The sequence below is a fragment of the Moraxella sp. K1664 genome (genome assembly GCF_039693965.1).
Taxonomy (GTDB): Bacteria; Pseudomonadota; Gammaproteobacteria; order Pseudomonadales; family Moraxellaceae; genus Moraxella.
Window position 1 is genome coordinate 632,351 of sequence record NZ_CP155576.1, and the last position, 57,671, is coordinate 690,021.

At 44.5% G+C, this 57,671-nt stretch carries 53 protein-coding genes, 1 tRNA gene and 2 pseudogenes (2 of these 56 running past the window's edge); 21 read left to right on the top strand and 35 right to left on the bottom strand.

The features are described from left to right. The 7 genes and pseudogenes from AAHK14_RS03350 to AAHK14_RS03380 all read left to right on the top strand — a co-directional run. Positions 1-553, top strand: partial view of an Rne/Rng family ribonuclease gene (locus AAHK14_RS03350; RefSeq protein WP_065256625.1) — the 3' portion only. Its footprint begins 3,266 nt before the window's first position; only the last 553 of its 3,819 coding nucleotides appear in the window; its start codon lies beyond the left edge, outside the window; the stop codon is at positions 551-553. A gap of 114 nt (positions 554-667) precedes the next feature. Next, a tRNA-Pro gene (locus AAHK14_RS03355) sits at positions 668-744 on the top strand. Positions 745-1,164: 420 nt separating this feature from the next. Beyond that, positions 1,165-1,389, top strand: a complete 225-nt coding sequence (locus tag AAHK14_RS03360) for a hypothetical protein (protein WP_065256626.1) — start codon at positions 1,165-1,167, stop codon at positions 1,387-1,389. 1 nt (position 1,390) lies between these two features. Continuing rightward, a pseudogene (locus AAHK14_RS03365) lies at positions 1,391-1,638 on the top strand (type II toxin-antitoxin system YafQ family toxin); the annotation flags it as partial. A 9-nt stretch (positions 1,639-1,647) separates the two neighbouring features. After that, on the top strand, positions 1,648-1,899 hold the full coding sequence (locus AAHK14_RS03370) for a DUF1778 domain-containing protein (RefSeq protein ID WP_065256627.1): 252 nt from the start codon (positions 1,648-1,650) through the stop codon (positions 1,897-1,899). Then, positions 1,892-2,341: a GNAT family N-acetyltransferase gene (locus tag AAHK14_RS03375; RefSeq protein ID WP_065256628.1), complete on the top strand. Its 450-nt coding sequence runs from the start codon at positions 1,892-1,894 to the stop codon at positions 2,339-2,341. The genes AAHK14_RS03370 and AAHK14_RS03375 overlap by 8 nt, the downstream gene beginning before the upstream one ends. A gap of 351 nt (positions 2,342-2,692) precedes the next feature. After that, positions 2,693-3,361 carry a hypothetical protein gene (locus AAHK14_RS03380; RefSeq protein WP_065256629.1) on the top strand — a complete coding sequence of 223 codons (669 nt, stop codon included), beginning with the start codon at positions 2,693-2,695 and terminating at the stop codon, positions 3,359-3,361. A gap of 88 nt (positions 3,362-3,449) precedes the next feature. Here the strand turns inward: AAHK14_RS03380 and AAHK14_RS03385 are convergent, their stop codons facing one another. The 5 genes from AAHK14_RS03385 to AAHK14_RS03405 form a co-directional block, all read right to left on the bottom strand. Then, complete coding sequence (locus AAHK14_RS03385) at positions 3,450-4,598, bottom strand: AAA family ATPase (protein ID WP_065256630.1); 1,149 nt, start codon at positions 4,596-4,598, stop codon at positions 3,450-3,452. A 56-nt stretch (positions 4,599-4,654) separates the two neighbouring features. Continuing rightward, positions 4,655-5,413, bottom strand: a complete 759-nt coding sequence (locus tag AAHK14_RS03390) for a tRNA threonylcarbamoyladenosine dehydratase (protein WP_065256631.1) — start codon at positions 5,411-5,413, stop codon at positions 4,655-4,657. Between the two features lie 149 nt (positions 5,414-5,562). Then, complete coding sequence (locus AAHK14_RS03395) at positions 5,563-6,399, bottom strand: TatD family hydrolase (protein WP_065256632.1); 837 nt, start codon at positions 6,397-6,399, stop codon at positions 5,563-5,565. 95 nt (positions 6,400-6,494) lie between these two features. Next, positions 6,495-9,362 (bottom strand): excinuclease ABC subunit UvrA, encoded by a 2,868-nt coding sequence (gene uvrA / locus AAHK14_RS03400; RefSeq protein WP_065256633.1) that lies wholly within the window; start codon positions 9,360-9,362, stop codon positions 6,495-6,497. 197 nt (positions 9,363-9,559) lie between these two features. Beyond that, entirely contained in the window at positions 9,560-10,075 is a 516-nt protein-coding gene (locus AAHK14_RS03405) for a hypothetical protein (protein ID WP_065256634.1), read from the bottom strand. Positions 10,076-10,656: 581 nt separating this feature from the next. Between AAHK14_RS03405 and metN the strand changes: the two genes are divergently transcribed. The 6 genes and pseudogenes from metN to AAHK14_RS03435 all read left to right on the top strand — a co-directional run. Beyond that, entirely contained in the window at positions 10,657-11,703 is a 1,047-nt protein-coding gene (gene metN / locus AAHK14_RS03410) for a methionine ABC transporter ATP-binding protein MetN (protein ID WP_065256635.1), read from the top strand. Then, positions 11,693-12,382: a methionine ABC transporter permease gene (locus AAHK14_RS03415; protein ID WP_065256636.1), complete on the top strand. Its 690-nt coding sequence runs from the start codon at positions 11,693-11,695 to the stop codon at positions 12,380-12,382. The genes metN and AAHK14_RS03415 overlap by 11 nt, the downstream gene beginning before the upstream one ends. Before the next feature lie 310 nt (positions 12,383-12,692). Continuing rightward, the gene (locus tag AAHK14_RS03420; RefSeq protein ID WP_065256637.1) at positions 12,693-13,568 is read left to right on the top strand and encodes a MetQ/NlpA family lipoprotein; all 876 of its coding nucleotides are present in this window, start codon (positions 12,693-12,695) and stop codon (positions 13,566-13,568) included. A gap of 73 nt (positions 13,569-13,641) precedes the next feature. Continuing rightward, complete coding sequence (locus AAHK14_RS03425) at positions 13,642-14,178, top strand: helix-turn-helix domain-containing protein (RefSeq protein ID WP_065256690.1); 537 nt, start codon at positions 13,642-13,644, stop codon at positions 14,176-14,178. 68 nt (positions 14,179-14,246) lie between these two features. Next, positions 14,247-14,756 carry an IS3 family transposase gene (locus tag AAHK14_RS03430; protein WP_346818202.1) on the top strand — a complete coding sequence of 170 codons (510 nt, stop codon included), beginning with the start codon at positions 14,247-14,249 and terminating at the stop codon, positions 14,754-14,756. Between the two features lie 22 nt (positions 14,757-14,778). Next, a pseudogene (locus tag AAHK14_RS03435) lies at positions 14,779-15,216 on the top strand (IS3 family transposase); the annotation flags it as partial. A gap of 115 nt (positions 15,217-15,331) precedes the next feature. Here AAHK14_RS03435 and pilB read toward each other — a convergent pair. Continuing rightward, positions 15,332-17,041, bottom strand: coding sequence for a type IV-A pilus assembly ATPase PilB (gene pilB / locus AAHK14_RS03440; RefSeq protein ID WP_065254883.1), 1,710 nt, complete (start codon positions 17,039-17,041; stop codon positions 15,332-15,334). A gap of 251 nt (positions 17,042-17,292) precedes the next feature. On the opposite strand from pilB, the gene tpiA reads away from it, so the two are divergent. Next, complete coding sequence (gene tpiA / locus AAHK14_RS03445; protein WP_065254884.1) at positions 17,293-18,042, top strand: triose-phosphate isomerase; 750 nt, start codon at positions 17,293-17,295, stop codon at positions 18,040-18,042. Positions 18,043-18,052: 10 nt separating this feature from the next. Beyond that, positions 18,053-18,349: a preprotein translocase subunit SecG gene (secG, locus tag AAHK14_RS03450; protein ID WP_062498374.1), complete on the top strand. Its 297-nt coding sequence runs from the start codon at positions 18,053-18,055 to the stop codon at positions 18,347-18,349. Positions 18,350-18,505: 156 nt separating this feature from the next. Here the strand turns inward: secG and AAHK14_RS03455 are convergent, their stop codons facing one another. Then, positions 18,506-18,994 carry a hypothetical protein gene (locus AAHK14_RS03455; protein WP_083108077.1) on the bottom strand — a complete coding sequence of 163 codons (489 nt, stop codon included), beginning with the start codon at positions 18,992-18,994 and terminating at the stop codon, positions 18,506-18,508. Between the two features lie 194 nt (positions 18,995-19,188). Here AAHK14_RS03455 and AAHK14_RS03460 point away from each other — a divergent pair, with 194 nt between their 5' ends. Beyond that, the gene (locus tag AAHK14_RS03460) at positions 19,189-20,217 is read left to right on the top strand and encodes an IS110 family transposase (RefSeq protein ID WP_083108321.1); all 1,029 of its coding nucleotides are present in this window, start codon (positions 19,189-19,191) and stop codon (positions 20,215-20,217) included. A 94-nt stretch (positions 20,218-20,311) separates the two neighbouring features. On the opposite strand, the gene AAHK14_RS03465 is transcribed toward AAHK14_RS03460, so the two are convergent. From AAHK14_RS03465 to AAHK14_RS03490, 6 genes are all read right to left on the bottom strand, one after another. Then, positions 20,312-20,473 carry a hypothetical protein gene (locus AAHK14_RS03465; RefSeq protein ID WP_194109167.1) on the bottom strand — a complete coding sequence of 54 codons (162 nt, stop codon included), beginning with the start codon at positions 20,471-20,473 and terminating at the stop codon, positions 20,312-20,314. A gap of 51 nt (positions 20,474-20,524) precedes the next feature. Next, positions 20,525-22,297: a sodium:solute symporter family protein gene (locus AAHK14_RS03470; RefSeq protein WP_065256284.1), complete on the bottom strand. Its 1,773-nt coding sequence runs from the start codon at positions 22,295-22,297 to the stop codon at positions 20,525-20,527. Between the two features lie 2 nt (positions 22,298-22,299). Then, complete coding sequence (locus AAHK14_RS03475) at positions 22,300-22,608, bottom strand: DUF4212 domain-containing protein (protein WP_065256283.1); 309 nt, start codon at positions 22,606-22,608, stop codon at positions 22,300-22,302. Between the two features lie 185 nt (positions 22,609-22,793). After that, complete coding sequence (locus AAHK14_RS03480; protein WP_065256282.1) at positions 22,794-23,405, bottom strand: 3'-5' exonuclease; 612 nt, start codon at positions 23,403-23,405, stop codon at positions 22,794-22,796. A gap of 90 nt (positions 23,406-23,495) precedes the next feature. After that, on the bottom strand, positions 23,496-25,277 hold the full coding sequence (locus AAHK14_RS03485; RefSeq protein ID WP_065256281.1) for a hypothetical protein: 1,782 nt from the start codon (positions 25,275-25,277) through the stop codon (positions 23,496-23,498). Between the two features lie 88 nt (positions 25,278-25,365). Then, positions 25,366-25,863: a Uma2 family endonuclease gene (locus tag AAHK14_RS03490; protein WP_065256280.1), complete on the bottom strand. Its 498-nt coding sequence runs from the start codon at positions 25,861-25,863 to the stop codon at positions 25,366-25,368. A gap of 242 nt (positions 25,864-26,105) precedes the next feature. Between AAHK14_RS03490 and AAHK14_RS03495 the strand changes: the two genes are divergently transcribed. Further along, positions 26,106-27,110 carry a transposase gene (locus AAHK14_RS03495; RefSeq protein ID WP_194092779.1) on the top strand — a complete coding sequence of 335 codons (1,005 nt, stop codon included), beginning with the start codon at positions 26,106-26,108 and terminating at the stop codon, positions 27,108-27,110. Between the two features lie 94 nt (positions 27,111-27,204). On the opposite strand, the gene era is transcribed toward AAHK14_RS03495, so the two are convergent. From era to AAHK14_RS03590, 19 genes are all read right to left on the bottom strand, one after another. Beyond that, positions 27,205-28,197 carry a GTPase Era gene (era, locus tag AAHK14_RS03500; RefSeq protein ID WP_065255212.1) on the bottom strand — a complete coding sequence of 331 codons (993 nt, stop codon included), beginning with the start codon at positions 28,195-28,197 and terminating at the stop codon, positions 27,205-27,207. A 281-nt stretch (positions 28,198-28,478) separates the two neighbouring features. Then, on the bottom strand, positions 28,479-29,222 hold the full coding sequence (gene rnc, locus AAHK14_RS03505) for a ribonuclease III (RefSeq protein WP_065255211.1): 744 nt from the start codon (positions 29,220-29,222) through the stop codon (positions 28,479-28,481). Between the two features lie 5 nt (positions 29,223-29,227). Next, complete coding sequence (locus AAHK14_RS03510; protein ID WP_065255210.1) at positions 29,228-29,620, bottom strand: DUF4845 domain-containing protein; 393 nt, start codon at positions 29,618-29,620, stop codon at positions 29,228-29,230. A 30-nt stretch (positions 29,621-29,650) separates the two neighbouring features. Then, positions 29,651-30,766 (bottom strand): signal peptidase I, encoded by a 1,116-nt coding sequence (lepB, locus tag AAHK14_RS03515; RefSeq protein WP_065255209.1) that lies wholly within the window; start codon positions 30,764-30,766, stop codon positions 29,651-29,653. Positions 30,767-30,817: 51 nt separating this feature from the next. Beyond that, positions 30,818-32,617, bottom strand: coding sequence for a translation elongation factor 4 (gene lepA, locus AAHK14_RS03520; protein ID WP_065255208.1), 1,800 nt, complete (start codon positions 32,615-32,617; stop codon positions 30,818-30,820). Between the two features lie 244 nt (positions 32,618-32,861). Then, positions 32,862-34,082 (bottom strand): capsular biosynthesis protein, encoded by a 1,221-nt coding sequence (locus AAHK14_RS03525; protein WP_065255207.1) that lies wholly within the window; start codon positions 34,080-34,082, stop codon positions 32,862-32,864. Between the two features lie 111 nt (positions 34,083-34,193). Continuing rightward, the gene (locus AAHK14_RS03530; RefSeq protein WP_194092847.1) at positions 34,194-36,356 is read right to left on the bottom strand and encodes a capsular polysaccharide biosynthesis protein; all 2,163 of its coding nucleotides are present in this window, start codon (positions 36,354-36,356) and stop codon (positions 34,194-34,196) included. Between the two features lie 2 nt (positions 36,357-36,358). Further along, the gene (locus AAHK14_RS03535; protein ID WP_227514652.1) at positions 36,359-38,071 is read right to left on the bottom strand and encodes a polysaccharide biosynthesis/export family protein; all 1,713 of its coding nucleotides are present in this window, start codon (positions 38,069-38,071) and stop codon (positions 36,359-36,361) included. Between the two features lie 14 nt (positions 38,072-38,085). Further along, positions 38,086-39,195, bottom strand: a complete 1,110-nt coding sequence (locus AAHK14_RS03540) for a capsule biosynthesis protein (RefSeq protein WP_065255204.1) — start codon at positions 39,193-39,195, stop codon at positions 38,086-38,088. After that, positions 39,173-39,844 carry an ABC transporter ATP-binding protein gene (locus AAHK14_RS03545; protein WP_065255203.1) on the bottom strand — a complete coding sequence of 224 codons (672 nt, stop codon included), beginning with the start codon at positions 39,842-39,844 and terminating at the stop codon, positions 39,173-39,175. The genes AAHK14_RS03540 and AAHK14_RS03545 overlap by 23 nt, the downstream gene beginning before the upstream one ends. Positions 39,845-39,853: 9 nt before the next feature. After that, entirely contained in the window at positions 39,854-40,666 is an 813-nt protein-coding gene (locus AAHK14_RS03550) for an ABC transporter permease (protein ID WP_065255202.1), read from the bottom strand. A gap of 221 nt (positions 40,667-40,887) precedes the next feature. After that, positions 40,888-41,616, bottom strand: a complete 729-nt coding sequence (gene tatC, locus AAHK14_RS03555; protein ID WP_065255216.1) for a twin-arginine translocase subunit TatC — start codon at positions 41,614-41,616, stop codon at positions 40,888-40,890. A gap of 32 nt (positions 41,617-41,648) precedes the next feature. Then, a complete protein-coding gene (locus tag AAHK14_RS03560; RefSeq protein ID WP_065255201.1) occupies positions 41,649-42,173 on the bottom strand; it encodes a twin-arginine translocase TatA/TatE family subunit in 525 nt (174 codons plus the stop codon). A 6-nt stretch (positions 42,174-42,179) separates the two neighbouring features. Then, positions 42,180-42,401 carry a Sec-independent protein translocase subunit TatA gene (tatA, locus tag AAHK14_RS03565; RefSeq protein WP_065255200.1) on the bottom strand — a complete coding sequence of 74 codons (222 nt, stop codon included), beginning with the start codon at positions 42,399-42,401 and terminating at the stop codon, positions 42,180-42,182. Positions 42,402-42,462: 61 nt separating this feature from the next. After that, complete coding sequence (gene hisIE / locus AAHK14_RS03570) at positions 42,463-43,257, bottom strand: bifunctional phosphoribosyl-AMP cyclohydrolase/phosphoribosyl-ATP diphosphatase HisIE (protein ID WP_065255199.1); 795 nt, start codon at positions 43,255-43,257, stop codon at positions 42,463-42,465. A 42-nt stretch (positions 43,258-43,299) separates the two neighbouring features. Then, positions 43,300-43,800 carry a YqhA family protein gene (locus AAHK14_RS03575; RefSeq protein WP_062498392.1) on the bottom strand — a complete coding sequence of 167 codons (501 nt, stop codon included), beginning with the start codon at positions 43,798-43,800 and terminating at the stop codon, positions 43,300-43,302. Beyond that, a complete protein-coding gene (locus tag AAHK14_RS03580) occupies positions 43,797-44,747 on the bottom strand; it encodes a DUF4105 domain-containing protein (RefSeq protein ID WP_083108194.1) in 951 nt (316 codons plus the stop codon). The genes AAHK14_RS03575 and AAHK14_RS03580 overlap by 4 nt, the downstream gene beginning before the upstream one ends. After that, on the bottom strand, positions 44,747-44,899 hold the full coding sequence (locus tag AAHK14_RS03585; RefSeq protein ID WP_156064985.1) for a hypothetical protein: 153 nt from the start codon (positions 44,897-44,899) through the stop codon (positions 44,747-44,749). The genes AAHK14_RS03580 and AAHK14_RS03585 overlap by 1 nt, the downstream gene beginning before the upstream one ends. 56 nt (positions 44,900-44,955) lie before the next feature. Next, complete coding sequence (locus AAHK14_RS03590) at positions 44,956-49,782, bottom strand: RecQ family ATP-dependent DNA helicase (protein WP_065255197.1); 4,827 nt, start codon at positions 49,780-49,782, stop codon at positions 44,956-44,958. 148 nt (positions 49,783-49,930) lie between these two features. Here AAHK14_RS03590 and AAHK14_RS03595 point away from each other — a divergent pair, with 148 nt between their 5' ends. From AAHK14_RS03595 to hemN, 4 genes are all read left to right on the top strand, one after another. Next, positions 49,931-50,749 (top strand): DUF1963 domain-containing protein, encoded by an 819-nt coding sequence (locus AAHK14_RS03595; protein WP_065255196.1) that lies wholly within the window; start codon positions 49,931-49,933, stop codon positions 50,747-50,749. 121 nt (positions 50,750-50,870) lie between these two features. After that, a complete protein-coding gene (rpmI, locus tag AAHK14_RS03600) occupies positions 50,871-51,068 on the top strand; it encodes a 50S ribosomal protein L35 (protein WP_029102391.1) in 198 nt (65 codons plus the stop codon). Positions 51,069-51,084: 16 nt separating this feature from the next. After that, complete coding sequence (rplT, locus tag AAHK14_RS03605; RefSeq protein ID WP_029102390.1) at positions 51,085-51,441, top strand: 50S ribosomal protein L20; 357 nt, start codon at positions 51,085-51,087, stop codon at positions 51,439-51,441. A gap of 230 nt (positions 51,442-51,671) precedes the next feature. Next, complete coding sequence (gene hemN, locus AAHK14_RS03610; RefSeq protein WP_065255195.1) at positions 51,672-53,048, top strand: oxygen-independent coproporphyrinogen III oxidase; 1,377 nt, start codon at positions 51,672-51,674, stop codon at positions 53,046-53,048. A gap of 55 nt (positions 53,049-53,103) precedes the next feature. Here hemN and AAHK14_RS03615 read toward each other — a convergent pair whose 3' ends face one another. The 3 genes in view from AAHK14_RS03615 to AAHK14_RS03625 are tightly spaced (at most 56 nt apart) and all read right to left on the bottom strand, a layout consistent with a single transcriptional unit that may run on beyond the window. Further along, positions 53,104-54,054, bottom strand: a complete 951-nt coding sequence (locus tag AAHK14_RS03615; protein ID WP_065255194.1) for a calcium/sodium antiporter — start codon at positions 54,052-54,054, stop codon at positions 53,104-53,106. A 56-nt stretch (positions 54,055-54,110) separates the two neighbouring features. Continuing rightward, complete coding sequence (locus AAHK14_RS03620; RefSeq protein ID WP_065255193.1) at positions 54,111-57,047, bottom strand: type III restriction-modification system endonuclease; 2,937 nt, start codon at positions 57,045-57,047, stop codon at positions 54,111-54,113. Next, on the bottom strand, positions 57,044-57,671 hold the 3' portion of the coding sequence (locus tag AAHK14_RS03625) for a site-specific DNA-methyltransferase (protein WP_065255192.1). 923 nt of this gene lie beyond the right edge of the window; 628 of the gene's 1,551 nt are visible here — the last part of the coding sequence; its start codon lies beyond the right edge, outside the window; it ends in the stop codon at positions 57,044-57,046. Before AAHK14_RS03625 ends, AAHK14_RS03620 begins: the two co-directional genes overlap by 4 nt.

A 57,671-nucleotide genomic window follows, 5' to 3' on the forward strand; every position in this document is an offset into this window, starting at 1 on the left:
AGAAGCCCACAAGCCTGAGCCTGTGGACAACCCTGACCTGCCAGCAGGCGACATGGCTGAGCCTTTACCCCCTAAGACAGAGCCTAGCACAAATGACACTACCGAGCCGAGCTTGTTAGAGTCTGCCAGCGATACCATGGATAAAGTGTTAGAATCCGCAGAATCCGCCTTAGAATCTTTGGTGCAAGCCTTGGATGACATCATCAGCCCAGCTGATGAACCCAAAGACGATGGTAAACCAGACGCCCAAGCCCCCAAAGCAGATGATAAGGCTGACAATAAGACACATGATGAGACCACCAAAACCAGTCCTACCAGCTATAAGGACATGATTGAGAGCGTCTCAGGTCAGCTGTTACAACCAACAGGGATTTTGAATTTGGTAACGCCCAAAAAGCCCAAGCCCGCCAAAGCAAAAACCCCAAAACCTGCCAAAACCCCCGCCAAAAGAACATCTAAGGCAGCCCAGAAGGCAGAAGTCGTCAAACGCAAACCCAAAGCCGATGATAACGCTCCACTTGATAACCCATCATCTGATGACAATCAGGCGTGATGAACCGTCATACGAAACCGCTCAAATCTCATTGGGCGGTTTTGCTTTACGATCAAAACATGATTTAAAAATCGCTTGCAATCTGACAAAAACCTGCTATAATAATCGCCTATTCGGGGTGTAGCGCAGCTTGGTAGCGCACTTGCATGGGGTGCAAGGGGTCGCGAGTTCGAATCCCGCCACTCCGACCATACAACAGTCTAGGGCTATCCACAACAGTGCGATAGCCCTTGATTTTTCTAGGCTTTATCCCTTTTCCTTGTCTTTGGTAGTCCACCATAATCTATTGCTATCCATGAATTTTGTTGGTATTTGAGTTTGCCATCACAATATACCAACAATAAGCCTTACAGATACCGCCATTAAATGCTTGCAGCCTAATGACAAATGCACGCCAAATAAGCCTAATAAAATCATAAACTTGTACAAATACACCGCCAAAAATAAAAATAAAAACCCAGAAATGGGGGAAATAAACCAAAAACCCCTGCAAGCCTTATAAATAAAGGCTTTACGCCATTTTCCCCACGTTTTCCCCTAGATTGAGAAAAATGCCTTGATTGGTCGTGTGATTAAATTTATAATGGATACGTACCACACAAGGATTAACCATGATTATTGACCTACCACCGACCACCGCTCACATCATCGAGCGTATTGCCAACGTACAGGGCATTAGTGTTGAGCAGTTTTGTGTCAATAGCGTTTATGAAAAAGCCTTAGAGTTTGCCTATATGCCAAACAGCGAAACCAAACAAGCCATAGATGAGCTTGTGGCGGGGCAGGGCAAGCAATTTGATACGCTTGATGAACTTATGGCGGATTTGAACGCTTAAATTACAACGCTCAAACGCCTTTAAAAGAGACTTTAAAAAGCATGGCGAGCTTGATACCGCTTTGATAGAAGTGCTTTATTTGCTACTGAACAACAAACCTTTACCGCCAAAATACAAAGACCATGATTTAATTGGTAATTACAAGGGGTTTAGAGAATGTCACATCAAGCCCGACTTACTACTTATCCACCAAAAGATGATGAATATTTGTCATTGGCAAGGTTGGGCAGTCATGGCGAATTATTTTAAGGATTAACCATGATTATAGATTTACCACCACACATCGAACAAGCCATTATTGCCAAAGCCCATGAGCAGGGTTTAACGGTGCAGGAAATGCTAGCCAAAGATTATGATGATATTTGGCAGGTGTTAGACCAACACGGCTTAAATGGCGATGAAATCCGCCTAAGTGATGATGAAACACGGCATTTGATGAGCCTACTGGATAACCCCCCAAAACCTAACCCAAAGGCAAGAGCCTTGTTGTTTGGGGATAGCCATGTTTGAGCCATTAGACAAGCACCACGACCGCACCGCCTTTGATTGTGGACAAGATGACATTAACCGCTATTTGCAGACAATGGCAAGCCAGCACCACAAAAAGGGCGTAGCAAGGGTTCATGTATTGGCAGATGACAGCGTTATCAAGGCGTTTTACACCCTATCCAACGCCCATTTTGACAACGCCACCATAAAAGGCTATCCCAAACAAATTCCCATTGTCATCATAGGGCGGATTGGGGTAAGCAAGGATTATCAAGGGCAGGGGCTATCAAAACACGCCATTAGAAACGCCCTAGAACGCATTAAAAATATCAGCACCCAAAGCGGTGTGGCGTTCGCCATGATAGATGCCAAAGATAAGCAGTTAGCCCAATATTATGAGCGATTGGGGTTTATCCGTATCAATGGCGGATTGAAGTTGGCTTATTTGGTTAGTCAAATTTAGATAGGCTTAGATTGGGGCAATCTAACTAGATGATTCAAATTTGAATCATGTATCAGTTTTAGCAGGCTAGGAAGTCATGAGCCGAACGGTGGTTATTTTTCATACCTTAGACCGCCCCGCCTGCCATCTTATTTATTAAGGCATGGTAAGGTATGAGAGCATGGCGATTTATGACTTTAAGAGCCTGTTCATGATTAGAGCATGCCTGCCATTGATAACATTTTTATAAAGTAAGGTCAAAACTTAACACTTTAACTCAATTTTTGTAATGAAAATATCCGTTTAAACAGGCACGCCCACCCTTGACAGAATTGTTTGGCTAATTTAGGATAAATTAAAAAATTACCAATCATGAAATTTATCACCCCCTTACTTATCATCTTATCATGTATGGCGATTACCGCCATGATTTTATTATCCAATAATCAAAGCCAATTCACCCACATCAGCTATGATATGTGTACGCACAAAGAGTTAAGTAAGATTGCCCTAAAACATGGGGCGGATTATATGACCAATCATGATTTTGATATGCCTGCCCTTGATGTGATTGGCGACAAACAAATCATTCAAACAATCCAAGATGAATTTAATCAAATCCAAAGTACGCATTCATCGTCAGATAATTGTCATATATCCAATCTTAAATATCACGCCAAGCACATCAATCCCAAATTAACATCTCACATTCCTGATGACGTGGATTATATCAGCTATGCCCCGCCCAATATCGGACAGGATAAAGCGGTATATTGCCATTATCATTTTAGCGAGCAAATTTTTACCACGCCACACGCACAGTCGCAATGCCATTTTATTTATCTTGATAATGACCGACTTATCACCGAAGACATTAGCGATTTAGAGCGACTGCATTTAAGTTTGATGTATGACACACATCAATTTTATAAACCATACAGCTTTGTTTATAAATGGCATGATAACACCCATTTACGCTATGGCATGACTTTTGCTACTCAGGTGAATAATCAGCGTTATGGATATGATGGTATTTATTAAGGGTAATTAACATATTTTTAAAAATAAAAATAAGGGCAAATTTAATTTACCCTTATTCATCTATTTAAAATCATTATAACCAATAGATTTAAACAAACCCAAACCCTACTTTTTTATCATCAACCGCTTTATATTCTTTTTCGTCAATGTGGGTTAATTCGGCAAGGGTCATCTCTTTATCCACCGTGATGTTTTTGCCAATGGATTTTAGATAAGCATTGCATTTTTCAATGGATAATTTACCAAATTGATATTCGGCAATGAGTCGCCCACGTCTTAATAAGGCATGGTCAATATCCATTAAATCAGCATTAAAGGTGCAAATAAACTGGCACTCTAATACGTCTGACAATATCCCGTCAGCGATATTGAGAATAATCCCCACCACGTCCGTTTGATTGCCACCGCCCACACGCTCGGCAATATAGTTTTCACAGTCTTCTAATACCAACACCGAATTTTTTTGTTCAATAAGCATACTCATAAATTCAGGTTTGGCAAGCTCGCCAATCATATTATTTGGCACAAAGATAAAATCCTTATCAGGAATTTGGGCGGTGAGCCATTTGATATAATTGGTCTTGCCCGTCCCTGCCAAGCCGTGCAATAATACCACGCCTTTTTTGCCTTGTGCCAATTCATCTTTGACTTTATGATGAGTTGGCAAAAAGTCGTCATTATACATTGTCTGCAAGTCGAGCGTATAAGGTTTAATACTTTGGTGTCTAAATACCAAATCTCGCCCTTCTTTTAATAATAGCAATACCTTGCTGTCTTTTGAGATATATTTTTCCAAATACTCATTAAAAAAGGCACGGATATTAGTTAGGGCATTTTCATTGGTTGGGTCATAAAAAATACGATTTACCTTTAAAAAACCCGATTCAAAAATGGTTTTGTCGTATTCATTGCTTAGATTTTCTTTGGCAATGATAAATAATTCGTATTTTTCATAAAAGTAACACAATTCATTTTCATAAAAAACATGGCTTTTTTTATCAAATGCCACAGGGTGATAATCGGTGCATTTAATAAAATCCACCAATTTGTCTTTTTTAATCACCATATCATGAAAATCAACACTGGGTAATAATGAATCTAATAATTCATTATAAGGATTATCATAAGTAGAAACAGCATGGTCTAAATCTTGGGAAGTAATTTGATATTGATTATCCCTAAATATTTCAGTGATGACCTTTCTAGGACGATAATGTTTGGATTGTAAAATTTTCATAAGATAACTTCGTTTTTTGTGAGTTTATTAACCAAATAAAATGATAACAGATAAAATTAAAAATTACCAATCATCTTTAAGCATTCGCTTGCCATTATCATGCCTACGCTTGCCGTTACCGTTACTGCCGAGCCATAACCACCACAGTTAAGTCCGCTCTCGCAAGCATTGGCAAGTTTTAAAGGTTCGGACGAATAGACGCATTTCATGCCAAACTTTTCTTTTAAAGATTTATTGATATTTTTATCTCTTAGGTGTTGGCGTAATTTGGCAAGTAAGGGGTCTTGATACACATCTTTTAAATCGCTCACTTTTATTTGCAAGGGGTCAATTTTTCCCCCTGCTCCGCCTGAGATGATGAGCTTGACTTTATTAAATCGGCAATATAGGGCGATTGCCAATTTGGCATTCATATCGTCCACACAGTCCAATATAACAAGCGGTCTTTTTTTGGCTTTGTAGTCTTTTATGGTTTCAATAGTGGGTAATAATTCATGAATATTATTAGGCGTGATAAATTCATCAATAACATTGATTTTGATATTGGGGTTAATGCCTACCGCCCGTTTTGTCATCTCGCCGATTTTGGATTCGCCAAAGGTGTCGGTTAGGGCGGGCAGTTGGCGATTGACATTGCTCTCCACCAGCACATCCATGTCAATGAGCGTCAGCTCGCCCACGCCAGTGCGAGCAAGGGCTTCTGTCGCCCACGACCCCACGCCACCAATACCGATGATAATAACGTGAGCATTGGCAAATTTATCAAAATCATCTTGATATAGCGTGCGTGTGCCTGTAAATCTGCGGTTGGTCATTTTATTTTACTCTTTAAATTTTATTGATTTTTAAATAAATTAAGCGAATTAAAAAAACCGTTCGCCCTGAGCTAAGTCGAAGGGTAAAACGGTTTTTCGTCATGGTTCGACAAGCTCACCACGAACGGAAAAACCCATTAAAAAATCATTTAATGATATTCAAAATTAGTTTTAAATGCGTCATTGCTGTTTTGCCAAAGTTTATATGCCAAAGTCTCTTTATCCATATTAAATAATACCGCCAATTCATCTAAAACATAAATCAAATTTTTGGGTTCATTAAAATAATTACCGCCAGTTTGAGCAGGAATAGGATTCATATCAGGGCAATCGGTTTCAATCACAAAAGCAGATATGCCAATTTTATCAAACACCGTTTTTACCGCTTGGCGTAATTTTTTGGCATTGGGGTTGGTGATTTGTCCTGTAATGCCAATTTTAAAACCCAATTTGGCAAAATGCAATGCTTCATTTTCGCCACCGCTAAAACTGTGAGCAATACCGCCTTGATTATGGGCGTTATATTTTTGTGCTTTTAAAAGTTTTAGGGTGTCAGCGTGCGATTTACGAATGTGCAATAAAATGGGTAAATCATGCGTTTTTGATAAGCCGATTTGTTCTATAAAAAAACGGCATTGTTTATCATAACTATCCGCCCGTTTTAATTCGTCAGGATAAGTATCAAGCCCTATCTCGCCAATGGCAATGTTGGGATATTTTTTTAGATAATTATCCAAAAGAATTAAATCATCATCGCCATGCTCTTTGATATATAACGGGTGCAAGCCACACGCTAAATGGTGCTTGATTGGGTAATGGGTGTCGGCATAATGCTTGACCTGTCTCATTCTGTCAAAATACTTTGCCAAATAGCCGATAAGCACCACATGACGCACGCCATGAGCAAAGGCGGTGTGATTATAATCATCTCGCTTATTATCGTATTCGGGTACGTCAAAATGGGTGTGGGTGTCAAATAAATACATGAGCTACCTTTTTGGCGGATTGGGACTACTTCGCCTTGGTATCAATAACAGTGCCAAGGCGGTTAGGGTGAGTTTAAGCAGTTTGGATTTTTTCATCAGCCCTTATCCAGCACCATTTTCAAAAACCGCCCCGTATGCGACTTTTCGTCTTGTGCCACTTGTTCGGGCGTGCCTGTGGCGACAATCTCACCCCCACCTGAGCCACCTTCATAACCCAAATCCACGATATGGTCAGCGGTCTTGATGACGTCCAAATTATGCTCAATGACCACCACCGTATTGCCCTTATCACGCAGGGCGTGCAGAATGTCAAGCAGTTTGGCGATGTCTTCAAAATGCAGTCCTGTGGTCGGCTCATCTAGGATATACAGGGTTTGCCCTGTGTCCCGTTTGGCAAGCTCTTTGGCAAGTTTGACCCTTTGGGCTTCGCCCCCTGATAAAGTCGTGGCGGATTGCCCAAGCTGAATGTAGCCCAAACCCACTTGCATGAGAGCTTCTAATTTACGATGAATGGCAGGGATTGCTTCAAAAAACGCCAAGGCATCTTCTACCGTCATGTCCAGCACGTCCGAGATAGATTTGCCCTTGTAGTGGACTTCTAGGGTCTCACGGTTGTAGCGTTTGCCATGACAGACATCGCACGGCACATACATATCGGGCAAAAAGTGCATTTCTACCTTTATCATGCCGTCCCCTTGACAGGCTTCACAGCGACCGCCTTTGACGTTAAAACTAAACCGCCCTGCCTTATAGCCCCTTGCCTGAGCTTCGGGGGTTTGGGTAAATAGGTCTCTGATGAGCGTAAACACGCCTGTATAAGTGGCAGGGTTGGAGCGTGGCGTGCGACCGATTGGCGACTGGTCTATGTCCACCATTTTATCAAGGTGTTCAAGCCCTGTGATTTTATCATAAGGCTCAGGTACAAGCGTGGTGGCGTTATTTAGGTGCGTGGCGGACAGTGGCATGAGCGTGCGGTTGATGAGCGTGGATTTGCCCGAACCCGACACGCCTGTGATACAGGTCATCACACCGATTGGAATGGCTAGGTTTACATTTTTTAAATTATTGCCCTTGGCTCCGTCTAGGCGGATATACAGGGGTTCGGTAACGGTTTTTTTGCCTTTTTTAATCTCGCCTGTCTTGGCACTGTGGCGGATTTTGGGAATCTCAATGCGTTTTTTGCCCGATAAATATTGCCCTGTCAATGAGTTATCGTTACTGGCAATCTCGTCCGCCGTCCCTGTGGCAATCACACGCCCCCCATGCACGCCTGCCCCCACGCCAATATCAATGATATGGTCAGCGGTGCGAATGGCATCTTCGTCATGCTCCACGACAATGACGGTATTGCCTAGGTCTCGTAGGTGCGTGAGCGTGGATAACAGGCGGTCATTGTCTCGTTGGTGCAAGCCAATGGACGGCTCATCTAGCACATACATGACCCCCATAAGCCCTGCTCCGATTTGGCTTGCCAAACGGATACGCTGGGCTTCCCCACCCGATAGGGTCTCGGCAGAGCGGGCAAGGGTTAGGTATTCTAGTCCCACTTTGGTCAAAAAGCCCAAACGCTCACGAATTTCTTTAAAAATCTTATCCGCCACTTCGCCTTTGTGTCCGCCGATGTGCAGGTTTTTATAATACTCCCACGCTTGCCCTATCGGCAGATGAATGATGTCGCCCACGCCCCGTCCGTCCACTTTGACACTGCGGGCGATATCATTTAGGCGAACGCCATTACAGACATTACAAGTGGTGTCAGATAAATATTGGGCAAGCTCATCTCGCACGATGTTGCTTGTGGTGCTGTGATAACGGCGTTCTAGGTACGGCAAAATCCCTTCAAATGGCACGGTTTTGGTCGTTTTACGCCCACGCTCATCGGTAAAATTAAAGGTCAGTTTTTCTTTGCCCGAGCCGTTTAGGATAATGGTTTGTTCTTTTTTGGTTAAGTCTTGCCACGGCTTATCCATGTCAATGCCAAAATGCGTGCAAACGGTTGTCAGTAGCCCAAAATAATACGCATGGCGTTTGTCCCAACCGTGTATCGCCCCTTGATTTAAGGATTTGGCAGGTTCGGTAACGATACGTTCGGCAGAGAAATACTGGCGTTTACCCAGACCATCGCAGGACGGACACGCCCCAGCAGGATTGTTAAAGCTAAACAGGCGTGGCTCCAACTCACTCACCGCCCTATCGCAGGCAGGGCAAGAGTGCTTGGCAGACAGCACCGTCTCGCTCTCATCGTCCATGTTGTGCAAAATTGCAATGTCCGAGCCGAGCCGTAACGTGGTCTCTAAACTCTCCGCCACTCGGTTACCCAAATCATCTCGCACCTTAAATCTATCCACCACCATGTCTATGGTGTGTTTGTGCGTTTTGGCAAGGGTTGGTAGCTCGTCCATGTCGTATACCGTACCGTCAATGCGAACTTTGGTAAAACCCTGTGCCTGCAAGCTCTCCAACAGGGCGATATGCTCACCCTTACGCTCACGCACGACAGGGGCAAGGAGCATGAGCCGAGTGCCGTCAGGTTTGGCAAGAATATCATCCACCATTTCGCTCACTGTTTGGGCAACCATAGGCAAACCGTGTTCAGGACAATGGGGCGTGCCGACACGAGCGAACAACAAACGCAAATAATCATACACTTCGGTAATCGTGCCGACTGTGGAGCGGGGGTTGTGGTTGGTTGATTTTTGTTCAATGGCAATGGCAGGGGATAAGCCTTCGATGCTATCTACATCAGGCTTTTCCATTTGTGATAGAAACTGGCGAGCATAAGCGGACAGGCTCTCCACATAACGTCTTTGCCCTTCGGCGTAGAGCGTATCAAAAGCCAGCGATGATTTGCCCGAACCCGACAAACCTGTAATCACGACCAGTTTGTCTCGTGGAATATCCACGTTAATGTCTTTTAGGTTGTGGGTTTTTGCCCCTTTGATACTGATGTATTCGTGTGCCATGATGTGCCTTATTTGATTAGTATTTTGATAAATATTTTGGTAAATATGGGTTTATAAATGGGGATGTTTTTAAAATTTGAAATGGCAATAACCAAAATTTACAATGATAAAACAGCACAAAAAACCACCCAAATGCAGAACTTTTGGGTGGTTTATTTTATGAGCCTAATTAAAATTAATCGGGCAAATTTAACTTCTTAGTTTTTCACACGATACCATGCATCACGGGCAGCAAGTTTGGCTTGTTCCCACGCCAGACGTGATTCGCCTTTGACTTCATTCCACGAACGCTCCAAATCACTCTCATGATCTTCAAAGCGAGCATCAGCAGGATAATGCGGACGGTTAGCATAACCTACGGCATAAGCAGGTAGGTAGTCACGGTCATAGTCATAGCCTGCCACATAGTTTGGCGATGCGGCATAGTGAGCACGCCAGTAGGCTTCTTCTACGGTTGGGTCAAAGGCTTCGCCTGCGGCACTACCTGCACCACCACCAACAACAGCACCCACGGCACCACCAATCAACGCCCCTAGCGGCCCCGCCAATGCACCGATGGCTGCCCCTGCGGCTGCACCACCTAGACCACCAACGGCTGTACCCACTGGGTGTGAACCCGGCTCGCCTGTGATTGGGTCAGCGTTTAGGTCTGCTTTGGTCTCATCAGACATGTTTTTTACAACGTCACGGTCGATATTGTCATGGTTACTCATGGTGTATTCCTTATTAAAAATGGATTAATGTTACTTAGTTACTTGCTGAATTAGGTAAAGTGAAACTCTATTTTCTGTTAATGTTGATTTATCAAATGTTATTTAAAATAACATCTCACAAATACCATCAAAATCATCCAAAACCAACCTTACCTACGATGCCAACTCTGCTACATCACTCATGCTAATCATCTTAGTCCAACAGATGCCAAGCATTTATCTAGCACTCATTTGTCGTTGGCGATGGGTGTATGATAGGGGATTTTTGGGGTGCGTGATAGCCACAAAATGTAAAGTCATGGGTGGTCTTGTGCATGCTTTACCCTAGAAATTTTAAAAATGTTACACCATTGTTGCAACTGTCGTGGTTGTGCGAATGCATTAAGTAAAATGTAATTTTGCGTAAATTTTGGACAATCCGCCACACAAAAACTTCAATTTTTGACATTGGTTTTGATATCAATAAGTCATCAAGCACCCACATGGCAAATTATCATCACAAACCCACCAATTCATCAATTTTTGCCATAATGTCTTAGCAATCCATGCTATAATAACCAATTTCCCCAAATTTACCCATTATGATAAGATTACAAGGCGTCAGCAAAACTTTCGCCATAAAAAAAGACGGCAAACCCACGACCTTTACCGCCCTACAACCGACCGATTTGACGGTGGCAAAGGGCGAGATTTTTGGTGTGATTGGAGCAAGCGGAGCGGGCAAATCCACGCTCATTCGCTGTGTTAATCTTTTAGAACGTCCCACAACAGGACACGTTTTTGTGGATGGTGTGGACTTGATGAGCCTAGATAACGCCGCCCTTATCAAGGCTCGCCGTCATATCGGCATGATTTTTCAGCAGTTTAACCTGCTCTCATCTCGCACGGTGTTTGATAATGTCGCCCTTAGCCTTGAACTCTCCGGCACGCCCAAACACGTTATCAAACAAAAGGTAAGCTCCTTGCTTGAACTCGTGGGCTTATCCGAGCGTCATCACGCCTATCCGTCTAGCTTATCAGGCGGTCAAAAACAGCGTGTTGCCATTGCCCGAGCGTTGGCAACCGACCCCAAGGTTTTGCTCTGCGATGAAGCGACCAGTGCCTTAGACCCTGCCACGACAGGGGCGATTTTGGATTTATTAAAAAAAATCAACAGCGAACTTGGCATTACCATACTGCTCATCACGCACGAAATGGACGTGGTCAAACGCATTTGTGATAAAGTGGCGGTCATTGACAAGGGCGTGTTGGTGGAACAAGGCACGGTGGGGCAGATTTTTGCCAATCCCCAAACCGAGCTTGCTCACGACTTTATCAAGGCGACTTTTCATGTGAGCTTGCCTGATGAATTTTTGGCACGCCTGCACGCCCATGAGACGGACGGCACTTATCCTGTGATACGCTTTGAATTTAGTGGCAAAACGGTGGACAGTCCGCTTTTTTCGGAGGCGACACGGCGATTTGGCGTGGCGTTTAACATTTTGACTTCACAAATGGACTATGTGGGCGGTGTCAAGTTTGGCGTAACCATTAGCCAAATGATAGGCGAGCGGACGGCGTGCGTGGAGGCGTTGGCGTTTTTTACAGAACATCATGTTGGATTTGAGGTGTTAGGCTATGTGGCATGAGATTTATCAAGGCTTTATGAGCGAGCTGACCCCCCAAATGTGGCAAATGGTCTATAAGTCCACTTACGAGACGGTCTATATGGGGCTGGTCTCTACCGCCATATCGGTGCTGGTGGGGCTACCGCTTGGGTTTTTGGCATTTTTGACGGGCAAGGGGCGGATTTTGGCAAACAAGCCCTTATTTGCCATATTGGACGTGGTTATCAACGTGGGGCGGTCGGTGCCGTTCATCATTTTGCTCATTATTTTGCTGCCCTTTACTCGTCTGATTGTGGGGACGACCTTGGGGACGACCGCCGCCATTGTCCCGCTTGCCATGACCGCCATTCCTTTTGTGGCAAGGCTTACCGCCAACGCCTTAGCCGAGATTCCCACGGGCTTGACCGAATCGGCTCACGCCATGGGGGCGACCAACTGGCAAATCATCACAAAATACTACTTTCCCGAGAGCCTACCCATACTCATCAACGCCATAACGCTCACGCTCGTCTCGCTCATCGGCTATTCGGCAATGGCAGGCGTGGTGGGCGGTGGCGGTCTGGGTAATCTGGCAATCAGCTATGGCGAGCATCGTGGCATGGTCTATGTCAAATGGATAGCAACCGTCATCATCGTGGCGATTGTCATGATATGCCAAAAGGCAGGGGATATGCTTGCCGAGCGGTTTGACCATAGATGATATGCCAAAATGGCATAACCTTTTGTCAAAATTTTAGCCAAAATTCATATTGAAGTTTGGCTAATTTTTTGCTTTAATATGCTAAAATTTATTGTTGTCATGATTTTGTCATTTGATAAATTTAATAGACTTCTTGCAATACTAGGTTTTCCGTTCGCTCTAAGCTATGCCTTCGGGTGAAAGAAAACCTTTTCATGGTTCGACAAGCTCACCACGAACGGTTTTCTTTAATTCTAAGTTTTGCAAGAAGCCCAATGATTTTAAATTGACAAACAGATAAATATCATTCCTTTTTAAACAGAGAACTCTTATGAAAGCAAACAAATTTTTTGGTCTGTGTGCCTTAGCATCAGGCATTGCCCTAGTCGGCTGTGGTGGCGACAAACCTGCCCAAACCGACACCAAAACCGACACAACCGCCCAAACCACAACGGCAACCACGACCGCTTGCCCTGCTGGCGACCCCAACAAAATCAAAGTGGGCGTGATGAGCGGGCCTGAACATAAAGTTGCCGAAGTGGCTGCCAAAGTCGCCAAAGAAAAATATGGTTTGGTGGTAGAATACGTTGAGTTTAACGACTACGCCCTGCCCAACACCGCTGTCTCCAAGTGCGACCTAGACGCCAACGCCATGCAACACAAGCCCTATCTTGACAAAGACAGCCAAGAGAAAAAACTGGATAATCTGGTCATCGTAGGCAATACATTCGTATATCCACTGGCAGGCTATTCTAAAAAAATCAAAAGCATAAGCGAGCTTAAAGACGGTGCTATCGTGGCGGTGCCAAACGACCCGTCAAACCTAGCTCGTGCATTGATTTTGCTTGAAAAACAAGGGCTTATCAAGCTAAAAGACAACACCAACCTATTCTCAACATCGCTTGACATCGTAGAAAACCCCAAAAAACTTGAAATCAAAGAAGTGGATACATCAGTCGCCGCTCGTGCCTTAGATGACGTGGATTTGGCGGTGGTGAACAACACTTATGCCGGTCAAGTGGGCTTAACCGCCAATGACGGCGTGTTTGTTGAAGACAAAGATTCGCCTTATGTGAACATCATCGTTGCCCGTGCCGATAACAAAGACTCGGACGCTATCAAAAACTTCGTTCAAGCCTATCAGTCTGATGAAGTGGAAGCCGAAGCCAAAAACCAATTTAAAGACGGTGTGGTCAAAGGCTGGTAACTGACCAAAAATAAGGGCAATATATTGAACCGCACCCCAAAAGTTAGACACACTAACCTTTGGGGTGCTTTTTATGGCAAAATACACAACCGACTTTAAACTGTCTGTGATTGGGTATTATCTTAATCATCATGGCTACAAACAAACCGCCAAACACTTTAATCTAAACCACACAACCGTAGAGCTATGGGTTAAACTCTATCAAGCACATGGCATTGATGGCATAAAAAGACGACACACAAAGGCTGTCTATGACACAGATTTTAAGCTTAATGCCGTTCAAGCCATACAACAGGGCAAATCGCTTACACAACTTGCCATAGAGCTTAATCTGCCACAACCTTCTTTACTGTCAACTTGGTTAAAGTCCTACCAAGCCTTTGGTATAATGGGACTAATACCCAAACCCAAAGGCAAAAAAGCAATGTCAAACAAACACAACGCTAATAAAACCAAATCAACTTGGAAAACCAAACAAGACCACGAAAAAAGTGTGGATGATTTGCTTGATGAACTTGCCTATCTTAGAGCAGAGAATGACTATCTAAAAAAGCTAGATGCCTTAATTCGTCAAAAGGAACAATCAGTACAAACAAAGAACAAGTCCTGATCATCCAAGAATTAAGGCATAAGCACAAACTTGCTGACTTATTGGCAGTGTCAAACTTGCCAAGAAGTGTGTTTTATTACCACATTCGTCAAAGTACAAAGCCTGACAAAGACCTTGACTTAAAAGAACACATTAACCACATCTACCACCAACACAAGGGCAGGTATGGTTATCGTAGAATCACATCAGAGCTTAACAATCAGCTTGCCCAAAAAGGCATGGTCATTAATCATAAACGAGTGCAACGACTGATGGCTAAACTTGGACTCAAAGCATTGGTTCGTCGTCAACGTAAGTTTAATACTTACAAAGGCACAATGGGCAAAGATACCATTCAGGACAATATACTCAAAAGAGACTTTAAAGCAGACAAACCCAATCAAAAGTGGGCAACAGACATCACCGAGTTTAAAGTACAAGACAAGGCAAATGATGGCAGTGTCATTCAAAGAAAATTGTACTTACTGTACTTACAGCTAACAAATTTGAATTTTGCCACGGAAACCGTTCTCCCTGAGCTCGTCGAAGGGTCGGTTTCCGTCATGGTTCGACAGGCTCACCACGAACGGAAACTGTAGCACTTTTTCATTTTGTAGAGTGTACACGATAAAGGATAGACCAATATACGCATTGGTTAAAGAGATGTTAGATGATGCTTTATTAAAGTTAGGTGGTGCAGATAGATATGATAAGAGCAATAAAAATAGCAAGCTCATCATTCATTCAGACCAAGGCTGGCACTATCAAATGCACCAGTATCAACAAACCCTAAAAGAACAAGGCTTAACCCAAAGCATGTCAAGAAAAGGCAATTGTTTGGATAATGCTGTGATAGAGAGCTTCTTTGGTACGCTAAAACAAGAGATATTTTATGAGACAACCACATTTACATCAACAGATGAACTTAAACAAGTGATTGATGAGTACATACACTACTACAATCATGATAGAATAAAGAGCAAATTAAAAGGACTAAGTCCTGTTAAGTACAGAAACTTAGTCCAATTAGGGTTAATACAACCACTTGCAACAACCTAACCTTTAATCTTATGTCTAAGATTTGGGGGTCGGTTCAGGATTGCCCTTGTTTTTTGCCCTTATTTTTATCAATCAAAAAGCCCTTGAATATACAAGGGCTTTTGTTTAAGTGATGTTATTCAGAAGTTACCCGATACATCTCTTGGATACTGGTCGTACCTTGTAAGACTTTCATGATACCCGAACGTCTCAAATCACGAAAACCGTGTTTCATCGCTTCGTCTTTGATTTGAATGGCATTACCGTCTTCCATGATAATCCGTGAAATGCTTGGGTAGATTTTCATCACTTCATAGATACCCACACGTCCCTTGTAGCCTTCACGGCATTCAGAACAGCCTACTGGCTCATAGATGACGTTATCAGGGTTGGCAAGGTCTTCTTCAGTAAAGCCCATTTCTAGCAGGCTCTGCTTAGGTACGTTGGTTGGGCGTTTGCATGATTTACACAGACGGCGAGCCAGACGCTGGGCGATGACTAAGTTTACCGATGTGGCGATGTTAAAGGAAGCAACACCCATGTTACGCAGACGGGTTAGGGTCTCAGGAGCGGAGTTGGTGTGCAGGGTGGATAATACCATGTGACCTGTTTGGGCGGCTTTAATGGCAATCTCGGCAGTCTCTAAATCACGAATCTCACCGACCATGACGATGTCAGGGTCTTGACGCAGGAACGCTTTTAGGGCGGAGGCGAACGTGAGGCCCACTTTGGGGTTTACGTTAACTTGGTTAATGCCTTCTAAGTTAATCTCCACAGGGTCTTCGGCGGTGGAGATGTTGGTCTCGGGCGTGTTCAGGATGTTAAGACCAGTATAGAGCGATACCGTTTTACCCGAACCTGTCGGGCCTGTGATAAGTAGCATACCTTGGGGTTTATCAAGAGCTTCTAAGAACAGCTCTTTTTGGTCAGGCTCATAGCCTAGTGCATCAATACCTAGCATCGCCGATGACGGGTCAAGAATACGCAGTACAAGCTTCTCACCAAAGAGTGTGGGGCATGAGTTCACACGAAAGTCGATGGCTTTGGTCTTGGAGATTTTTAACTTGATACGACCGTCTTGGGGGGCTCGGCGTTCGGAGATGTCCATTTGTGACATGACTTTAAGACGAGCAGCGATTTTACCTGCCAATTGTACTGGTGGGCGATTGATGATTTGGAGCACCCCATCCACACGAAAACGCACACGGTAAGATTTCTCATATGGCTCAAAGTGCAAATCCGACGCCCCCATGCGAATGGCGTCAAGGAGCATTTTATTGACAAACTTAACGACAGGGGCATCTTCACCACCGCCTGAATTGACGTCAGTACCCTCATCGTCTTCATCACCTGCTCCACCATCAAAGTCCCCTGACAGATCAACATCGCCTAGGTCACCCAGTCCGCCACTACCCGAGTAGACGTTCTCAATCATTTTTTTGAGTTTATCTTCTTCAATAACAATGGTCTCAACGGTCAGCTTGGCATTAAATGAAATGGCATCAATGGCATCTAAGCGGGTGGGGTCGGACAAACCCACAAAGAGTTTATTGCCCCGTTTAAAGAGTGGCAATGCCCCATACTGATTAATTATTTTTTCATCCACCAAATCTTTGGGAATACTATCCTGAGATAAAGCATTCAAATCCAGTAATGGGTCGCCAAATTCATGAGCAAGCAGACTGGCAATCTTATTGGCAGGGGCAACTTTGTTTTGTACCAAATACGGCACAATCGCCATATTTTGCTGTTGGGCTTCGGTCAGAGCCTTGGTCATGGCATCAGGGGCGACCAGCTCATTTGACACCAAAATGTGTGCCAAACCACCAAAATTCGGAGCGGACATAATATTTTCCTAAATCATTTGCCAACATGAAAAATTGGCGTGAAAATTGCATATATTTTTGCTTATTTTACTCCAAAAATACAAAATTTGCTGTGGTTTTGCCATAAAATTTTACCCAAAGGGCGAAGTTTTGGGATTATCGGAAAAACACCGCCAATGATACCGCCCATCATTTGTGTGCTGATTTTTTGGGGAATGTTTGCTATAATATGTTGCTAGGTTAAAATTACAATAGAGCCACAGGAAATCCCATGAGTCAAAAATACGTCATCGGCAACTGGAAATTAAACCCTGCCACCGTATCAGATGCGACCGCCCTTGCCACAAGCCTGCCTGCCAATGATGGCTGTACTGTGGGCGTGGTGCCGAGCCTTGTGCATTTATCAGCTATCAAATCAGCTTTGGCGGACGGCATCCTGCTCGGCGTACAAGACATTGCCCATAAGACGGCAAAGACAGGGGCGTTTACAGGCGATGTGTCAGCTTGTCAGGTGGCGGACGTGGGGGCGAGTTTTACCCTTGTGGGACATTCTGAACGCCGCCAATATCATGGCGAGACGGACGAAATTTTATCCGCCAAAATCGCCCACGCTTTTGCTCACGGTTTATCGGTCATCTACTGCATTGGCGAGACCAAAGATGAGTACGAGCGTGGCGATACCTTTGAGATTTTAAAAAACCAATTAGCCATTTTAAAGGCGTTTGCAAATCAAGCAGATGCCAATGTTACCAAACTTATCATCGCTTACGAGCCTGTTTGGGCAATCGGTACGGGACTGACCCCCACTTTTGATGAAATTGAGAAAACACACCGCTTTATCAAAGATGAATTGACTGCGTTTGGCATGACCACCCCCATTTTATATGGCGGTAGCGTGAACGACAAAAACGCCCCCGAATTTGCCAAATCAAATGTCATTGACGGGGCATTGGTGGGCGGGGCTTCCTTGAAAACTGACAGCTTTACCGCCATTATCCACGCATTTAGCCAATCAAAATAACGAGAACACCATGTTTACATTTATTTTAGCCATTCACATCATTGTCGCCATTGCCTTATCAGGTCTCATACTCATTCAGCACGGCAAAGGGGCGGATGCAGGGGCAAGCTTTGGCTCTGGGGCGGCAGGTACGGTGTTTGGGGCGGCAGGTTCGGCAAACTTTCTCACTCGCACCACCGCCATCCTTGCCACCATATTTTTTTGCACGAGCTTGGCACTGGGTTATCACGCCCAACAAGAAGCTCGTGACCAATTACGCCTAGATGTGCCTGTGGCTGATACGTCCACACCTGCCAAAACACCGTGATTTGATGATGGACAGGGACTAGGTTTTGCCAAGCTCTTATCACAATGAAGACCGCTCAATTTAAAATCCATGTCTTAATGGCAAGTCATTTAGACATGGATTTATCAGTAAAATCAAGACCGCTTGTGTTTTCCCCTTTTCCTGTTTCGCCCTAATCTAGCGACACACCAGCCCCACCGCCTTATCAGTATAGTCCAGTTTTTGCCAATTAAGACGGCTAAAATCACGATTCATCACATAACTTTGCACGCCCTTTTGACAGTCAAACAGCACGTCCAATTTTTGGGCAGGTAATCGTCTTTCAAAAAAATACACCTGAGCTTGTTTGGTTGTTTCATCAATGCTTATGACATTGGCGGTATCTAGCACCACAAATTGAAAAACTTGGGGCTTAATGTACGACCACGGACGAAACCACGTTGTCTTTGGCACGCTTGCCACCACCACGCTCCCATCGGGCAATTTGGCACTGGTGTCATTAAACCACTGGTATTCGCTGTACACCTGATAACTCATCATGCCAAGCCCTGCCATGACAGGAATGAACCATTTTGGCGTTTTTTTATAAAAAATCTTAATCGGCATGGCAAGCCCTGCAAATAAAAAGCCTGCAAAAATCATTGCCGTAATATCCCAAAACATCATGTTTTTTTCCTTAAACTTCCTGCAAAACCAGTTTTCCGTTCGCCCTTGTATCAACCCAACACCAAACCTAGATTATCTGCTAGAATGTTGTTGGGTTATACAAGCAAAGAGAACACGGGTTCGCCCTTAGTGTCTTAACACTGGTGCTCAGATGGTGTCCTTTGCTTGTCATCTTAACTCTGAATGGTATCTAAGTGCGTTTATTAAAACAGACACTGCATAAACAAGGCAAGAGACAGATGATACACTATATTGGCATAGACATCAGCAAAGCAAAGTTTGATGTTGCATTTATAAACCCAAGCACAAATAAAGTAAAAACCAAGGTTTTTAACAACAACAAAGCAGGCTTTGATTTACTGCTTGCTTGGTTAAAAACCAATGTCAGCAATCATCTTGATGAGCTACACATCATCCTAGAAGCAACAGGGGTTTATCATGAACACCTAAGTGAGTTTCTTGATGATAATAATATCAAGCAAAGCATTGTCAATCCTAACTATGTCCGCAAATTTGCAGACAGTTTGGGGGTAATCCATAAAACTGATAAAAAAGACAGCATTATTTTATCAAGGTATGGTTATAGCCACAAGCCTGAGGTTTGGGTAGCACCTAGCATTGAAGCCAAACAGCTAAAAGCTCTATTGGCTCGCTTAGAAGCACTCAAAGAAGATTTGCAACGAGAGCAAAACCGACAAGAGTTGCTCTTATCACCCAATCTGCCCGATTTGGTTAAAGCATCCATGCAAACAGTCATCAGTGTCCTTCAAGAGGAAATTGCCAAACTCACCAAAGACATTGATGACTTTGTTGACAAACAACCAAGTTTAAAGCAAGACAAAACCTTACTTGAAACCATTGACGGTATTGGTTCTGTTATTGCCAAAGAAGTGGTATGCTTAATACATACCAAACAATTTAAAAAAGCCTCACAGATGGCTTCGTTTTTAGGCTTAATACCCAAACAAAGACAGTCAGGTGTCTTTAAGGGAGCAACCAAACTGTCCAAACAAGGGCAAGTCTCTTTGCGTGCTAAGCTGTATATGTCTGCAATGAGTGCCATTCGTTATAATAGCACCATTAAGGCATTTTATGAACGATTACAACAAAACGGTAAAACCAAAATGCAAGCCTTATGTGCTTGTATGCGTAAATTGGTACATATCTGTTTTGGTGTTATCAAAACCCAAACATCCTTTGAGCAACAAGTATCTTTAAGTTAGTTTGTAAGATACTAGATACCAGATACTTAAAAAACCATTGACTTAGGTGGGGTATCATGGTATCTGAGCTATGCCTGCGGGTGGCGGAAAACCGTTATGGTTCGACAAGCTCACCACGAACGGTTTTCCTTAATTCAGGGTTTTGCAGGAAATCTCTTAAAATATATTTTAAAAAATAGAGTTGCACACAGTGCCCAAACTCAACATTATCGCATTGAACAACACCCAAATTTTTATCATTATAAATCAAATCCATATAAAAAACTGCCTAAAACCGAGATTTTAAGCAGTTTTTGACGAGAGCCGATTAGTGGTCAACAGCAGCACCCGCTCCTTTTGGATAACGCACGCTTTCAACCAAGTCTTGAATCTCTTGTGATGGCGGTGCGGTCATGTATGACACAGCAAAGGCAACCACGAAGTTAATCAACGCTCCGATTGGACCAAAGCCTAGCGGACTAATCCCCATAATCCAACCTGATGTGTCATCGGCAAGCATATTAGTACCAGGGATAAAGAACCAGCCTTTGAATAGGAAAATGTACACGCACGTTACGATAAGACCTGCCAGCATACCTGCCACCGCCCCTTTGTCGTTGATGCGTTTTGAGAAAATACCCATCATGAGTGCAGGGAACAAGGACGAACCTGCAATACCAAAGGCAAGGGCAACCGTCTGGGCGGCAAACCCAGGGGGATTCATGCCAAGCCATGTTGCAATCGCAATCGCCACAATCATCGAGACGCGAGCGACATTGAGTTCGCCCTTATCGCTAATATCAGGCTTGATAACCATCTTAATTAGGTCGTGCGAGATGGCAGACGAGATGGCAAGTAGTAGACCTGCGGCGGTAGATAGAGCAGCAGCGATACCCCCTGCCGCGATGAGACCGATAACCCATGGTGGCAAGTTGGCAATCTCAGGGTTGGCAAGTACCATGATGTCGTTGTTTACGTCAAGCTCATTGCCTTTTAGACCTTTGGATTCGGCAGCGGCAAGGAAGGCTTCGTCTTTTGACTTGTCGTTATAGTAGTCAATTTTGCCATCATTATTTTTGTCTTCAAATTTTAAAAGACCTGTTTGCTCCCAGTTTTTCATCCACTCAGGGCGAGCTTCGTACTCAATGGGGGCAGACTGCGTGCCATTTGGATACACAGTATCCACCAAATTCATGCGAGACATCGTACCCACGGCAGGGGCGGCGGTGTATAGCAGTGCGATAAACACGAGCGTCCAACCTGCCGATGAACGAGCGTCCGAGACTTTATTTACTGTAAAAAAGCGGATAATAACATGGGGCAAACCTGCCGTGCCAATCATAAGCGACAAAGTCAATAAGAACATATTGAGCTTATCAGGCACATCGGCAGTATAAGCGGCAAAGCCTAAATCGGTAATCAGACCATCGAGCTTGGTAAGCATGGTTTCGCCACCTTCTACCGTGCCAAACATACCAAGGGCAGGCATAGGGTTGCCTGTCAAGTTAAGAGAGATAAAAATCGCAGGAACGATATACGCAATCATGAGTACGACATACTGGGCCACCTGCGTATAGGTAATGCCTTTCATGCCACCAAGCACCGCATAGAACAGCACGACAACAGCGGCGATGATAAGCCCTGTGTTTTTATCCACTTCCAAAAAGCGAGAGAACGCCACGCCTGCCCCTGTCATCTGCCCGATGACATAAGTGGTACACGCTAGGATCAGGCAGACCACCGCAATCAAGCGAGCAGGTTTTGAATAAAAACGGTCGCCGATAAAGTCAGGTACGGTAAATTTACCAAATTTACGCAAATACGGAGCAAGTAGCAAAGCAAGCAAGACAAACCCACCCGTCCAGCCCATAAGATAAGCAGACGCTGCATAACCGCCCATTGCAATCATGCCCGCCATCGAGATAAAGGATGCGGCACTCATCCAGTCCGCCCCTGTCGCCATGCCGTTTACCACAGGGTGAACACCGCCACCTGCGACATAAAATTCCTTCGTTGAGCCTGCTCTTGCCCAAATGGCAATCCCAAAATACAGGGCAAAGGACAGCCCCACAAAAATCAAGTTAATGGCAAATTGACTCATACTTAGTCCTCCTCAACGCCATATTTTTTGTCCAATTTATTCATTCGCCACGCATAAAAGAAAATCAAGGCGACAAAGGTCAAAATCGCTCCTTGCTGACCGAACCACAGCCCCAAATCTGTCCCCATAAAGCGAATGCCCATCAAGGCAGGACGTAGGATAATGGCAAAACCGAGCGAGACGACCGCCCAAACGACCAAACAGCCGATGATGATACGCACGTTGGCACGCCAATAGCCTTGGGCATCTGCTGGGGCATTGGGTGGTGGGGTGTTTGTTGTGGTGTGAGTGTTATTTGAAGTTTCTGACATTGCTTTCTCCAAAATAGATGAAAAAGCAAAGAAAGCAGATTTTGGTGGGTTTTCTCCCTTGAATAATTCATTGCTTCCTTGCAAATTACGGGTGTTTTTTGCACCTTGATTTAGAATAGCACAACTGTGAGCAATTGCAATAGTCTATACAAAAATTTTTTTGTTAATAAAAAGAATGACTATCATCAAACCCGCCGATGTTTTAACGCCAAATACATCATCGCCACATTGATGGCATCGTTTAGAGCATCATGGCGTGGCAGGTCGGGAATGCCTAAGGCGTTTACCATCGTTGCCATTTTTAGGTCAATCTCGGCATCATAATATTTATGGCGAGTCTCTTGGGCGTGGTAAATCCTTGATATTTCTATTTGTTTTTGGGGTAGGGTTATCCCCGCCATCGGTTTTAAAAATTTATTGACCATCGCCACGTCATATTCCAAAAAATAGCCCACAAGCGTCCGCCCACCGACAAAGTCCAAAAACTGCCGTATCGCCGTTTCGGTGTCCAGCCCGTCCTTTAAATCTTTGGGGCGTAGTCCGTGTATCGTTACATTGGTGGCACTCATGATGCCTTCGGGTTTAACCAGCACATAAAAAGACTCGTCTGTCAAAATGCGATTACCCCGAATCTTAACCGCTCCGATAGAGATGATATGGGCTTCTTTGACGTTAAGGCTGGTGGTCTCACAGTCAAAACTCACAAGCTCATCAGGGTGCGGTTCGTATAGGGGCAGATAAGGGGAGTTGGCAGGTAGGCGGTGCTTTGCCCAAGCGTGTTTTAGGGTGTGAAACATGGGTTTTCCTTATGATGAATGTCTTCCTTGTTAAATGGTGCCGTAAAATAAAGGGTCGTGAAAAAGGGTTTTTCCGATACGTTTCAACCCTTATCCATAGATGGCAAGCAACTCTTCGACCAAAGCAGGACGTCTGGGTTTGGTGCGATATGTCGCCAGCCACTCATCCACCATCTGTTGCCACCGCCCATGATGGCCAGGCAGACACTTGGTGACTTTTTTAACCTGCCGAGCAAAATCACGATAAGCCTTTCGCCCTGACAAACTGCCCACAACCGTCTGCCAATGCTCATAAAACACCATCGCCAGCCAGTCGTGATTGTCCTTGTCTTGGCTTAATGTCTGGATATAATAGGTTAATAAATCCACATCGCCAAACATACGCAACAGGTCGCTAAGCCCTTTGATGTCTTGCTGTCTATCGTACAAATGTGCCAACTGACGTACCTTGATGTCATCCTTATCTTGGATGGTCTGATACAGCTCATCATGCCACGCCCGAGAGATGTCTTGCCATGTCTTATCATCAAAACAGCTTTGGTATTCATCCAAATACTCATCACTAATACGGTGCTGATTATAACACCAAGTCAATGCCAATGTCCGACCAGCTTCGTGCAGATAAGGCAAATGACGGTGTGATTTGGCAAGCTCAAACAAGCAAATATAAAAACTTTGCCTATCTTGATGACTGTCTGTGCTACTGATGGCATCTTTTAGACCATCCATGGCTTTGTCGGCATTGCCACTGTCCGCCATTTGCAAGGCTTGATGAATCCTAACTTTGGCAAGAGCATCATATTGCCCCACCAGAGCATCACTGTCTTTGCCCAACGCATCATAAATGGCAATTTTACTTAATATCAAAGCGTCCACATCATGATGACCCAATCGCTGAGCCTGCGTGATAAGTCCATCTAGGTATGCCATCGCCCCATCTTGCTCGCCCTTTGCCCATAAGCAATCAAAATAAAACCGCTCAATATTTGGATAAAATTCATACTGCCTGCGAACGTAAGTCTGTGCCCATGCTTGTGCTGACATCAGGGTCTTATCCAGTTTTGATGACCCCGACGACTGATACAAAACAGGACGATAACCCCAGCTTGGCTCATAGTCAAAACCGCCAAACAAATGCTCTGCCAACACCCCAAAGCAGTAATTGAGCGAACACTCAACCTCGGCATCAACCATCATCTCATCAAACAATGCCAGCACCTTATCAATCCATATCAAGGATAAAGCCACTTGGTCTGATGGCTTAGTAACTTGTGCCATCAGTTGCATCAGTGCCAAACTTGCATCATCAAAAACAAACTCTTCATAATCACGAACATCCACCATCGATAAGATGTCATTGACCTGCTTACTGAGTGTAATCAGGAGCTTTTGCTCAGTTATATCATGCGACTGCTCGCCTTGATGATTGGCACAAAACAGCACCCAATCATCACGAACATGCTGATATTTTCTGTCTAATGATTTAATAAAATCAATGAGTTCATCTTTATCGTAACGCCCCATGCTCTCATAAAAATCATCAGCCACTACCGAACACGCTCCCCGCTCTTTTGATGACAAGCACGACGTGATGTCATCTAGACTCTCCTTCATGGCATATAGCACCGCCACCATGTGTTTGCAGTTATCCCAGTATTCACAATTACAGGTCAATGATTCAATGCACAGCTCATCCTTTGGGTGTGATAACGCCACTCTCATCTGATAACGGCGACTGCCACGCACCACCGCCATGTAATACCCATCGCCATCATGTTGCAAAGACAGCACATTATCAGAAGCATGGTAGGCTTGCCCACGCTTGATGATGGTCTGTGTAAATAGCTGATGAAAATCAGTAAAAGGTATCATGGGTTTTAATTAGAAACTTTCATGGGTTATTTGGCAAATTTAACCGAATGATAAATCTCATCCACCAAACAGTCAAATTCAATGCTGTCTAAATAAATACGCTCGCCTGCATGATAAGTCTCATACGACCATTGCCCCATTTTGTTTTTTTGTGGAGCGTGATTTGCATTTTGTTTTGTTCAATCATCAAAATCTCAAAAATGGACGGGCATTTTTTGTAACGTGCCAATTTTTTCATGTCGTTGCTACGATTTGATGAAAAAATCTCGCCCACCACCGTAGGATGCGCCAACAATTCGCCATGCACGCTGTCATTACACACCACCAAAATATCAGGTTGGGGGCAATTATGCTCATCAATTTTGCAAATCATTTTAGTAAAACAAAAACATGAACTTTTTTGATTGTAAAGATGTGTGGTGATTAAATTTGCACAATTAACAATCAATTTGGCTTGGCGTGGCTTCATGGGTGCAATTTGCACCATTTGACCATTTATCAACTCAGTCCTTTTATCTTTATCAGAATTTTGAAGCATTGCTAAAAACTCTTGTGTAGTCATCTTGTTATCAACATCACAATTCATATTTAACCCACCCCAAATCAAACCAACAAATGATTTATCTCATCAATTCCAACTGGGCGAATTGCAATTCGCCCCTTGCATATCCAAAACAAGATATAATAAGCCAACCCGCTTATCTGTCTTTCGTTTCGCCCCTAGAGATGACATTCGTTTTGTAGCATTGAAACCAGATAAGCACCCATCAATAACAACCGTACAGTTGCCAGTTTAACACCCGAATGCAAGGCAGGTTTATGATGAGTATGAAATCAGCAAACAATGAGTTAGACAAACACTATGTTCATTTTGTTGGCATTGACGTTGCCAAAAAGAGCTTTGTGCTTGCCACTTCATTATCACCCAAAACCAAAAACCATGATAACACAGCACAAGGCATTGACCAAGCCATCTGTTTTATCAAAGAGGAACACAAACAATGCGATAATGGCAAAACCTTAGTGGTTCTAGAAAGTACAGGTGGACTTGAAGTACCCCTTGCCAAAGCCATACACTTAGCAGGCATTTGTGTCATGATTGCCAATCCAAGGCAAACACATCAATTTGCCAAATCACAGTCCTTAACCAAAACAGACAACAAAGATGCTAAAATGCTTGCTTTTTATGCCAAAATGATGGCACAAAGAGATGATTTAGCCACCTTGCTTTATTGCCCACCCAGTCAAAGCCAAGAGTTATTAACCGCATTGATTAACAGACGCAATCAATTTGTCCAAATGTGTGTGGCTGAAAAAAACCGCTTGGAGCAATCTCATCACAGTCAAATCAGTAGCATTCAAGCTCATATTACTTACCTAACAGAGCAAATTCATGAGTTAGACAAGCAAATCAAAACCCATCTTGATGATGACAATCACCCAGATTTAAAACAAACCAGCAGTGTCATTCAAAGTGTTAAAGGTGTTGGACAAACCACCACAGCCACCTTGTTGGCAATGCTGCCTGAGCTTGGTACAATCTCACACAAACAACTTGCCAGTCTTGTGGGTGTTGCCCCACACCCTAAGCAAAGTGGAGAGACTAAGTTTAAAGGTCTGTGTCAAGCAGGACGACCAGAAGTGCGTAAGGCACTGTATATGGCAACCTTAGTGGCTACTCGCTTTGATGAGAAAATCAAAACCTTCTATCAAAGATTAAGAGCCAATGGCAAGCCCTTCAAAGTTGCCATTGTTGCCTGTATGCACAAACTACTAACCATTTTAAATGCACGGGTTAGAGATGAATTACAAAAGCAAGTTGTCGTACGTTAAATGTTCGGTATTGACGCTTTGTGCTAAGTTTTTGTATTGCACTTTGATGGGAGTGGAATACAGTTGCTACATTGGCAAATTTTAAAAGCCCGATTTAATACCCCAAACTGTTTAACGCCCGCTCATCATCGCTCCACCCTTTTTTGACTTTGACCCACAAGGTGAGCATGATTTTTTTGTCAAACAGCTTTTCCATGTCTTGACGGGCTTCTATGCCGACTTGTTTGATGCGTGAGCCTTTGTCGCCGATGACAATGGTTTTTTGCCCTGCCCGCTCCACAAAAATGGTCGCATCAATAAACGTTACCGCACGTCGCCATTTGCCCGTCTCAGGGTCTTTGTGGGCAGGCTCGTCTTTGAACGTGTCAATTTGCACGGTCAAATCGTACGGCACTTCATCGCCAGACGCTCGCATGATTTTTTCACGGATAATCTCGCTTGCCAAAAACCGCTCACTGCGGTCGGTAATCTGCTCGGGGTCAAAAATGGGCGGACGGGTCGGCAAAAAGCCCGCAATCACGTCCATAAGCCCATCTAAGTTATGCCCACGCAAGGCGGATACAGGCACAATGTCGGCAAAATCAAAACTTTCTTGGTATTCGCCGATGAGTGGCAAAAGTTTGGATTTATCCTTAATGGTGTCGGCTTTGTTGATGACAAGCACCACAGGCAAATTGGTCGCTGATAGCTTTTCAAGAGTCAAAAGGTCGTCCTCTCGCCACTGAGTACTGTCCACCACAAACAGCACCAAATCCACGTCCGATAAGGCGGACACGGCGGTTTTGTTCATACGCTCGTTGATTGCTTTGACTTCTTTGGTGTGGATACCGGGGGTATCGACAAACACCATTTGACAAGTGTCGTTGGTCAAAATGCCATGAATGCGATGACGTGTGGTCTGCGGTTTACGACTGGTAATGGATAATTTTTGCCCAAGCAAATGGTTCATGAGCGTGGATTTGCCCACGTTGGGGCGACCGACAATCGCCACAAACCCTGCTTTAAAATCATCAGAAATCACAGGCGTAGGATTGTCATTAAAAAAGGCGGAAATGGTGTCATTGTTTTGGTCATGTGTGTCGGTCATGGTTTTCCTAAAATTGCAAAAATAAGGGGCAATGCTGTCATTATATAACGACAACACAGGCGGGGCAAATGGTATTTGTAAATGTGGGGATTGGTTGGGATTATTGGTAATAATGGGCGAATATGATTCGCCCCTGCGGTTCAAAATTTGGTCTTAGTGCAAAAAGTATGTTGCAGGGAAAACCGTTCGTGGTGAGCTTGGGAAATCTAACGGTTTTCCTTACTCCCTTCGACAAGCTCAGGGCGAACGGAAAACTAGTTTTGCAGAAAGTCTAATATGCTTTATAATGCCCTAGGCTTTTCTAATTTATTAAGCTGATTTATCATCCGCTCAGCACATTTTTGCTCGGCGATGCGTCTGCTCTCGCCCGTCTCGGTAATGGGCGTACAGTCCGCCACCGCCACAGTGCATTCCACCACAAAAGTTTGATTGGGAGCATTGCCAATGGTATCCATGAGCGTATAAGTCGGCAGGGGCAGTTTGTTGCCTTGTAGCCATTCTTGCAAGCGAGATTTGGCATCTTTTAGCACTTTTTCTTCGCCCACTTCGGTAATCAAGGTCTCATACCAGCATTTAACCAAGCCTTTCACCCGTTCAATGTCGCCACTGTCTAGATACACGGACGCCAAAATCGCCTCCACCGCATCAGCCAAAATGCTAGCACGGTGTCGCCCACCGCCCTTACGCTCGCCCACGCCCAGTATCAGATGAGATGACAGCTCTAACTTCTCGGCAATCTGCACAAGAGTCTCTTGGCGTACCAACGTGGCACGCATACGGGTAAGTTTACCCTCATCATGGCGGGGAAAAAAGGTAAACAACGCCTCGGCAATCACCGCACCCAAAAGAGCATCGCCCAAAAACTCCAACCGCTCATAGCTCATCTTAGGGTCATACGAGCGGTGTGTTAAGGCACGTCTGAGCAAATTAGGGTCGTTAAAGGTGTAGCCCAATTTTGAGCAAAGAACGGGGTAGCCCTGCTCAAAGGTGGCAAAATGAGTCGGTAATGTGGCGTGTTTAGACATAACTCTTACTTGGCATCGGCTGCGGTGATGTCTTTTTCAAAGCGATTGACAATAAAGGTCTCGCCATAGAAGTTACTTTCTACTTCATATTGGCTTTTGACCGCCAATGCCCCAGGGGTTTTGTTGGTAAAGATAAGCATTTCTTCTGGCTTGGTGTTGTAGTTGGCATTGATAGACAACTGCTGAGACAGGTTCTGCATGAACTGACGTTCGGTTTGTTTGGCATCATTGGCTTTTTTTAGCTCGCCTGCCACCAGTTTGGTAAATTGATAATCGCCAATATAAGCAGGAATAATACCAAGCCCTAGCTTGATGATGATACCTGCCATCGCCAAACCGACAATAATCGTGGTAACACTCGCCCCACGTTGGTTGGTTAATGAAGTTAATTGTTGCATGTTACACCTATTTAAGTTTATACCAAGCGACTAATCAATCGCTCCTGCTCGCCCAAAGCTGGGTGGATTAAGCCCCGCCTCTTTGTGCATCCAAATATAAGTCGCTCTGCCCGCCAGATGGCTCTCTGGCACAAAGCCCCAAAACCGCCCGTCTTCACTGCGGTCTCTGTTATCGCCCATGACAAAATACTGTCCGCTTGGCACAGTAATCTGCCATGCCGTACCGCCTGATGTGGCAGTTTGTGGTGAATTTTTTAATAAAAATGGGGCGATGGACGCACTATTTAAATCGCCCAAATAACGCACAACATACTCATGCTCGCCCAATGTTTCACGATAATAGTGAGCGTGCTTTTCTTCTTCTATGCCATATCTGGCACGCTCTTCATCAGACAGGCGATGATTCTCAATGACAGCCGGCATGAGCTTGGCATTGAGCTTGTCTGTCATTTGATAGTTCACGGGTGTTGTATTTACCGCCTGTCCATTGATGGATAGCACGCCATTGGCAAACGCCACCGTATCGCCCGGCAGACCTATCATACGTTTAATATAGTAGCGTTTGGGATTTTCAGGATAGCGAAACACCACCACATCGCCATGCTTGGGACTGCCTGTATTTAAAATCTTAGTGTGCGTAATCGGCAATCTTAGCCCATAGGATGCTTTATTGACAATGATAAAATCGCCCGTGTATAGACTTGGCACCATTGAGCTTGATGGGATATTAAACGGCTCAATAATAAACGAACGCACCAATACGATGATGAGCAAGATGGGCAGGTACTCATACGCCCATTGCACCAATTTTGGCTCAACCACCGGTTCGCCCACGTTCATCCCTGCCTGCTTTTGTGCTTCGGCTAGGGTACGTCTGGCTTCATTATAGACAAGCGACTGATTTTTGAGCATCTCTGGCGTATGTTCATTACCAATAAACTCAGCCGGTGCCTCGTCATGTCCAAAACGCACGAGTGTCGCCTTAAACTCTTTTTCCACTTGTTCTAAGTGCGTCTGAGCGTGCGAGATGAGCTTGGTTTGTTTGGCGACCAATTTATGCTGTTTTAACACAAATTTATCTGCCAAATACGCCACCAGTAGCACCAGCGTAACAGGCACCAAGATTAAATTAATGTCAAATTCCACAAGCCACCTTTATCATAAATATCTGCAAGTTTTATACCAATTTATCAAAGCCTAGCCATCCACTTTTAACACCGCCAAAAACGCCTCTTGGGGGATTTCCACGCTGCCCACTTGTTTCATGCGTTTTTTACCTGCTTTTTGTTTTTCTAGGAGTTTCTTTTTACGGCTAACATCACCACCATAACACTTGGCAAGCACGTCCTTACGCATGGCTTTGACGGTAGAGCGAGCGATGATTTGACTGCCAATTGCCGCTTGAATGGCAACATCAAACATCTGTCTTGGAATCAGCTCTTTCATCTTTTCAACCAACTGATTGCCACGACGGCGAGCGTGTTCTTGATGGCAAATCATGGCAAGTGCGTCCACTTTTTCGCCATTAATCAGTACGTCCACACGAGCCAATTTGTCCGCTTGATAGCGATGAAAACCATAATCCAAAGAAGCAAAGCCACGACTTGCCGATTTTAATTTATCAAAAAAGTCCATGACTACCTCACCCATCGGAATGTCAAACACCACCTGCACTTGACGAGCCATAAACTTCATGTCCACCTGCACGCCACGACGTTCAATGGCAAGCGTGATGACGTTGCCCAGATATTCTTGTGGCACCAAAATATTACAGCGGGCAATCGGCTCACGAAACTCCTGTATCACGCCTGTATCGGGCAGTTTGGATGGGTTATCCACATAGACAGTCTCGCCATTTTTTTTGACAACTTCATAAATCACGGAAGGAGCGGTGGTAATCAAATCAAGGTCGTATTCACGCTCCAAACGCTCTTGGATAATCTCCATGTGAAGCATACCCAAAAAGCCACAGCGAAAACCAAAGCCCAACGCCTCGGACGTGTCAGGCTCAAAAAATAAAGCAGAGTCGTTGATTTGGAGCTTTTGTAAGGCTTCACGGAACTTTTCAAAATCAGACGAATCAATGGGAAACATCCCTGCATACACTTGTGGCGTTACTTTTTTAAAGCCAGCAATGCTGTCCACCTCAGGCGTTTTGGCAAGGGTAATGGTATCGCCCACAGGAGCCCCTGCGATGTCCTTAATCCCTGCGATGATAAAGCCCACCTCGCCTGCTTGTAGGATATTTGTCTCCAAGCGTTTGGGGGTAAACACGCCAATAGACGTAACCAAATGACTCTCGCCTGTGGATTTGATAAAAATCTTATCGCCTGTCTTGACCTGCCCTTCACGCACACGCACCAAAGACACCACGCCCAGATAATTATCAAACCACGAATCAATAATCAAGGCTTGTAAGGGGGCATCTCGGTCGCCTTGGGGGGCAGGGATTTTCTCCACTAGGGCTTGTAGTAACTCATCAATGCCCACGCCTGTTTTGGCGGATACTCGTGGAGCGTCCACCGCCTCAATGCCGATGATATCCTCAATCTCCTCAATGACACGCTCGGGCTCAACTTGTGGCAGGTCAATTTTGTTTAACACAGGCAATACTTCTAAGTCCTGCTCAATGGCGGTGTAGCAGTTGGCAACCGACTGAGCCTCCACGCCTTGGGCGGCGTCCACCACCAGTAACGCCCCCTCGCACGCCGCCAAACTTCTTGATACTTCATAAGAAAAGTCCACGTGTCCGGGGGTGTCAATGAAGTTGAGCTGATATTTTTCGCCATTAGGGTGATTGTAATATAGCGTTACTGATTGGGCTTTGATGGTAATGCCACGCTCACGCTCAATATCCATGCTGTCAAGCACCTGAGCCTGCATTTCACGGTCAGACAGACCGCCACACACTTGAATAAAACGGTCGGCAAGGGTGGATTTGCCGTGGTCAATGTGGGCGATGATAGAAAAATTACGGATATGAGAAAGTGCGGTCATGATGTCTATAAAATTTAAATGATAACAGGATATTGTAGCAGTTTTTTAAAAAAATGCCTATAAAAATTCATCACAATATGATAAATAGACTTCCTGCAAAACCCCAGATTAAAGAAAACCGTTCGTGGTGAGCCTGTCGAACCATGACGGTTTTCCGCCACCCTTCGACAAGCTCAGGGCGAGCGGAAAACTAGTTTTGCAGGAAGTTTAATGATAAATGTGGTGGTTATGAAAAAGCTTTGGTTTATTTGGTTGTTATCACATCCTGCGCCAAACTTTGGTAAAATCCTGACAGCTCCCACGGGGCTTTGCCATAAAATGAACCATTTAACTGCGTTTGCTCAATGAGATATTCCCTAAATTTTAGATAAAAATCACGGTCAGGGGCGGTCGGATTTGTCCAAAATTCATCCAAAGACTTCTGGTCAGTCAGCCCTGCCACATCATACAAGGCACGCCCCATGATTTTGGTAGGTTTTTGATGATATACCGACTGCAATGCGGTGGTGCTGTTCACTGTAATCATGCCAATGCTTGCTTTCATCAGGCTTGGCAGGTGCATGTCACAGCCATAAAACACCCTGCCCTGCACCCCAAGCTCATCACCCAGCTTGGCAATCATGCGAGTGTAGTCACGATGTCCACGGTCTAGCGGATGATGTTTAAACAGCAGGCTCGTGCCACTGGGGGCATGCTTGGCAAAACTTATCATGACTTCACGAATAAAATCACGCACGTCCTGATAGTCACTGTGATGACTGATTTGTGAGTCGTTATGCACCTGCAAACTCACCAGATAGAAGTTTTTTTGCCCAACCAGTCGCTCTTGCAAACGTTTGTCTGAATGATAACGAGTAAACTTACGCACAGGGGCTTTGACCCACGCCCACGCTTCCGCCCATAGGGACAAGCCCCGATAATGCTCATAATGCGGATATCGCCACTGCCCTACAAACACCGCCACATAATACACCATGCTCGCCACACACAGCCGATAAAAACGGTTGTCGGTAAATTCTGGCTTGTCATTTGCCCGTTGCAGGGTATCAATGAGCGTTGAGTCCAGTCGTGAATAGCCGTTAATGCCATGCTCTTCTAGGGTGATATAATCAGGTCGCAGATAACCCTCTTCAAAGACAAAAAAGGCAATGCCCAACCGCTCGCACACCTGCCGTGCAATCTCATGATAGGGGCGACAGTCGTTAAAACAGACCACCGCTTCTAGCTGTTTGTCATCAATGAGTTTGGTTAAAAATTCATCAAACTCGCTTTGACGCCCCCGAAAATTACTCATCTTATCCTTGTGGCAATAAAAAAGAGCGTCGCCTGCATTAAAATTAACCTTATGCACTCGCTTGCCCTCACTCATCAAAAATGTGGCAAAACGACAAAAAAACGTCCCCATTTTGCCCTGCAAAAGCAAAATGTCATCATGAGACAACAGGCGTTTTAATATTAGCGACATAGACAATCAAAAAAAGTAAAAAGATGATAAAAACTAACAAATGGAAATAAAAACTGATTAAAATACAAACAGTTGGCTGATGTATTGTATCATAGTTTTTATACAATTTTTTTACCGTATGATGATTTTGCGTAATTGCATGGCGGTGGTTTTGGCGTTTTGGGTCAGTCGTTTGGCAAGACTTGGCTTGGCAGTATGGGTTTGATTGTACAAATACTCAATAACTTGCTCAGGCGTGGCAAGCCCCATTCCATGTGGCAAATGGTACATGGGGTAAGCAATAAGCGTGCTATAAATCAGCTCATGCAGGGTTAAGGTAGACAAATTGGGGCGAGTGCGTCTGTTTAAAGCATTGATTTTGGGGGTGTTATCAGGTTCAACCACATCATCGGTTAGCCCAAAACCTGCATAAAACGGCAAGCCATAACACACCACCGACTTGCCACGCAGTAGAGCCTCAAACCCTGTCAAAGAACTGATGGTATGCACCACATCACACACATCTAGGCAGTCGGGCATGGCGACATCGTGAGCAACCATGTCCGCCAGATGATGATTATTCGCCTTGCCGACCCGTAGCCCTGCTTCCACATCAGGGTGCGGTTTGTAGATAATCACATCATCAGGGAAATCAGCTCGCACTCTCGCCAACAGCTCGCTGTTTTTTTTAATCACGCTCGTACACGTCTGTACGGACGCATCGTCTTCGACTTGCCCAACCACCAGGCGAATGGGACGGTTTGATTTTAAGGTGTTAATCCCACGGACAAAATCATGGTTTTTGGTGGGGACGTTGTATTTACTCACTCGTTTGGTTAAAAGCAGTTCGTGCAAGCCTTTGGCACGCTGTATTTCATCATCACTTAGACAAATACTATTTAAAATCTGCTCCAAACGGCTCGGGGCGGTCGCATCAAAATAAATCCCCACATCGTCCATAACCACCGACAACGGAGCGATGAGCGTTGCCCCCAAGCCATTTGAGCGGATAAAACCGTCTTCCATGCACCAAATGGTGGGGTTTGTCATGCCACGTTTGGCGAGTTTATCTTTTAACAGGTGTTTGGATTTTTGCCCCCACACGACATAATTGGTAGTGTTAGATAAAGCGTTAAATATTTTGCTATCGGCACGTTTGGCACGTTTTTCATTGATACCATATGGCAAAAAAAACCACCATTTGGTTTTGGGTTTGACGGTCAAATTTACCTTATCAAACCCCAAAAACCCCCGCACAAATGGCACTTTCCAGCGACTAAAATCATAAACAAGGAGTTCACGACCAAGCCGATTTTGCCAATCACGGTTGGTGATGAGATAATCCATGACCGTCTCAATGTCGCACGCCTCTCCTGTGGCAGGATTGGCATAATGGCTATATCGCACATAACTGGCATAAAACAGCTGACTAAGACTTGTCTGTGTGATATTTAGCATTTGATAATGGCGGATAAGGTTTTGATAAATGGGTTTATTTTTGACAAAATCATCATCGGTCAAGCCAAAGCCTACGTACCAGTTTACGCCAAAATTATGCACGCACTTGCCCAGCATTAACGCCTCAAAACCCATGTGCGAGCTGACCGTATAGACCGCTTGGGCTTGACGGATAAGGGCAATGGGATTGCAGGGTGTATCTAGATAGAACGGCGGGGCGATGTCGGTCGGGACAAAATAACCCTTGCCGGCAGGGTGTGCTTTTATCCAGATATTGGCATCAGGATAACGCTCTTTGGCGTGGGCGAGCATGGCAAAAAAACTGTCCGCAGTCGCCCCTGCTCCTGTGATGGACGCGTCATTTGCCACTTGGTCGATGATGATGACGTGGGGCTTGTCGTTATTTGCTAGTACCGATAAATCAGGGGCGGTGGTGGTTTGGTTATATTTGGATAATTGGTGCGTGATGATTTTGCTGATTAACTGCTGTGCGTGTCGCTCTTTATCATCACTCCACTGTGCCACACTATCGGCGATGAGTGCTTGTAAGCGGTTGGGGGTGATTAGGTCAAAATACACGCCCAAGTCGTCTTTGATAAAACTCGCCCCCACGCTGTGTATGCCACTGCCGAGCGAGCGTAAAAAACCGTCTTCTACTGTGATGAGCGGTAAGTTGTGCATTTTGGCAAAAGCGGTCGCCTTGCTACGGCTTGGTTTTTGTCCCCATGCGATGACGGCTTGGACGGTTTTGTCTTGATAAACAATATCCGCCCCAAGTGCCACGCCAAGCAAGGGATTATTTTTGATAATCCCTTTGGTGGCACAAGCATAACGCACCATCAGAGCTTGACAATCACACCTGTCGCCACGGCAAGCTGATAGATGACCTGTGCAATGCCACGAGCAATCTCAACACGGCGAGTTTTGACTTTTGGCAACACCATAATCTCATCGCCCTCTTGAATGCGATAAGCGGTGTTAACCACGCTGGTTTCGCCATTTTGGTGCATGACCAAAATCTCATCGCTGTCGGCATTGTCATCAAATCCGCCCGATTTGGCGATGTAGTCGCCCACCGTCAAATCAGCATTAAAGGTCAATGCCCCTTGGTTACGCACTTGACCGTTTACAGTGATGACGGACGTTTGGGCAGGGATATGAATGATGTCGCCCTGCTCCAAGATGATGTCCTGCCATGAGTTTGGCACCACCACCACACGCCCTGTCGGCTCAATACGACGAGCCTTATTGATGAACTGCTCCACCAGTTTGGCATCTTCTGAGCGTAGCTGAGCCTCTTCTCGGGTGGTGGACTGAGTAGCCAGTGTCATCTCTTCTAGGCGGTCTAGAGCTCTATTGATAGACGCTTTTTGGCTTGCCTTGACCGACTCACGATAGATGGTTAAGTTATTAACATTGGCAAGGCTAGACGGTTCAAGCTGTGCAATGACATCTTTTAATCTTGCCCCATAGGGTAGTACCACCGCCCCATTACCCTTGTGAGCCCCCGTGACCTGCACCGCTATCGTCCCTGCATGACGGTCGGACGTTACCACGAGCGTGTCGCCATTTTGAACAGGGATATTTCGTGCTTCACTTAGGGCGTAGTACTCTGCCGTCTTCGCTTTGCCTGATGCTCGGGTAATGCTGACGTTGGTGGCATCTGGCAGGGGGTTTGCAACAGCAAGCACATCCGAGATGGTCAAGTCATTCACCCCAAACTCAAAGACATATTCGTTCTGCACTCGACCTGAGATGGCAAAGGTTTGTTTTTGGGGGGCGACATTAATCACGTCCCCATCTCTAAACGAAAATGGCGACAAGCGACCCATGATAAGAAAATCATATAGGTTAATTTGTTGGACGACTTGACCACCACGCAAAATCTGCACGTCAATATAACTGCCACGCTTAGGATCGACACCGCCTGCACGGTCTAAGTAGGATAAGACACTATCGGCTGCCAATCCGCCATAGTAGCCCGGTTGATTGACAAAGCCTGTTACAAATACCTTAACGGGCTGAGCCTGCTCCAATGACGCATACACGCCCACATTAGAGCGGTAAATGCGTGCGATTGCCGACTGTACCACGTTTTGTAATTGTCCGTTTTGAATGCCCGCCACACGCACCGGCCCCACATTTGGCAAAAAGATATTACCCTGCGGGTCAACGGTCATCGTGGCGGCATACTGATACGCTCCCCACATTCGCACCTGTACGTTGTCGCCAACATTGATGACATAGCTGTCATTAAAGGTAGAGCCTGATGTGGTGGCAAACGCCCCACGAAAGAGCTGTTCGCCAAAAATCCGTACGTCTGTTTTGACATGTTGAATGGCAGGGGTGTTATTGATGATGGCATGGGTTGGCATACTTGCCATCGCCACGGCTTCGGCGGTGGTTGCCTCTGATGGCACGTCTCCGCTACCATTTATCACGCCTGCCAATCTGCCTGTGTTGCTGTCTGTGGCAAAGTTGGTATTGGCAAAGGCAGTGCCACTTAGTATCAAAGCAATGGCTAAGGGGGTTTTTATTAGCAAATGTTTCATTGTCTTATTTTCCATTATTTGGCGTGATCTTTGATGACCGCCATCACCAATACGATAAAACCATACAAGATAAGCAGTAACACAAGCGACGTTCCTAACACATAGCCCACACGAGGGTATAAGGCATCCTCTGCCCGATGTGGGGATGTGATGACCACCAAGTTTTTCATCTTACGCATGACCTCCACCCGAGAACTCTCCAAGGACGTCAAGGCGATTTTATAAAGCTCATTGGCAAACTCCGCCTCTGCTTTTAAGGTCTCAAACTCTAAGGCTTGGGCGTTTAGTTTGGCATCTCGTGGCGATGTAAGTTTAGCTTGTTCTTCTTTAATTTGCTTTTCCACCGAACGTATCTGACTACGCAAACTCACCACCTGTGGTGCCTCTGGATTAAGGTAGCTAAGCAACTGGCGTTCTTCGGTGCGTAGTGAGCTTAACTGCCCTTGTAAGGTGCCGATGACTTGATTGACCATTTGGGCGTTGAGCTGGGGGTCAAAGATTTCATTTTGGTTTTGGTAGTCAATAACCGCCTTTTTGGCATCATTTAACTTTTGCTCGGCATCAGCAGCTTGGGTGGCGACAAAGGCAAGCTGTTCGTTTGCCACATCTTTTGAGATGTTATTGACAAATTTTTCAGATTCACGCAAGATGGCTTGGTTTAATCGCAAAGCATATTCTGGCTCAAAGCCTTCTGTTGTTACCGTGAGTACATAACTTAACTCATCAAGCGACACCGAGACCCGCTTTTTAAAATATTTATGCAACTCTTCTTGGGTGGCATCGGTGGAAATTTCATTAATAAAGTCCGCCCCATTGACATGATACGCCTCACGAAACTTAAATTCTGCATCCAGTTTATCTATCATGTCATTAGACAGAATATATTTGGTCAAATATAGGGCGTCTTCACGGTTGGTGTTATTAACCCCAAGCAATGATGAGATACCCGTGGCAGACACGCCCTGCTCGGAGACTTGCTTGATGACCACATCCGATGTGCTGACGTAGCGTGGGTGAGCCAATACAAGTGTATAAGCACTGATGGCAATCCACGGCAAAATCACCACCAGAATAAACAAGATGATGGCTGAGCGATTACGCTTATTTTTTAGCTTTGTGAACATGTTTGTTATACACCTCAATGGCCTCTTTGGGGTCAGCAAAAACTTTGGCAGTCTGCTCCATCAGCACGATACCAATATCACAATTTTTCTCAATGTCTTTTAGGTTATGCGACACCATCAAAAATCCCGCCTGCTCACGGCGAGCTTCTAATATCTCTTCACTGCGTTTACGAAACGCTGCATCACCGACCGCACTGACTTCATCTAACATATAATAATCAAAATCAAAAGCAAGCGACAACCCAAAGGTCAGCCGTGAACGCATGCCCGATGAGTAGCTTTTGACGGGCATGTCAAAGTACTTACCAATGTCGGCAAACTCTTCAACAAAACGAATCTTCTCATCAATATAATCACCACTCGAATACAGACGGCACACAAAACGCACGTTTTGTCTGCCTGTCAGACTGCCCTGAAAGCCCCCTGCCACGCCCACCGGCCAGCTAATGGTGCTGTCAGTAACCACTTCGCCTTTATCAGGGGTATCTAGCCCACAGATAATCCGTAGCAAGGTTGATTTGCCCGCCCCGTTTCGCCCAAGCAGTCCCACCGACTGCTTATCGGCAATGGTCAAATTCAAATCCTTAAAAAGATAATGCCGACCGTGTGGGGTCATAAAGGATTTGGTAATGTTTTTAATCTCAATCATGTCTTATCATCATTTGGCACGAATCAAATCACGCTCAAAGGCTTTATATAACAGCAGTCCCAAAAAATTCACACACACTGTCCATTTGGCAAAATACCACATGTCCACATGATAAATCGGATAGGTGGGCGACAGCGAGTGTCTTATCATCTCTAAGTTATGAATAAAGGGGTTGTACATCAGATAACTCAAATACGGCTCAGGCACCATATGCACCGAATAAATTACCCCTGACGCAAAGTATAATACCGTAAAAATAATGCTAATAATCTTACTTAGCTCACCGCCGTAATGCCCCACAATCATGAGTATCATGGCAAGCCCAAAGGCAAACAAGAACATCATCAGCCAACAAAACAGCACCATGTCCAAATGTGCCACACTAAACCCAATGCCAAAAAAAGCAAGCCCACACAACAAGATGACAAAGGTCATAAAATAAATCACCAGCTCCAAAAACGAGCGAGCGATAATCACATCAATATGCCGTACCGCCCGATACATGAGCAATCCAGCGTTAGCAGACACCGCTCCTAGTGAGCGAGTGGCGATTTTTTGCATCATAAAAAATGGCGTAAACCCTGCCACCAAAAACAGCATATAATCCATGCCAGGCAAGGCACGTTTCATGATAGTCCCAAAGATAATCATCATAATCGCCATTTGCAAAATGACTTCTAAGGGAGCCCACAAATAACCCAAACGATAACTGCCAAAACGGGTCTGCAACTCACGCATGAGCAGGGCATGAAACGCCGCACCCATGACGGCCAGTCCACTGCGTTTTTTTATCGGTCGGTATGGGGGTAGCTCAATGGACATGACAGGTGCCAAAATTAGACAAATTTAAAAGAGATAAAAATTTTTGGCATTGTAGCACAAACGATTAAAAATTACCAAAAAACTGTTTATTTTGCCAAATTGGTCAAAAAAGCCCAAAAAAGACGTGATAAACACGTCTTTTATGCTTATTTTAGCTAAGATGAATGAGCTTGGATAAATTGGTTTAGGCAAATGAATTTTGGACAAATTGCAATTTGCTCCTACACCTTATCATCAGCAATCTGTTTATTAGGCTTAACAATCATTCTTGCCACGACAAGCCCCAATTCAAACAAAATACACATGGGTATGGCAAGCATGAGCATACTTGCCCCGTCAGGCGGTGTGATGATTGCCGAGACAAAAAAACAGCCCACAATGATATATCGGCGTTTGTCGGCAAGCTGTTCAGGCGTTACGATACGCATGAGCACGAGTAGCATGGTCGCCACAGGTATCTCAAACATGAGACCGAACACCAAAAACAGCTTGATGACAAAATCCAAATAACTCTCAATGTCAGTCATCGGCAGGACGTTGTCAGGAGCGAACAGGACGAGAAATTTTAGGGCAGGCACCAGCACCACAAAATACGCAAACGCCATGCCCACATAAAACAGCACAATGGCGGACAGTAACAGTGGCACAACTGCCCGTTTTTCGTGCTTATATAGGGCAGGCGAGACAAAACCCCAAATCTGGGCGATGATAAACGGCACACAGATAAATAACGCCACAAAAAACGCCAATTTTATCGGGGCTAAAAAGCCAGAAGCCACTTGGGTTGCGATGATACTGGCGTTATGGGGCAGTAGAGCGACAAGCGGACTTGAAATCAAGTCATACAAGGGGCGACTAAAATACATGAGCGGTAAAAACACGACAAGCACCGCCACCGCCATGCGAATAAAACGGGTTCTTAGCTCGGCAAAATGTGCCATGAGTGGCATATCGCCGTCCGTGCTGTGTTTGTCTAAATCACTCACACGCCCCCCTGATATAAGAGTTTGTCGGCTTTATAATTGGGTAAAAACGGGGCGGGGGGCAGACGGCGTTTTTTGTCATAATCGCCCAATAAAAAAAAGCGATAAGTTAAAGGTAAGGTGTCGTATCGGGGGGTATTTGCTTGGGGGTTTATGCTTTTTGTGTCGGTGTTTTGAGCATCTTGCTTGGCGTCTTGAATTTCTTGCCAATTATCCAAAATCGCACTTTGATTGGTGCGTGCCATTTGGTCGGTTTGGCGGATTTTGGCTTGTAACTCCTGCATTTGGGCTTTCATCTTGGCTTCGGACGCACGAATCTCATCAATCTCCGCTTTTAGGGCGTTTTGTACTTCGGTGAGTTCAAGCTCGCTCACCAGCTCACTTTGTAGGCGTGCCGACATACGGCGAAAATTACCGTACCATTTGCCAAGCGTGCGTGCGGTGATGATGAGTTTTTCAGGGCCCAAGATGATGAGTGCGATGACCCCAAACAGCCCAAGCTCAAATAAGCCCAGATTAAACATAGCCTATCAGACCGTCTCGTCTTTTTTGACCTTAATCTCTTCTACTTTAACGTCTTGGGTGTCATCGGCTTGGGTGAGTTTGGGCTTGTCGTCTTCTTTGACCGCATCTTTAAAGCCCTTAACGGCAGAACCTAAGTCTTTGCCTGCGTTTTTAAGTTTACTCGTGCCAAACACGATGACCACCACCACCAATAAAATCAGCCAATGTGTGATAGAAAATCCGCCCATGATATTACCCTTTTAAATTTAAAAAATTAGTCTAACATAAAATTTTGACAAAATGATGAAATCAGCCCTTTGGCGTGCGTGCATTTTTCTCATCAATACCCGACAAACCAAATCGTCTTGCCAGCTCGGTCAAGACATCATCGCCCGATAGCCCCAACTGGTGTAACGCCACAAGGCTATGAAACCACATATCCGCCACTTCATAGACCACGTCCGCTTTGGCGTGTTCGTCATTGTCGCCTGTGGCACGCACAAGCTGTAATTCTTTGGCGGAGATAATCGCTTCGGTCGTCTCTTCGCCCACTTTTTCTAGGATTTTATTCAGCCCTTTGTGGTATAGGCTTGACACATAAGAGCTGTCTTTGTCGGCAGTTTTTCGCTCATCTAAGATGCGGTCAAGCTCGCCAATGACTTTGCTATTATCTAGCTTAATCAGCGTATGCGGTGCGTCCACTTTTACCGCATCACCATAAATCTCACTAGGGTCTTTAATAACCTTATCCACCGCCACCCAATCAAGGCTCGCCACGTCCAATTTTTCAAAAAAACAGCTCGTCCGCCCCGTGTGGCACGCAACCCCCCCAATCTGCGTGATGATAAGCACAATCACATCTCTATCGCAATCGGTGCGAATCTCATGAACGATTTGAGTGTGTCCGCTACTCTCGCCCTTGTGCCAAATCTTGCCACGAGAGCGACTAAAATACACCGCCGTGCCTGTCTCTACCGTCAGGCGTAAACTTTCGGCATTTTGCCATGCCATCATCAAAATTTGCCCCGTGGCGTGGTCTTGGGCGATGGCGGGAATCAGCCCATCGGCGTTAAATGTTAAATCATCAAGCCAGCTCATCATCATCTCCTATTTTGGGATATTTTATCACAAAATAGGAGATGATGGTTAATCCGTCTTATCGTGCGATGATGATTTCAAATTTTTAATCACAAACACCACCGCCACTAGCACGCACGACACCGACAGGGCAAAATACAAAGTTTCAAGCGTTGCCCCATATTCCACCGCTTGCTCCAAAAACATCACGGTCAAAATCAGCACCGCCACTTGCATGAGTATACTTTTTAAATCATGAAAATCGTGAATGTGTAGCACCTTTAAAAAACGAGAATCCACCATTTCTTTTTTGCAAATAAAAAATTGGTACAAGGCAATACTGGTAATTTGAAACACCAAGGCAATCAGCCCAATATCAAGCACCTTTAAGAGCGTTACCGCCAACTGTTTGCCTGATTTGGCGGTATCAGGCACCGCCATCACAAAGGATAGGCACAGATGAAACAAAATGTTGAGCGACATGATATAGAGTATGACAGATGATAAAAATGAAGTAAAAACAATCACATACACCAAAAATCGGCTATTTTGAAATAAAGAATTTATCATCTCTCCCCCTGTGTTGGTAGCCCTTGCCTTATCAATCTTGAAAACTCATCGCTGTCCATATCAGTTTTTATCAAATGCCCCACATACGGATTGGCGTGTGCCATCGCTCGCCATTCATCAGCCGTATAACGAGTATCAATCGCCTTTTCATCAAGCAAATATTCGGGCAACAAGCCTGCCAATAACGCCCGATAGTCAATCGGTATCGGCTCAATTTGTGCCATCATATCAAAAATGAGCGTGCTACAATTACTAATTAAGGTGTTATACCAACGGGCTTCGTGGTTGAGACTCTCGCCTTTTTGTAAATAAAGCAAAAACAGCTCACGCACGCTTTCTTTTGATAAATCAACAGGATAAATGTACACATCTTCGCCACGCACGTTGGTGCGACTGTATATCAAATCCTTCTCATCGCCCACCACAAGCCCAAGCTCAAACTGGCGAAAAAATCCCCCAATCGCCGAAAAACTCTCATGTGACTCTTTACGAATTTCAATAGAAAAGCTGAGTTTCTCGCCATTTTTAAAGCCAAAACTTGCCATGGTGTGTACGATTTTATCCAAGCCCCAATCTGAAATAATCAGCTCAAAAGTTTCTAGCTCTTGCAGGTTATACTGGCGAGTTTCCCAATTTATCTCATAATTGTCTTTATCATACCAACGAAAATTTCGCACATTGTGCAGGGTAACGATATCGCCTTGCTTTTCGTATTGAATGATTTTGGCGACTTCATCATGCCAAATGCGGTCATTTTTTGCGTCCATGCCAAAATACCACCCAAGCCCCACACCAAAGCAGACAAGATACACCGCCAAATCCGTCCGCCGTCTAAAAATCGCCCGAGTGATAAAAAAGCCCGTTAAACTCATTGCCAAACACGCCCAAAACACCATAAAAACTTGCGTACCCAGCTCGCCAAAGGGCTTATGCACCCATAACGCCATCAGTAGCCAAAAACTGCCACCCCAACAAAGAGCGTAAAGGCAATGGAGATGAGCCACACAAAAGCACGGGTTACAAAAAAGCGAGCGATAAACCGCTGAACGGCAGGGGGCAGAGCCTTGATAAGGGCGTTTTTGGGAAGTTGGTTAGTCATGATTTTGGCGGATAAAAAAGGGGTATTATAAAGCAAATGCCTTATAAAATATACCGCTATCCGCCCATGTCTTGTCTTTTTAGATGCACAATCGGCAACACAATCCTAGTCTCATTATCGCTATCCGCCTTTTGCCAAAGTACCACAAAATTCACGCTCGCCCCAGTTATCTGATAGCCCCGATGCAGATAGCCTTGCAATCGCTCTTTAAATGAATTGGAAAAGACAACAATCCGATTGCCTTGCTCATCACAACAGCCCCAAGTAAATTTTTGGGTAAATACTTGTAAAGTCGTCCCTGCTCGCAAAGGGCGAATATGCGTTGCATATTCATAAAACTTATCCAAATACACATCTTTATGATTAAGGTACAGAGCAAGCTCTCGCTCGTTGGAGCTATTGCCTTGATAGTTTTGCCAATAGACATTGTGCTTGGGCAACAGTTCAAGCAGTTTTTGTTGATTGGAGAGTACCACAAGGTCGGACTTGGCACGAGAAAACGCCACATAAAATTCTCGTTTTTTGGTATCGTCTAGTTCATCATTTTGGGTGTTTTTATCCTTTCTGGCATTTTTATCAATCAATACAAACACATGGTCAAATTCACGCCCTTTGGCTTTGTGAATGGTTGAAAGCATCACCACGCCATTTTCGGCATGATAAAAATCTTCCAAATGCGACTCATGGATAAACATCCGCCAATCAGAGACGTATTTGCGTTCGGGTTGGGCGGTCTCAAACGAGCGGATGATGTTGTGTAGTAATGGTAAATGGCGACTGGTTGCAAGATACTCATCCGCTTGCTGTCTGGCGGTTTGCCATACGTCATCATCTATCACAACCTGCTCAGGCGTGAGTGCCAAATAATACTCAAACACACGCACTTCTAACAAATCACGCACCGCAAAACCTTGATTGCTTTGTATAAGTTTGTGGGGAATATCCGCCCGCCCAAGCTGTCCTGCCAGCCAAATCGCTTCTTCGTTGGTTTGGGTAAGTACCGCCACCGACCGCTTGCTGTCATAGGCTTCACGTACTTGTGCGAGTAGGTATGCCGACACATCGCCTGTAAAATCCACCACCGACACACGCCCCACATCGGTACTGACCGCTTTGACTTCTTGGGTTTTTAGGCGTTCTGTGATGTGCTTGGCAAAACCATTACAAAACTCCACAATACGAACCGCGCTGCGATAATTATCCACCAAATCATACGATGTCGCCCCAAAATCACGCAAAAAGCGGTGCATGTATTTAGGGCTTGCCCCTGAAAACTCATAAATCGTTTGGTCGTCATCGCCCACCACAATCACTCTCATGTCTTCGTTTTGGATTATGAGCGTCCGCACCAGTTCAAACTGCTCTTCATTCATGTCTTGAGCTTCGTCAATGACCAGTACCGTTTTGGCAATGCGATTGGGTTCAACTTCGCCATTTTTAATCTTAACGGTCGCATCACGCACGACATTTTGGGCATTTTGTAAATCGCCCACACGTCCAAGCAAATCAAAGCAGTACGCATGAAAGGTTTTGATTTCTATATAACTTGCCGAATTGCCCATGATTTCAAACAGCCGTGCTTTAAACTCATGCACCGCTGAACGAGAAAAAGTCAGCATTAGCAGTCCTTCGTGCTTGACATCTTCTAATTGATACAAAGACGCAAGTTTATGCACCAGCACCCGTGTTTTGCCACTACCAGGGGAGGCGAACACCACAATGACACGGCTTTTGTCATCTTGGATAATCCGTAACTGCTGTGGCGACAAATTGCCAAACCACTTCTCAAAACGACTGGCGGTGATGTTGCGTTTTAGGGCAGACCTTTCATCTTTATCAAAATATTTTTGTAAAAATTCTTGATAATCCAGTCCAAAATAATCATTCACAAAGCCCATTGCCCCCTTTTCATCGGCAAGCATGAGATTGGCGTATTTGCCCACGATGTGAATCTGCTCTTTGCGAGTGTCATAATAATTGGCAAGTTTTTTATAATCGTCTAGCGTGTACTGCTTGCGTCCGTCTTTTTCTAGGCGAGAGATGAAAAGGCGTTGATGCAGCACCAAAAATCCGCCTTCAATTTTTAACACGTCCATTTTTACCAAATAAAACAGCACGTCTTCGATGTCATCAAGGCTGACCGAGCCGAACAATCCACCGTCAAAGGCGTTTTTTAATTCGCCCACCGAAAAATGCACTTCTAGCCAGTCGCCATGAGACGCTTTGCCTGAATTTTTTGCCAAATCCGACACATACCGCACCACAAAATCCGCCAATTCTGCCTTGCGTGTCAGTAGCTCTTTGAGTGTATCTGTGTCGTACTTTAACACAAGCCCCATGTCGCCATGACTGTCATCATCACGCCCAAGCCAGTTTTTGATTTTCCAAAAATTGATGAGTGTTTTGATGTTTTTGGGCGTGGCATCTGTCAGATATTGCTGAACGTTTTGGGTAAATTCTTTAAACGACCAGTTCGGTTCATACTCACCAAATGCGTCAAGCATGGCTTTTTCGGTATTGATAAAGCGGTTTAGTTTGGCGATGTTGTCGCCTGTACGGGTGTTTTTGCCGATAAAGGCTTGTAAATCCTGCTGGTCGGCTAGGATACTCTCTTGCCTTAGCCATGTGATAATCCGCACCACTCGCCCTGTTTCTAGCCCCAGCACGTCCGCCAAATAGTCCACCCGAGATTCGCCGTCTTCATCGGTCATTTGTTGGCGTTTGTGCGAAAACAGCTTTTTGACAATCCGCACGGCGTGCATTTTTTCATCAGGGTGAATGAGCGTGGATGCATTGATTTTGTCTATCGCTTCCATGGCGTTTTTGCTAAGAATGCTTGTAGCAAACACACGGGGCATATTTTGCCCACGTTTGATGTAACCTGCGTCTTCTAATGCCGAAATGGCGGTTTTGACACGGGTTTCTATGTCGTCAGGGTGTAAGTCATTCCAACCTGCTTGTCTGGCAATTTGTAAGGCGGATTCGCAAATTTGTGGACGTGTACCGCACATCTCTTTTATTGCACGCCAAATTTGCTTGATTTCATTGACCGAGATTTTGGTTTGGTTTAGTAGGGTAAAGTGCTTATCCAAATCGTCTGATGCGTTAAACAATACATAACAATCCGCCAAAATCTTCTCATCACGCCCCGCCCGTCCTGCTTCTTGAACATAATTTTCCAAAGAATCCGAGATGTCATAATGCACCACAAGCCCCACATTGGGCTTATCCACGCCCATGCCAAAGGCGGACGTGGCGACCATGATTTGAGCTTCGTCCGCTTTAAAGGCATTTTGATTGTGGATTTTGTCATCGGCATTCATTTTGCCATGATAAGCCAAAGCAGAAAAACCGTCTTTTTGCAGATGTTCGCTCAAAGAAATGGTGCGTTTGGTGCGAGAGACATAGACAATCGTGGGGCAGTTGTGCGTTTCAATCAAACTGCGTAAGGCTTGGTATTTTTCATCTTCGTTTGGTTTGGCGATGACTTGATAATGCAGATTTTTGCGAGCGACAGGGGCGATAAAGCGTGTGAGTGTGAGCCCGAGCTCTTTTTTAAAATAAGCACAAATATCTTCGATGACTTGGATTTTGGCGGTGGCGGTAAAGCATGAGACAGGGATTGGGGTATCTAGCTGTTTTTTATGCCACAGCGTGCGGATAAATTCGCCAATATACAAATAATCCACCCGAAAATCCTGCCCCCATGCCGAAAAACAGTGGGCTTCATCAATGACAAACCGAGCGATGTTTCTGCCGAGCAACAACTTTTCTATGGTACGTGAACGCAAGCTCTCAGGCGAGATGTAGAGCAGGTTTGCCGCGCCGTCTTGGACACGTTCCACCGCTTTTTGGCGTTCAATGGGATTTAGCAAGCCGTTAATCGTTACCGCTTCGCTAATGCCTTTTTGTTCCAAATTATCCACTTGGTCTTTCATGAGCGATTGTAAGGGCGAGATGACCACCGTCAAGGCTTTGGCACGCTCGCCTGCGATGAGTGCAGGCACTTGGAACGTTACCGACTTGCCACCGCCTGTGGGAAACACCGCCAACAGCGACCCGCCTGCAATGGCACATTCAGCAGTCTGTTGCTGTAAGGGCTTGCCGTCATAACTGCGAAAGGTTGGATAATCAAAGTAGCGATTTAAGCCCTTGACTGCGTCCAGCTCATGTTGGCAATAGGCACAGCCTTGGCAAGGCGTGGCACACAACTCAATCAAAATCATCTCAATCTTGGGGTATTGGTGTTGTAGCCACACAGGCGTGATAGAGTAGCGACTTTGGGCATGAATGAGTGATAGAGCATATGCCAGCTCCACAGGGTGCTGACTGATGAGCGTATCTAGTGGGGCATTTTGGCAAATTTTTGACCCAAAAGTCGTGCCAATAAGTGTGGATAACTCTTCGTGAATGTCTTCAAATTTTATCCACTCAAAAAACGCCCCAAACCCTGCCTTTTGATGTAAAAGCCGATAAAAAATACGCCCCACGTCAATGGGCAGTTTGCCAAAAGCATGGGCTAACTCGTCCAAAAGCTCTTGGGTGATTTTACAGTCATTTAGAGGATTGTTGGAGTCTTCAAACTGGGCTTTGTAGTCTTTATTCAATGCGTGATAAGGACGAGCAGGGAACAATAGGGGCGATAATAACAACGTATCAATGATGTGCTTGTCTGTTTTGCCAATGGCGGTCAAATCGCTTTTTAGATACCCAAAATCATGTGCCAAAAAGTTATGCCCACACAGGTATTTGGTAGGCTTGATAAGTTGTATCAGCTCGCTTGGGCGGTTTTGATGAAAATCATGCTTATCATAAATCGCCCCAATATCCACAATGCGATTTTTGCTATCAATTTCCAAGTCAATAAAAGCAATGTCTGTCATGGTCTGCTCCGTTTTTTGGGGTATGATAGCAGGTTTTTTGAGCTTTCAAAAGTTCAATTTGCTTACCATAAACAGCCCAAACTTCCTTGCCCCCACCGCCCAAACGTGCCATAATAACCATTCACACCACCACAATTAAGGACAACCCATGACCCTACCCCAAGCCTTTACCCCATTTGCCGATGAAATTTTTGCGTCCATGCGTCCGTCCGTTCGCTTGATGTTATCTACCGACCCTGCCACGCCTTTTGATAGCAAGGTTGGCGGTACGCCTTATCTGCCAAAAGACCACAGCTATCCGACAGGCACGGACGGCAAGCCCATGGCGTTTTTGGCACAGATTAACTTTGAGCAAATGCCTGCCTTGCCACACTTTCCACGCACAGGGATTTTGCAGTTTTTTATCAAAAATGACGATGACTGCTATGGCATTAACTTCGATGACTTCACCGACCATACAGGCTACAAGCTCATCTATCATAATCATGTCGATAAAGACACCCCACAAGGCGACTACGATGTCCAAGTGGGCGAATACACCTTGCCTTTTCCTGCCGATCACAGTTATCGCATCGGTTTTGATGACGCCACGCCCCAAGCTGTTACCGCCTTTGATTTTAAATTTGATGAAACTGTGCCAAATCTTGCTCAATTTTTAAACGAAAAAGCTGACCAAGATAACTACGATTGGGAGCTACACAGCGAGTACGACACATGGACACAAGCCGAGTCGCACCGTGTGGGCGGTTATCCATTTTTTACCCAAGATGACGTGCGTGGTTGGGAGCATGATGAGCCTTTGAGTGAGTATGTGCTACTGTTTCAGCTTGTCAGCGAAGACGGCGATAATGATGAGAGTGTCGATGTGATGTGGGGCGACTGTGGCGTGGGCAACTTTTTTATCCACCCTGACGACTTGGCAAATTTACGCTTTGAGCGGGCATTTTTTACCATGGACTGCTATTAAGTCTTGCAATTTTATAAAAAGAGGCGTATAATGTGCGTCCCACCTTCCGCTATTTATTTTTAAGTAAATTGGCAAAAAGGTTCATCGGTTGGTGTGCCAACCTTTAATAAAGAGGCTACTTATGAAAGTAAAACTAAAAACCAAACGTGGTGCGGCAAAGCGTTTTAAAAAAACCGCCAACGGCTTTAAACGCAAACAAGCGTTCAAACGCCACATTTTGACCAAAAAATCTCCTAAGCGTATCCGCCAATTGCGTGGTTGCGTCATGGTTCACGTCGCTGACGTTCCATCAATCCGCCGTATGTGCCCATACATTTAATATCTAGGAGAATCTAATGGCTCGTGTAAAACGTGGTGTACAGGCTAACCGCCGTCATAAAAAAGTCTTGGCTCGTGCAAAAGGTTACTATGGTGCACGCTCTCGTGTGTATCGTGTTGCCGTACAAGCGGTAATGAAAGCAGGTCAATACGCATATAGAGACCGCCGTAACAAAAAACGCTCTTTCCGCCGTCTGTGGATTGCTCGTATCAATGCAGGTGCTCGTCTAAATGGCTTGTCATACAGCCGTCTTATCAATGGTCTTAAAAAGGCAAGCATTGAGATTGACCGCCGTATCCTAGCAGACATCGCCATGCATGACGCAGCAGCGTTCACGGCAATCTGCGAAAAAGCAAAATCTGCCCTAGCCTAAGCTAACAGCTTGCTTAAAACCCCAGAACTTTTGTTTTGGGGTTTTGTTTTTATTCATTGAATAAATTTACCAATTAGCCCAAACCCGCACCATTTGGCATTTTTAAAACAATGGTCTTGTCAGGTGTGCCTGTCATGCCCTTTGGTGACATCAATCCCCAAAAGTATTATTGTCTCGCACCGCCCAAACGGTTATAATAACACTCCAATACCCATTTATTGACAACAGCCATGCACCATTTTAGCCAAGTCAGCTTTGATGAAGCCTTGATTCAAAAATACAACCGTCAAGGCCCCCGTTACACGTCCTATCCGACTGCCTTAGAGTTCGCCCCCATTGCAGACGGTGTGGAGATGAGTATTTTACAACAAAAAGATCCTGCCGTCCCCCTATCGCTCTACATTCATATCCCCTTTTGCCGTCATCTGTGCTACTACTGTGGTTGTAACAAAATCATCACCAAGAAAAATAGCGACTCGGGCGATTATCTAGACTATCTATTTAGAGAAATTCGCCATAAAAAATCCCTGCTAAACGGCAATGCAAAGGTCAAACAAGTCCATTTAGGGGGCGGTACACCTACTTTTTTGAGTGATGATGAGCTGACCGTGTTGTGGCGGTTTTTACAAGATGAATTTGACTTTGCTGATGACGGGGACTATTCGGTAGAGATTGACCCACGAGAGCTTAGGGAGACGACTTTGGCGGTCTTACGCTCACTGGGGGTCAATCGCTTATCATTTGGGGTGCAGGATTTGGACGAGACCGTACAGATAGCTGTGAACCGTGTACAGCCCCACAGCATGGTGCAGGCGGTCATGCGTGAAGCCAGACAGCTAGGCTTTGGCTCAATTAACATTGACTTGATTTATGGTCTGCCCCATCAGAGTGTGGCGAGCATGGCGGACACAGTCGCCAAAATCATCGCCCTAGCCCCTGACCGCTTATCGGTGTTTAACTACGCCCATCTGCCCGAGCGATTCACCGCCCAACGCCGTATCAAAGATGACGACCTGCCCAGTCCTGCCGACAAGCTCACCATGTTTGGCGACACCATCAAGGCACTCACGGACGCAGGTTATCAGTATATTGGCATTGACCATTTTGCTCGCCCTGATGATGACATGGCAATCGCCCAACGTCAAGGCAAGCTCCATCGCAACTTTCAAGGCTATGCCATCTTGGGCGAGTGCGACCTGCTCTCGTTTGGGGTAAGCAGTATCAGTCAGATTGGCGAGCATATCTTGCAAAACCCCACTGATTTAAAAGAATATCAAGCACGCATTAATGACGGCATACTCCCTGCCGTCAAGCACATCAAGGCAGATGAGAAGGATAAGTTACGCCGTTATGTCATCATGAACTTATTATGCCATGACCGCTTGGACTTTGCCGATGTTGATGAGCGTTTTGGCATTGACAGTCGCCGTTATTTTGAGCCAGAGCTGGCAAACCTACACCAAATGGCAGACGACAAACTCGTCTTTATTGATGAGACTGGCGTACAAATCCTACCCAAAGGACGGATACTGGGGCGTAACGTAGCAATGGTCTTTGATGAATACCTAACCCAAAAGCACAGCGGACGGTTTAGTAAGGTCATCTGACACCCAATAAAAAACGACCATCACATGCATGGTCGTTTTTTATGCAAAACATGGTTTAGCCACCCACAAACAGCCATACCGTATAGCCGATAAAGATAGACAACAGCACCGCACCCACGCCACGCCCAAGTTTTTGACTGCCACGCACGGCAAGCAGGCACAGGATAAACAACAGTCCCGTCACCCCACCCATGACAATCATATCACGGCTCACCACTTCATGAGCCACCGCCATCGGCATGATGGTAGCAGGAATGCCCACGACCGCTAGGGTGTTAAAGATGTTTGAGCCGATAACGTTACCCAAAGCCATTTCATCTTCGCCCTTTCGTGCAGCGATGATAGATGAGACCAGCTCGGGCAAGCTTGTGCCTATCGCCACAATGGTAAGACCAATGATAAGCTCGGACAGCCCTGCGATTTTGGCAATCTCCACCGCTCCCCACACCACAAGGCGTGAACTTAGCACCAGCACCACCAAGCCCCCGACGAGTTTGGCGACCGCCATGCCCATGCAAAAATCGACCGTGTCAGGCACGTCATCACTGGCGGACTTGCCCAGTTTTGCCATATAAATCTGAAACGCCAAAAACACCGCCAACGCTCCAAGGAGTATCGCCCCGTCCAGACGGCTCACTTGTCCGTCCAATAACTGAAAAATCGCCAAAGCGGTAATACCAATGAGTATCAAAAAGTCGGATTTGACCAAGGATTTTTGGATAAATAAAGGGCTCACCAACGCTGTTGCACCCAGCACAAGCGTGATGTTGGTAATGTTTGAGCCGTACGCATTACCCAGTGCCAAACCAGGGGCTCCGTTTAGCGTGGACAACACCGACACGACTATCTCAGGGGCGGACGTGCCCACCCCAATGACCAGCATACCCACCAACAGTTTGGGCATACCAAATTTTAGGGCGATGCCAGACGACCCTTCAATAAAAAACTCGGCACTATACACAAGCAAGGCAATGCCGACAATCATCGCAATAATGGCTAATAACATAACATAAAAGATAAGAAAAGGGGTGTGTATTTTAGCACATGCCAAATATTACATTGTTATTTCTCGGTAAATCCCGACAGATTTTGCTTAATAATATCCACCACTCTATCACTCTCAAACTGCGTAACAAATCGCACGTTTATCGCCCCTTGCTCATTCATGGCATTAAACCACCGCTCGGCGTGTCTGATTTTATGATTTTCTCTTTGGCGTAACTCATCTTTATCTTTTACACCTTTACTTTCTAGTACCAAGTTTAGTACATCGCCCTTAGCGGTTTTGACGATATAAGCAAAATCAGGCGAATAAGTCTCCCCACCTGCCACAGGGATTTTTATGGCGTTTTTGGGAATTTTGGTAAAAACAACGACTTCTTGCACGTCTTCTGCGGTCATGTTTTGCCGTTCAATGTCGCTATCAAAAAACACCCGCTCAAACAAAAAACTCTCAAAAGGTTTGTTATCGCCCAGCACACCCCAATCTTGATTAATATCAATCTCAGGCAAAGGCAAGCCGTTTTTGTCGGTGAGTTTGGTTGGGTGAATTTGGTTGCTGATTTTTTGATAACCAATTTCAAATTTATTTAAAGAATGTTTCAATAAATAATCATTAAATCCCTTATCAATCATTCTTACCGTCTCATCATTCATAAATTTATCAATACCAATGTCATTTTTTAATTCAAAAAATGCTTGGTGCAATGTCGTCATCTTGATATAGGATTTTTGAGAAAGTTTTTGTAAAAATTGACGATAATTTAAAGTAACAATCGGCTCAAATGGTGTATTTTCTATGCTTTCATTGGTTTTAAAATCAATGAGTTTATCTGTCGTTTTTATCATCTCTTGGGTTTTTGTACTAATGCCGGTCATGGTAAATTTTGCTTTATTTTGACCCAAAAAATCCACCAATAAAGCCAAAATTTCCTGCTCACTTATCTGATATTGCAAAATCGCCTTTTGATTTATTGCCTCCCACAAGGATTTTAATTCATCGTATTTTCCCGTACGCATGGCGACTTTGGTTTTTTGTTTATCATCACTATTTGCTATTTTGCCTTGTTTTAAGGCATTATAATTAAAGGCATTGGGGAATTTTTGTTTGATTGTCTCATACGCTCCTGCCAATAAGTTGTCATCGTCATCAATTAGCCCAAGTTCATATAATTCATTTATCAATATTCGTCTTTTAACATCTGAATAAGCTGATTTTATTTTTTCAAATAAATTATCATCAAATACCACAGGGATTATTTCATGCTCGGCAGCTTTATTGATATCCGCTTTTAATTGTGCGACAAAATCACGTTCACTGCTATCCACAAAATAATTTAATTTAAAATCAGTATCCTTAACTCGGCTCATAAATTCATTGACAGGCAATCTTAGCCCCCGCCCCACTTCTTGCAATTTACTGGTTTCTGAACCGCTAGAACGCAATTTACAAATCCCAAATACATTAGGATTGTCCCACCCTTCACGAAGTGTCCATTTTGAAAAAATAAAACGGCATGGATTGTCCAATGACAACAAACTTTCTTTATCATGCAAAATCTCGCCAATTTCTTTGGCGATTTTTTCATCATCACTGCTGTTATCTTTTGAAAAATAACCGCCATGCGTTGCCGATACATCCGCCAACACCATTTGCAAGGAACGATAAAAATCGGTGCCAATCATCGCCTTTTCTAGGGCTTTTTTGGCTTCGTCTTTGACTATCATTTCAAAATCGCTTTTTAAACTCCCGACAATATCATCGCCGTCTCGGTATCCTTTAATGTCATCAATAAAAAATAAGGTCAAGGGCTTAATTTTGTCCACACGATTTAATAATGCTTTTTCGGTTTCAAAATACACCTTTACCGCTTGTCTTATCATGGCATGAAATACCGTATTGGCATAAGAAAAAGGATTGATTTTATCGCCTGTTTTTAATTCTATGCCATTACTTAATATAACCCTGCCTGATTTTAAGTCTTGCAGGTACAACTCATCAATATGATGATGAATTTTTTGTAAATTCTCGCCTTTATTTAGAGTAAATTTTTGAGTTGATTTTTTGTTTTCTATCAATTCAAAAATCGCCTGATTATTATTACTCTCTACCAATTTGATTTTTGTGCCGTCATCGCCTTGAATGTCGGTGATATAGGCAATCACGCCTTTGACCAAATCTTGATTAAAAGCGTCAATGGCACTTAACCGATAAATCAAATTTTTAAATCTATCATTAAATGTCGCCCCATAACGCAATATGTATTGGGGATTTAGATTTAATAATGACTGCCATGTTTTGTTATTGTCATCAAATCGGTGTGGTTCATCAATAATCAATATCGGATTGACCGAACCAATCGCTTCAAAAGGCTTATCAAATTTATCTTTTAATAGAATACTGCCGTCATTGCCATTATCTTCGCCTTTCATGGTTTTACTATTGACCATACCCATATTTAATAATAACACATGAATTTTTTGGGTATTATCAGCTTGGACAAATCGCACAATCTCGCTTGGCATGGGATTGGTGCGTTTGCCTTTTTTGGTTTTTTGGCTTTCTACAACATACAGCTCAATTTCAGCTTGTCCATATTCCAAATTAAAATCCAATCTAAAATGATTTTTTAAAGCGTCCGATTTTAAAAACTGCTCCGTTCCTGCTTTAATGGATAAAGTCGGCACGACAATCACAAATTTATAAATACCCAATCTTTTGTGCAATTCATACATGGTTTGGGTGTAGGTATAAGTTTTGCCCGTGCCTGTCTCCATAGAAATATCTAAGACATTGCTATAATCAGGTGATTTGTCAATTTGATTGTCTGATTGGATTTGATGAATGTTGTTTTTATAACGCTCGCCCACAAAAGACAATGTGGGATTTTCGCCCCTGTCATTGTCTTTTTTATGAACATTATCAAAAACACTTAATACCGCATTTACCGCCCCGATTTGGTGTGGCAAGTTTTTTTCATAATGAAAGCCTTTTTTCATAGCACTCTAACCACCAAATGAATGTTTAGGTTCTTTTTATTATTATACGTTGTTAATGCCTGTGCCAATTCTTTTTGTTTGGCACTGTCCACACTAAGCCAAAATAATACAATCCGCTCTATCAAAAATGATTTGTCATTATCCAATTTATCAAGTAAGGCTTTAATATGACCGCTATCAAAATCAGGATAAATGATATATAAGGTTTTATTACATAAATAAGCGGTATAATCTGCCAAATCAATACTTTGTACTTTATCTGTCAAAACATGACCGTCATATACTCGCCATGTCGTCAAAAGTGTGTGGTATTCATCCTCGCTAAATGTCTGGCTAAATAAATCAGGCAAGGCAGTTTGTGGATTTATCTCATTATCATCAATCGCCAAAAAGTCATCTATCATCTCAAAAATTTTAAATCCCAAATCGCCTGTATAATCAGGATTTTCACTTTGTATTTTTTGGGCAGAGCGGATAATACGTTCTTTGGTAACGTCAAAAATGGTATCAAATCCCGCTTTATGGGCTTCTGATTTTTTATCGGTTAATTCTGGTAATTGTACGCAAATAAATTGGCGATTGCCCTTATCTTCGGCATTTAATTGCATGACTGCATGGGCGGTT

Excerpts from the sequence above, each read along its gene's own strand:
- AAHK14_RS03620 (WP_065255193.1), bottom strand. The coding sequence starts at position 57,047 with ATGAAAAAAGGCTTTCATTATGAAAAAAACTTGCCACACCAAATCGGG.
- AAHK14_RS03545 (WP_065255203.1), bottom strand. The coding sequence starts at position 39,844 with ATGATTGAGATTAAAAACATTACCAAATCCTTTATGACCCCACACGGT.
- AAHK14_RS03615 (WP_065255194.1), bottom strand. The coding sequence starts at position 54,054 with ATGTTATTAGCCATTATTGCGATGATTGTCGGCATTGCCTTGCTTGTG.
- AAHK14_RS03580 (WP_083108194.1), bottom strand. The coding sequence starts at position 44,747 with ATGGCGTTATGGGTGCATAAGCCCTTTGGCGAGCTGGGTACGCAAGTT.
- AAHK14_RS03590 (WP_065255197.1), bottom strand. The coding sequence starts at position 49,782 with ATGACAGACATTGCTTTTATTGACTTGGAAATTGATAGCAAAAATCGC.
- AAHK14_RS03405 (WP_065256634.1), bottom strand. The coding sequence starts at position 10,075 with ATGAGTAACCATGACAATATCGACCGTGACGTTGTAAAAAACATGTCT.
- AAHK14_RS03415 (WP_065256636.1), top strand. The coding sequence starts at position 11,693 with ATGTGGCATGAGATTTATCAAGGCTTTATGAGCGAGCTGACCCCCCAA.
- AAHK14_RS03390 (WP_065256631.1), bottom strand. The coding sequence starts at position 5,413 with ATGACCAACCGCAGATTTACAGGCACACGCACGCTATATCAAGATGAT.
- AAHK14_RS03560 (WP_065255201.1), bottom strand. The coding sequence starts at position 42,173 with ATGTTTAATCTGGGCTTATTTGAGCTTGGGCTGTTTGGGGTCATCGCA.
- AAHK14_RS03465 (WP_194109167.1), bottom strand. The coding sequence starts at position 20,473 with ATGGATTTGATTTATAATGATAAAAATTTGGGTGTTGTTCAATGCGAT.
- AAHK14_RS03370 (WP_065256627.1), top strand. The coding sequence starts at position 1,648 with ATGATTATAGATTTACCACCACACATCGAACAAGCCATTATTGCCAAA.
- AAHK14_RS03475 (WP_065256283.1), bottom strand. The coding sequence starts at position 22,608 with ATGTCAGAAACTTCAAATAACACTCACACCACAACAAACACCCCACCA.
- AAHK14_RS03535 (WP_227514652.1), bottom strand. The coding sequence starts at position 38,071 with ATGAAACATTTGCTAATAAAAACCCCCTTAGCCATTGCTTTGATACTA.
- AAHK14_RS03420 (WP_065256637.1), top strand. The coding sequence starts at position 12,693 with ATGAAAGCAAACAAATTTTTTGGTCTGTGTGCCTTAGCATCAGGCATT.
- AAHK14_RS03550 (WP_065255202.1), bottom strand. The coding sequence starts at position 40,666 with ATGTCCATTGAGCTACCCCCATACCGACCGATAAAAAAACGCAGTGGA.
- AAHK14_RS03425 (WP_065256690.1), top strand. The coding sequence starts at position 13,642 with ATGGCAAAATACACAACCGACTTTAAACTGTCTGTGATTGGGTATTAT.
- AAHK14_RS03485 (WP_065256281.1), bottom strand. The coding sequence starts at position 25,277 with ATGATACCTTTTACTGATTTTCATCAGCTATTTACACAGACCATCATC.
- AAHK14_RS03495 (WP_194092779.1), top strand. The coding sequence starts at position 26,106 with ATGAAATCAGCAAACAATGAGTTAGACAAACACTATGTTCATTTTGTT.
- AAHK14_RS03525 (WP_065255207.1), bottom strand. The coding sequence starts at position 34,082 with ATGTCGCTAATATTAAAACGCCTGTTGTCTCATGATGACATTTTGCTT.
- AAHK14_RS03375 (WP_065256628.1), top strand. The coding sequence starts at position 1,892 with ATGTTTGAGCCATTAGACAAGCACCACGACCGCACCGCCTTTGATTGT.
- AAHK14_RS03540 (WP_065255204.1), bottom strand. The coding sequence starts at position 39,195 with ATGTTCACAAAGCTAAAAAATAAGCGTAATCGCTCAGCCATCATCTTG.
- tpiA (WP_065254884.1), top strand. The coding sequence starts at position 17,293 with ATGAGTCAAAAATACGTCATCGGCAACTGGAAATTAAACCCTGCCACC.
- metN (WP_065256635.1), top strand. The coding sequence starts at position 10,657 with ATGATAAGATTACAAGGCGTCAGCAAAACTTTCGCCATAAAAAAAGAC.
- hemN (WP_065255195.1), top strand. The coding sequence starts at position 51,672 with ATGCACCATTTTAGCCAAGTCAGCTTTGATGAAGCCTTGATTCAAAAA.
- AAHK14_RS03395 (WP_065256632.1), bottom strand. The coding sequence starts at position 6,399 with ATGTATTTATTTGACACCCACACCCATTTTGACGTACCCGAATACGAT.
- AAHK14_RS03385 (WP_065256630.1), bottom strand. The coding sequence starts at position 4,598 with ATGAAAATTTTACAATCCAAACATTATCGTCCTAGAAAGGTCATCACT.
- secG (WP_062498374.1), top strand. The coding sequence starts at position 18,053 with ATGTTTACATTTATTTTAGCCATTCACATCATTGTCGCCATTGCCTTA.
- rpmI (WP_029102391.1), top strand. The coding sequence starts at position 50,871 with ATGAAAGTAAAACTAAAAACCAAACGTGGTGCGGCAAAGCGTTTTAAA.
- AAHK14_RS03380 (WP_065256629.1), top strand. The coding sequence starts at position 2,693 with ATGAAATTTATCACCCCCTTACTTATCATCTTATCATGTATGGCGATT.
- pilB (WP_065254883.1), bottom strand. The coding sequence starts at position 17,041 with ATGTCCGCTCCGAATTTTGGTGGTTTGGCACACATTTTGGTGTCAAAT.
- era (WP_065255212.1), bottom strand. The coding sequence starts at position 28,197 with ATGACCGACACACATGACCAAAACAATGACACCATTTCCGCCTTTTTT.
- AAHK14_RS03585 (WP_156064985.1), bottom strand. The coding sequence starts at position 44,899 with ATGACTAACCAACTTCCCAAAAACGCCCTTATCAAGGCTCTGCCCCCT.
- rplT (WP_029102390.1), top strand. The coding sequence starts at position 51,085 with ATGGCTCGTGTAAAACGTGGTGTACAGGCTAACCGCCGTCATAAAAAA.
- uvrA (WP_065256633.1), bottom strand. The coding sequence starts at position 9,362 with ATGGCACACGAATACATCAGTATCAAAGGGGCAAAAACCCACAACCTA.
- AAHK14_RS03470 (WP_065256284.1), bottom strand. The coding sequence starts at position 22,297 with ATGAGTCAATTTGCCATTAACTTGATTTTTGTGGGGCTGTCCTTTGCC.
- AAHK14_RS03575 (WP_062498392.1), bottom strand. The coding sequence starts at position 43,800 with ATGATAAATTCTTTATTTCAAAATAGCCGATTTTTGGTGTATGTGATT.
- AAHK14_RS03490 (WP_065256280.1), bottom strand. The coding sequence starts at position 25,863 with ATGAATTGTGATGTTGATAACAAGATGACTACACAAGAGTTTTTAGCA.
- tatC (WP_065255216.1), bottom strand. The coding sequence starts at position 41,616 with ATGCCACTCATGGCACATTTTGCCGAGCTAAGAACCCGTTTTATTCGC.
- AAHK14_RS03455 (WP_083108077.1), bottom strand. The coding sequence starts at position 18,994 with ATGATGTTTTGGGATATTACGGCAATGATTTTTGCAGGCTTTTTATTT.
- AAHK14_RS03595 (WP_065255196.1), top strand. The coding sequence starts at position 49,931 with ATGACCCTACCCCAAGCCTTTACCCCATTTGCCGATGAAATTTTTGCG.
- AAHK14_RS03480 (WP_065256282.1), bottom strand. The coding sequence starts at position 23,405 with ATGTTTCACACCCTAAAACACGCTTGGGCAAAGCACCGCCTACCTGCC.
- AAHK14_RS03360 (WP_065256626.1), top strand. The coding sequence starts at position 1,165 with ATGATTATTGACCTACCACCGACCACCGCTCACATCATCGAGCGTATT.
- tatA (WP_065255200.1), bottom strand. The coding sequence starts at position 42,401 with ATGGGCGGATTTTCTATCACACATTGGCTGATTTTATTGGTGGTGGTG.
- hisIE (WP_065255199.1), bottom strand. The coding sequence starts at position 43,257 with ATGATGATGAGCTGGCTTGATGATTTAACATTTAACGCCGATGGGCTG.
- lepA (WP_065255208.1), bottom strand. The coding sequence starts at position 32,617 with ATGACCGCACTTTCTCATATCCGTAATTTTTCTATCATCGCCCACATT.
- AAHK14_RS03510 (WP_065255210.1), bottom strand. The coding sequence starts at position 29,620 with ATGCAACAATTAACTTCATTAACCAACCAACGTGGGGCGAGTGTTACC.
- rnc (WP_065255211.1), bottom strand. The coding sequence starts at position 29,222 with ATGTCTAAACACGCCACATTACCGACTCATTTTGCCACCTTTGAGCAG.